At 75.8% G+C, this 57,671-nt stretch carries 47 protein-coding genes and 1 pseudogene (1 of these 48 cut by a window edge); 29 read left to right on the forward strand and 19 right to left on the reverse strand.

Annotated features, from left to right (window positions below):
- Positions 1 to 157: 157 nt before the first annotated feature.
- Complete coding sequence (locus BJP59_RS18920) at positions 158 to 760, forward strand: HdeD family acid-resistance protein (protein ID WP_194521743.1); 603 nt, start codon at positions 158 to 160, stop codon at positions 758 to 760.
- A 96-nt stretch (positions 761 to 856) separates the two neighbouring features.
- Here BJP59_RS18920 and hemL read toward each other — a convergent pair whose 3' ends face one another.
- The 6 genes and pseudogenes from hemL to hemE form a co-directional block, all read right to left on the reverse strand.
- The gene (gene hemL / locus BJP59_RS18925; RefSeq protein ID WP_083711326.1) at positions 857 to 2,272 is read right to left on the reverse strand and encodes a glutamate-1-semialdehyde 2,1-aminomutase; all 1,416 of its coding nucleotides are present in this window, start codon (positions 2,270 to 2,272) and stop codon (positions 857 to 859) included.
- Positions 2,269 to 3,303 (reverse strand): porphobilinogen synthase, encoded by a 1,035-nt coding sequence (hemB, locus tag BJP59_RS18930; RefSeq protein WP_194521744.1) that lies wholly within the window; start codon positions 3,301 to 3,303, stop codon positions 2,269 to 2,271. The genes hemL and hemB overlap by 4 nt, the downstream gene beginning before the upstream one ends.
- The gene (locus tag BJP59_RS18935; RefSeq protein WP_194521745.1) at positions 3,300 to 4,280 is read right to left on the reverse strand and encodes a uroporphyrinogen-III synthase; all 981 of its coding nucleotides are present in this window, start codon (positions 4,278 to 4,280) and stop codon (positions 3,300 to 3,302) included. The genes hemB and BJP59_RS18935 overlap by 4 nt, the downstream gene beginning before the upstream one ends.
- 134 nt (positions 4,281 to 4,414) lie before the next feature.
- Positions 4,415 to 5,541, reverse strand: a pseudogene (hemC, locus tag BJP59_RS18940) (hydroxymethylbilane synthase).
- A gap of 148 nt (positions 5,542 to 5,689) precedes the next feature.
- A complete protein-coding gene (locus BJP59_RS18945) occupies positions 5,690 to 7,162 on the reverse strand; it encodes a protoporphyrinogen/coproporphyrinogen oxidase (RefSeq protein WP_194521746.1) in 1,473 nt (490 codons plus the stop codon).
- On the reverse strand, positions 7,159 to 8,199 hold the full coding sequence (gene hemE, locus BJP59_RS18950) for a uroporphyrinogen decarboxylase (protein WP_442861555.1): 1,041 nt from the start codon (positions 8,197 to 8,199) through the stop codon (positions 7,159 to 7,161). Before hemE ends, BJP59_RS18945 begins: the two co-directional genes overlap by 4 nt.
- 176 nt (positions 8,200 to 8,375) lie before the next feature.
- Here hemE and BJP59_RS18955 point away from each other — a divergent pair, with 176 nt between their 5' ends.
- The 3 genes from BJP59_RS18955 (at position 8,376) to BJP59_RS18965 (ending at position 13,666) form a co-directional block, all read left to right on the forward strand.
- Positions 8,376 to 9,749 carry a glutamyl-tRNA reductase gene (locus BJP59_RS18955; protein ID WP_194521748.1) on the forward strand — a complete coding sequence of 458 codons (1,374 nt, stop codon included), beginning with the start codon at positions 8,376 to 8,378 and terminating at the stop codon, positions 9,747 to 9,749.
- Between the two features lie 201 nt (positions 9,750 to 9,950).
- Positions 9,951 to 12,653, forward strand: a complete 2,703-nt coding sequence (locus tag BJP59_RS18960; RefSeq protein ID WP_194521749.1) for a GH92 family glycosyl hydrolase — start codon at positions 9,951 to 9,953, stop codon at positions 12,651 to 12,653.
- Between the two features lie 77 nt (positions 12,654 to 12,730).
- Positions 12,731 to 13,666 carry a Ppx/GppA phosphatase family protein gene (locus tag BJP59_RS18965; protein ID WP_076403882.1) on the forward strand — a complete coding sequence of 312 codons (936 nt, stop codon included), beginning with the start codon at positions 12,731 to 12,733 and terminating at the stop codon, positions 13,664 to 13,666.
- Between the two features lie 15 nt (positions 13,667 to 13,681).
- Here BJP59_RS18965 and BJP59_RS18970 read toward each other — a convergent pair whose 3' ends face one another.
- A complete protein-coding gene (locus BJP59_RS18970) occupies positions 13,682 to 15,049 on the reverse strand; it encodes a CoA transferase (RefSeq protein ID WP_194521750.1) in 1,368 nt (455 codons plus the stop codon).
- A gap of 177 nt (positions 15,050 to 15,226) precedes the next feature.
- Here BJP59_RS18970 and BJP59_RS20255 point away from each other — a divergent pair, with 177 nt between their 5' ends.
- Complete coding sequence (locus BJP59_RS20255; RefSeq protein WP_194521751.1) at positions 15,227 to 16,477, forward strand: SH3 domain-containing protein; 1,251 nt, start codon at positions 15,227 to 15,229, stop codon at positions 16,475 to 16,477.
- 37 nt (positions 16,478 to 16,514) lie between these two features.
- On the opposite strand, the gene BJP59_RS18980 is transcribed toward BJP59_RS20255, so the two are convergent.
- The 3 genes from BJP59_RS18980 to BJP59_RS18990 all read right to left on the reverse strand — a co-directional run bounded on the left by BJP59_RS18980 (position 16,515) and on the right by BJP59_RS18990 (position 20,697).
- Positions 16,515 to 18,308: a hypothetical protein gene (locus tag BJP59_RS18980; RefSeq protein ID WP_194521752.1), complete on the reverse strand. Its 1,794-nt coding sequence runs from the start codon at positions 18,306 to 18,308 to the stop codon at positions 16,515 to 16,517.
- A 126-nt stretch (positions 18,309 to 18,434) separates the two neighbouring features.
- Complete coding sequence (locus tag BJP59_RS18985; protein ID WP_228485187.1) at positions 18,435 to 18,902, reverse strand: NUDIX hydrolase; 468 nt, start codon at positions 18,900 to 18,902, stop codon at positions 18,435 to 18,437.
- Between the two features lie 157 nt (positions 18,903 to 19,059).
- A complete protein-coding gene (locus BJP59_RS18990) occupies positions 19,060 to 20,697 on the reverse strand; it encodes a glycoside hydrolase family 10 protein (RefSeq protein WP_194521753.1) in 1,638 nt (545 codons plus the stop codon).
- Positions 20,698 to 20,933: 236 nt separating this feature from the next.
- Between BJP59_RS18990 and BJP59_RS18995 the strand changes: the two genes are divergently transcribed.
- From BJP59_RS18995 to BJP59_RS19005, 3 genes are read left to right on the forward strand one after another with little or no spacing between them, the layout of a single operon-like run.
- On the forward strand, positions 20,934 to 21,347 hold the full coding sequence (locus BJP59_RS18995) for a PadR family transcriptional regulator (protein ID WP_194521754.1): 414 nt from the start codon (positions 20,934 to 20,936) through the stop codon (positions 21,345 to 21,347).
- A complete protein-coding gene (locus BJP59_RS19000; RefSeq protein WP_194521755.1) occupies positions 21,344 to 22,453 on the forward strand; it encodes a hypothetical protein in 1,110 nt (369 codons plus the stop codon). The genes BJP59_RS18995 and BJP59_RS19000 overlap by 4 nt, the downstream gene beginning before the upstream one ends.
- A gap of 5 nt (positions 22,454 to 22,458) precedes the next feature.
- Positions 22,459 to 23,553, forward strand: coding sequence for a hypothetical protein (locus BJP59_RS19005; protein ID WP_194521756.1), 1,095 nt, complete (start codon positions 22,459 to 22,461; stop codon positions 23,551 to 23,553).
- 101 nt (positions 23,554 to 23,654) lie between these two features.
- On the opposite strand, the gene purB is transcribed toward BJP59_RS19005, so the two are convergent.
- Positions 23,655 to 25,142: an adenylosuccinate lyase gene (gene purB / locus BJP59_RS19010; RefSeq protein ID WP_194521757.1), complete on the reverse strand. Its 1,488-nt coding sequence runs from the start codon at positions 25,140 to 25,142 to the stop codon at positions 23,655 to 23,657.
- A 170-nt stretch (positions 25,143 to 25,312) separates the two neighbouring features.
- On the opposite strand from purB, the gene BJP59_RS19015 reads away from it, so the two are divergent.
- Positions 25,313 to 25,630, forward strand: coding sequence for a hypothetical protein (locus BJP59_RS19015; RefSeq protein WP_194521758.1), 318 nt, complete (start codon positions 25,313 to 25,315; stop codon positions 25,628 to 25,630).
- Positions 25,627 to 27,261, forward strand: coding sequence for a PGAP1-like alpha/beta domain-containing protein (locus BJP59_RS19020; protein WP_194521759.1), 1,635 nt, complete (start codon positions 25,627 to 25,629; stop codon positions 27,259 to 27,261). Before BJP59_RS19015 ends, BJP59_RS19020 begins: the two co-directional genes overlap by 4 nt.
- Before the next feature lie 70 nt (positions 27,262 to 27,331).
- Here BJP59_RS19020 and BJP59_RS19025 read toward each other — a convergent pair whose 3' ends face one another.
- Positions 27,332 to 27,721: a phage holin family protein gene (locus BJP59_RS19025; RefSeq protein WP_021483630.1), complete on the reverse strand. Its 390-nt coding sequence runs from the start codon at positions 27,719 to 27,721 to the stop codon at positions 27,332 to 27,334.
- 103 nt (positions 27,722 to 27,824) lie between these two features.
- Between BJP59_RS19025 and hisC the strand changes: the two genes are divergently transcribed.
- The 18 genes from hisC to BJP59_RS19115 all read left to right on the forward strand — a co-directional run bounded on the left by hisC (position 27,825) and on the right by BJP59_RS19115 (position 50,122).
- Positions 27,825 to 28,904 carry a histidinol-phosphate transaminase gene (gene hisC, locus BJP59_RS19030; RefSeq protein ID WP_194521760.1) on the forward strand — a complete coding sequence of 360 codons (1,080 nt, stop codon included), beginning with the start codon at positions 27,825 to 27,827 and terminating at the stop codon, positions 28,902 to 28,904.
- A gap of 120 nt (positions 28,905 to 29,024) precedes the next feature.
- A complete protein-coding gene (locus BJP59_RS19035; protein ID WP_194521761.1) occupies positions 29,025 to 29,315 on the forward strand; it encodes a lactococcin 972 family bacteriocin in 291 nt (96 codons plus the stop codon).
- A 60-nt stretch (positions 29,316 to 29,375) separates the two neighbouring features.
- Positions 29,376 to 31,421: a hypothetical protein gene (locus BJP59_RS19040; RefSeq protein WP_194521762.1), complete on the forward strand. Its 2,046-nt coding sequence runs from the start codon at positions 29,376 to 29,378 to the stop codon at positions 31,419 to 31,421.
- A 10-nt stretch (positions 31,422 to 31,431) separates the two neighbouring features.
- Positions 31,432 to 32,127 (forward strand): ABC transporter ATP-binding protein, encoded by a 696-nt coding sequence (locus BJP59_RS19045; protein ID WP_228485188.1) that lies wholly within the window; start codon positions 31,432 to 31,434, stop codon positions 32,125 to 32,127.
- A 57-nt stretch (positions 32,128 to 32,184) separates the two neighbouring features.
- The gene (locus tag BJP59_RS19050; RefSeq protein ID WP_021482356.1) at positions 32,185 to 32,451 is read left to right on the forward strand and encodes a DUF805 domain-containing protein; all 267 of its coding nucleotides are present in this window, start codon (positions 32,185 to 32,187) and stop codon (positions 32,449 to 32,451) included.
- Between the two features lie 249 nt (positions 32,452 to 32,700).
- On the forward strand, positions 32,701 to 33,879 hold the full coding sequence (gene pdhA, locus BJP59_RS19055) for a pyruvate dehydrogenase (acetyl-transferring) E1 component subunit alpha (protein WP_205688631.1): 1,179 nt from the start codon (positions 32,701 to 32,703) through the stop codon (positions 33,877 to 33,879).
- Positions 33,876 to 34,868: an alpha-ketoacid dehydrogenase subunit beta gene (locus BJP59_RS19060; protein ID WP_194521763.1), complete on the forward strand. Its 993-nt coding sequence runs from the start codon at positions 33,876 to 33,878 to the stop codon at positions 34,866 to 34,868. The genes pdhA and BJP59_RS19060 overlap by 4 nt, the downstream gene beginning before the upstream one ends.
- Before the next feature lie 56 nt (positions 34,869 to 34,924).
- Positions 34,925 to 36,469: a dihydrolipoamide acetyltransferase family protein gene (locus tag BJP59_RS19065; protein WP_194521764.1), complete on the forward strand. Its 1,545-nt coding sequence runs from the start codon at positions 34,925 to 34,927 to the stop codon at positions 36,467 to 36,469.
- 252 nt (positions 36,470 to 36,721) lie between these two features.
- A complete protein-coding gene (locus BJP59_RS19070) occupies positions 36,722 to 37,105 on the forward strand; it encodes a hypothetical protein (protein WP_194521765.1) in 384 nt (127 codons plus the stop codon).
- 85 nt (positions 37,106 to 37,190) lie between these two features.
- Complete coding sequence (locus BJP59_RS19075; RefSeq protein ID WP_076403851.1) at positions 37,191 to 37,892, forward strand: DUF6766 family protein; 702 nt, start codon at positions 37,191 to 37,193, stop codon at positions 37,890 to 37,892.
- 145 nt (positions 37,893 to 38,037) lie between these two features.
- Positions 38,038 to 39,498, forward strand: a complete 1,461-nt coding sequence (locus BJP59_RS19080) for an MFS transporter (RefSeq protein WP_194521766.1) — start codon at positions 38,038 to 38,040, stop codon at positions 39,496 to 39,498.
- A 2-nt stretch (positions 39,499 to 39,500) separates the two neighbouring features.
- Positions 39,501 to 41,681, forward strand: a complete 2,181-nt coding sequence (locus BJP59_RS19085) for a molybdopterin oxidoreductase family protein (RefSeq protein WP_228485189.1) — start codon at positions 39,501 to 39,503, stop codon at positions 41,679 to 41,681.
- A complete protein-coding gene (locus tag BJP59_RS19090; protein ID WP_194521767.1) occupies positions 41,678 to 43,414 on the forward strand; it encodes an FAD-dependent oxidoreductase in 1,737 nt (578 codons plus the stop codon). Before BJP59_RS19085 ends, BJP59_RS19090 begins: the two co-directional genes overlap by 4 nt.
- 334 nt (positions 43,415 to 43,748) lie before the next feature.
- The gene (gene nirB, locus BJP59_RS19095; RefSeq protein ID WP_194523145.1) at positions 43,749 to 46,400 is read left to right on the forward strand and encodes a nitrite reductase large subunit NirB; all 2,652 of its coding nucleotides are present in this window, start codon (positions 43,749 to 43,751) and stop codon (positions 46,398 to 46,400) included.
- On the forward strand, positions 46,397 to 46,837 hold the full coding sequence (nirD, locus tag BJP59_RS19100) for a nitrite reductase small subunit NirD (RefSeq protein ID WP_194521768.1): 441 nt from the start codon (positions 46,397 to 46,399) through the stop codon (positions 46,835 to 46,837). Before nirB ends, nirD begins: the two co-directional genes overlap by 4 nt.
- Complete coding sequence (gene cobA / locus BJP59_RS19105; RefSeq protein ID WP_194521769.1) at positions 46,834 to 48,195, forward strand: uroporphyrinogen-III C-methyltransferase; 1,362 nt, start codon at positions 46,834 to 46,836, stop codon at positions 48,193 to 48,195. Before nirD ends, cobA begins: the two co-directional genes overlap by 4 nt.
- Positions 48,196 to 48,239: 44 nt before the next feature.
- A complete protein-coding gene (locus BJP59_RS19110) occupies positions 48,240 to 49,331 on the forward strand; it encodes a uroporphyrinogen-III synthase (RefSeq protein WP_194523146.1) in 1,092 nt (363 codons plus the stop codon).
- Positions 49,328 to 50,122 (forward strand): sirohydrochlorin chelatase, encoded by a 795-nt coding sequence (locus tag BJP59_RS19115; RefSeq protein ID WP_137279875.1) that lies wholly within the window; start codon positions 49,328 to 49,330, stop codon positions 50,120 to 50,122. Before BJP59_RS19110 ends, BJP59_RS19115 begins: the two co-directional genes overlap by 4 nt.
- On the opposite strand, the gene BJP59_RS19120 is transcribed toward BJP59_RS19115, so the two are convergent.
- Both BJP59_RS19120 and BJP59_RS19125 read right to left on the reverse strand, forming a co-directional pair.
- Positions 50,112 to 51,629: an MFS transporter gene (locus BJP59_RS19120; RefSeq protein ID WP_194521770.1), complete on the reverse strand. Its 1,518-nt coding sequence runs from the start codon at positions 51,627 to 51,629 to the stop codon at positions 50,112 to 50,114. The two genes, BJP59_RS19115 and BJP59_RS19120, sit on opposite strands and share 11 nt — an antisense overlap.
- Positions 51,626 to 52,654: an alcohol dehydrogenase catalytic domain-containing protein gene (locus BJP59_RS19125; RefSeq protein WP_194521771.1), complete on the reverse strand. Its 1,029-nt coding sequence runs from the start codon at positions 52,652 to 52,654 to the stop codon at positions 51,626 to 51,628. The genes BJP59_RS19120 and BJP59_RS19125 overlap by 4 nt, the downstream gene beginning before the upstream one ends.
- A 232-nt stretch (positions 52,655 to 52,886) precedes the next feature.
- On the opposite strand from BJP59_RS19125, the gene soxR reads away from it, so the two are divergent.
- The gene (soxR, locus tag BJP59_RS19130) at positions 52,887 to 53,357 is read left to right on the forward strand and encodes a redox-sensitive transcriptional activator SoxR (RefSeq protein WP_194521772.1); all 471 of its coding nucleotides are present in this window, start codon (positions 52,887 to 52,889) and stop codon (positions 53,355 to 53,357) included.
- Positions 53,358 to 53,433: 76 nt separating this feature from the next.
- On the opposite strand, the gene BJP59_RS19135 is transcribed toward soxR, so the two are convergent.
- From BJP59_RS19135 to BJP59_RS19155, 5 genes are all read right to left on the reverse strand, one after another.
- Complete coding sequence (locus tag BJP59_RS19135; RefSeq protein ID WP_194521773.1) at positions 53,434 to 54,156, reverse strand: GNAT family N-acetyltransferase; 723 nt, start codon at positions 54,154 to 54,156, stop codon at positions 53,434 to 53,436.
- Positions 54,157 to 54,266: 110 nt separating this feature from the next.
- Positions 54,267 to 54,902: a nitroreductase family protein gene (locus BJP59_RS19140; protein WP_194521774.1), complete on the reverse strand. Its 636-nt coding sequence runs from the start codon at positions 54,900 to 54,902 to the stop codon at positions 54,267 to 54,269.
- A 168-nt stretch (positions 54,903 to 55,070) separates the two neighbouring features.
- A complete protein-coding gene (locus BJP59_RS19145) occupies positions 55,071 to 56,117 on the reverse strand; it encodes a hypothetical protein (RefSeq protein ID WP_194521775.1) in 1,047 nt (348 codons plus the stop codon).
- Positions 56,114 to 57,199 carry a vWA domain-containing protein gene (locus BJP59_RS19150; RefSeq protein WP_194521776.1) on the reverse strand — a complete coding sequence of 362 codons (1,086 nt, stop codon included), beginning with the start codon at positions 57,197 to 57,199 and terminating at the stop codon, positions 56,114 to 56,116. The genes BJP59_RS19145 and BJP59_RS19150 overlap by 4 nt, the downstream gene beginning before the upstream one ends.
- Before the next feature lie 7 nt (positions 57,200 to 57,206).
- A protein-coding gene (locus BJP59_RS19155; protein ID WP_194521777.1) for a vWA domain-containing protein crosses the window boundary here: on the reverse strand, positions 57,207 to 57,671 show its final stretch. It continues 630 nt past the right edge of the window; the window shows 465 of its 1,095 coding nt (coding positions 631-1,095); the start codon falls outside the window, past its right edge; the stop codon is at positions 57,207 to 57,209.

A 57,671-nucleotide genomic window follows, 5' to 3' on the forward strand; every position in this document is an offset into this window, starting at 1 on the left:
GACGCGACCCGGCCCGCTGCCCGGGTCACCCCGTACGGGCGAGACGCGCGGTTCGCCGCGACACGCGGCACCGCCGGGTGTTCCATGGAGGCGAAGCGGGAGGCGCCCGGGCCCAGGCCGTCGGGAGCCGGCCCGTCACCTCGGCAGGGGAGTGACCATGACGATCCAGGGCCCGATCCTCACCGCCTTCTCGCGCACCGCGAAGCAGGTCTGGTACTGGCCGGTGATCCGCGGCGTGCTCGCCATCCTCTTCGGCATCATCGCGCTCGCGTGGCCGGACAAGACGGCGGCCGTCGTCATCTGGGTGATCGGCATCTTCGCCGTCGTCGACGGCATCGTCGAGATCGTCGAGGGCGTCCGGCGCCGCGGCACGGGCAGCGGCACCGCGTTGCTCGTGACGATGGGCGTCCTGAGCCTCGCGGTCGGCGTCGTGCTGCTCGTGTGGCCGGGCAAGACCGCGATCGTGCTCACCTGGATCGTCGGGTTCTGGGCCGTGGTCTACGGCCTGTTCCAGACGGTCGCCAGCCTCGACCTGCGCAAGGTGCCCGGGAGCGGGTGGGGCTGGGGCGTCGTCGCCGGCCTGCTCGGCATCGTCTTCGGTCTGCTCGTGCTGTTCAACGTCAACGCCGGACTGGTGTCGATCGTGTGGCTGCTCGCGCTCTTCGCGATCGTCTGGGGCGTCATGCTCATCGCGTTCGGCGTCCAGATCCGCTCGCTCGGCCGACAGGCCGGACGCGCGGCAGCACCCGGCACGTACTGACCCGACCGCCCCGCCGACCACGGGGTTGCTGTCGTTCTGAGCGCCAGAACGACAGCAACCCCGTGCTCGGCGGGTGGGACGCTCCGGCCGGACGCGTCAGGCGGGGCGGGCCTCGGCGGCCGCGCGGGCGGCGGCGGGGAACGCGTCGAGGATGCGGGCGACGGCGGTGTCGTCGTGGGCGGCCGAGACGAACCACGCCTCGAACACCGACGGCGGCAGGCTGACCCCGGCGTCGAGCATCGCGTGGAAGAACGCGCGGTACCGGAACGTCTCCTGCGCCTGGGCCTGCGCGTAGTCGCGAACCCCTGCGGTCGCGGCGAGCTCGCCGAACATCACGGAGAAGAGCGAGCCTGCGCGCTGCACGCGGTGCGGCACGCCCGCAGCGTCGAGCGCGGAGCTCACCGCCGCCGACAGCACGCCCGCGACCTCGTCCACGCGCGCGTACACCGTCTCGTCGGCGAGCCGCAGCGTCGCGAGGCCCGCCGCGACCGCGACGGGGTTCCCCGAGAGCGTGCCCGCCTGGTAGACGGGGCCGAGCGGTGCGAGCTGGTCCATGACGCTCGCCGGTCCGCCGACCGCGGCGACGGGCATCCCGCCGCCCACGACCTTGCCGAAGGTGAACAGGTCGGGCGTGTAGCCGTCCGCGCCCTGGCCGCGCAGCACCGCGTTCTCGAGGCCCCACCAGCCGCTCGGCCCGACGCGGAAGCCCGTGAGCACCTCGTCGAGGATGAGCAGCGCGCCGTGCGCCGCCGTGATGCGGCGCAGGCCCTCGTTGAAGCCCTCCGCGGGCGGGACGACGCCCATGTTCGCGGGCGACGCCTCGGTGATGACGGCCGCGATCTCGGATCCGCGCTCCGCGAACGCCGCCTCGACGGCCGCGAGGTCGTTGTACGGGAGCACGAGCGTCTCGGCCGCCGTCGCCTCGGTGACCCCGGCCGAGCCGGGCAGGGCGAGCGTCGCGACGCCGGACCCCGCCTCGGCGAGCAGCGCGTCCACGTGCCCGTGGTAGCACCCGGCGAACTTCACGACGACGTCGCGCCCGGTCACGCCGCGTGCGAGGCGGATCGCGGTCATCGTGGCCTCCGTGCCCGTGGACACGAGGCGCACGCGCTCCGCGGCGGGCACCCGGCGGCGGATCTCCTCCCCGAGCTCGACCTCGCCGAGCGTCGGCGCGCCGAACGACAGCCCGCGGGCCGCCGCCTCCTGGACCGCGGCGACGACGTCGGGGTGCGCGTGCCCGAGCAGGGCCGGGCCCCACGAGCACACGAGGTCGACGTACTCGCGGCCCGCGACGTCGGTCACGTACGGGCCGCGTGCCGAGGCGAGGAACCGCGGGTCGCCGCCCACGGACCCGTAGGCGCGCACGGGCGAGCTGACGCCGCCCGGGAGCACGCCCTGCGCGCGCACGAACGCGGCGTGGTTGTCCGCCCCGCCCGCGCCCGGTGCGCCGAACAGCGCCGCGTCCTGCGCCTGCACGGCCTCCGCCGTCCCGAAACCGCCCGTGTCCGTCATGCCCGCGTCCTTCCGTCGTTCTCGTCCAGCCAGCCCGCGAGCTCCGTCGCCCAGTAGGTGAGGATCACGTCCGCGCCGGCGCGCTTGATGCCGAGCACCGACTCCGTGACGGCGGCGCGCCGGTCGATCCAGCCGTTCGCCGCGGCCGCCTCGATCATCGCGTACTCGCCCGACACCTGGTACGCCGCGACGGGCACCGCCGACATCTCCGCGACCGCCGCGAGCACGTCGAGGTACGACCCGGCGGGCTTCACCATGACCATGTCCGCGCCCTCGGCGAGGTCGAGGTCGGCCTCGCGCAGGCCCTCGCGGGCGTTGCCCGCGTCCATCTGGTAGGTGCGGCGGTCGCCCTGGAGCGCCGAGTCCACGGCCTCGCGGAACGGCCCGTAGAACGCGCTCGCGTACTTCGCGGAGTACGCGAGGATGCCGACGTCGTCGAACCCGGCGGCGTCGAGCGCCTCGCGGATCACGGCGACCTGGCCGTCCATCATGCCCGACGGCGCGACGACGTCCGCGCCCGCCCGCGCCTGCGCGACGGCCATCGAGGCGTAGCGGTCGAGCGTCGCGTCGTTGTCGACGACGACGCCCCCGTCCCGGCCCTCGGCCAGCACGCCGCAGTGCCCGTGGTCGGTGAACTCGTCGAGGCACGTGTCCGCCATGACGACGGGCCCGCCGCCCGGGTGCTCGCGCGCCGCCTCGACCGCGATCCGGATGCCGCGCTGCAGGATCCCGTCCTCGGCGTCCGCCTGCGTGCCGGTCGCGTCGCGCTCGGCCGGGATGCCGAAGAGCATGACGCCGCCGACCCCGGCGCGCGCGGCGTCGCGCACGGCGTCCGCGAGCGTCGCCTCGGTGTGCTGCACGACGCCCGGCATCGACGAGATGGGGCGCGGCGCGTCGAGGCCCTCCTTGACGAACAGGGGGAGCACGAGGTCGGACGCGTGCACGCGCGTCTCGCTGACGAGCCGCCGCACGCGCGGGCTCGTGCGCAGGCGGCGCGGCCGGTGGTGCCCGACGGGGAGCTGGTGGGTCACGAGGGGTCTCCTTCAGAGGTCGGGGCGACGCCGGTCGTGCCGGCGGCCGGGGGAGCGGCCGGGTCGTCGGGCTCGGCGGTCGTGCGGGTGGAGGGACCGGTGGTGGCGAGCGCGCCGACGAGCGCGGTGGCCAGCGCGGCGTCGGTCGGGCGCTCCGCGACGGCGTCGAGCCGCAGCCCGACGTCGCGCGCGGCCCGGGCGGTCGGGTCGCCGATCGCGACGCCCACGACGTCGTCGCACGGGCCGAGCTGCCGCGCGACCTCGCGCGCGACGCTCCCCGAGGTGAGCACGACGGCGTCCACCGCGCCCGCGCGCCACGCCGCGACGACGTCCGGCGCGAGCGCGTGCGTGACGGTGCGGTAGACGGTGACGACGTGCGGGACGTACCCGAGGTCGTGCAGGCCGTCGTGCATCGTCGGCGCGGCGAGGTCCCCCTGCGGCAGCAGGACCACACCTCTACCTCGCGAGGTAGAGCCCTGGTCTCCCGAGGTAGAGCCCTGGTTCCCCGAGGTAGAGCCGCGGTCCGCCGGGGTAGAGGCCTGGTCCGACGGGGGGAGGGCGGCGAACGCGGCGACGAGGCCGCGGGCGGAGTTCTCGTCGGGCTCGAGCTCGACGGTGACGCCGACCGCCTCCAGGGCGCGGCGCGTCGCGGGCCCGACGGCGGCCCAGCGGGCCCGGCGCCCGGCGTCGCCGAGGTCGACGCCCTGGCGGGCGGCGCTCGCGACGAGCTCGTCGATCGCGTTGACGCTCGTCACGACGACCCACGCGAAGTCGCCGTGGACCAGGCGGGCGAGGGCGCCGTCGACGGGCGCCGTGTCCTCGACGGGCGCGCGCTCGATCGCCGGGCTGACGAGGACGTGGGCGCCCGCGTCGCGGAGCGTCGCCGCGAGGCCCGCGGCGCGCTCGGGCGCGCGCGGGACCAGGACGGTCCGACCGGCGAGCGCGTCGGCCCGGCGGGCTGCGTCCAGGTCGTCCACGGGATCCCCAGCGTCCACGGGGTTCCCAGCGTCCACCGAGTCCCCAGGGTCCACCGCGTCCGCCGTGCCGCGCGCCGGGAGCGGGGGCACCACGGGCGCGGGTCCCCGCGACGGGTCGCGCAGCGGTCCGGGGCTCATTCCGCCGCGCCGCGGTAGCCGCCGTCGCGGAGCTGCTCGCGGGCAGCCTCCACGGCGCGGTCGGTCGCCGGGGCCTCCACGGCCGGGGCGTCGAGGACAGGGGTGCCCGCCCCGGTCTCGCGCAGCGGCGCGAGGCGCGCGGCGCCGTCGGCGAGGAGCGCGTCGGCGACGCGGGCGCCCAGCCCGCGCGCGACGTCGTCCCGGGCGGTCGCGGCGGCGGCGAGCGACCCGGTGCTCGGGGGGAGCGCGGCGCGCGCGGAGTGCGTGAGCTGCTCGGCGCCGTCGACCCGCGCCACGACGGCCGTCAGGGCCACGTCGCCGTCCTCCACGACGGCGTGCGCGCCGACGGGGCCGCGCACCCGGCCTCGAGCCGGCCGAGGAGCGCGCGCTCGGCGAGCACGGCGAGGCGCGTGGGCTCGTGGTCGAGGTCGTGCAGGGCGCGGGCGAGGACGGGGTCGTCGAGGGAAGACGTGCGTACCTCGACGGCGAGCGCGCCCTGCCCGGCGGCGGGCGCCATGATCGCGGTGTCGATCACCTCGGACACGGCCTCGAGCCGGCCGAGGCGGGCGAGCCCCGCGTACGCGAGCACGACGGCGTCGAGGTCCGCCTCCTCGCCGAGCGCCCGGGCGAGGCGCGTGTCGACGTTGCCGCGGATGTCGACGACGTCGAGGTCGGGGCGGACGGACCGGAGCTGCGCGGCGCGCCGCGGCGACCCGGTGCCGACGCGCGCGCCGCGCCGGAGCGTCGTGATGGTCAGGCCGCCGCGCGCGCACAGGACGTCGCGCGGGTTCTCGCGCTCGGGCGTGACGACGGTGAGCCCCGGTGCGGGCTCGGTCGGGAGGTCCTTGAGGGAGTGCACCGCGACGTCGCACCGGCCGTCGAGCAGCGCCTCGCGGAGCGCGGTCACGAAGACGCCCGTGCCGCCCATCTGGGCGAGCGAGCCGGTGAGCACGTCGCCGTCGGTGCGGATGCGCACGATCTCGACCTCGCGGCCGGTCAGCTCTTCGAGGCGGCGGGCGACGTGGCCGGTCTGGGTCGTCGCGAGGGCGCTGCCGCGCGTGCCCACGCGGAGGGGCGTCGTACCTGCAGGACTCACGGAACCAGTCTCTCCCCACTTCGGCATTCCACGAAAATGTGCACGTCACAGCGCGGGAATGATGCGGGGAGTGACGTGGTCCTGACGGCCGGTCAGGAAGTTGCGGACAATGTGTCAGGTCATTTCGCGGGGAATTCTCGGGACTATTCCGGCGCGCAATCCGGTGAGGATTCCCTCACCCCGCGGCCGCGAGGCCGCGGGCGCATTCCTGTGCGTGGCCGACGATCGACGCGAGCCCCGTCCCGGCGATCCAGCCGCCGGTCACGGCCAGCCCGGGCACGGCGTCGACGCGCGCGACGAACGCCGCGACCTCGCGCCGGAACGCGGGCGTGGGCGGGGGCAGCGCGCCGTTCCACCGCGTGACGACGTGGCCGAGGACGCGCCCGTGCAGGTCGACGCCGAAGAGTCGCGACGCGTCCACGACGACGCGGTCGAGGTCCGGCTCCGTCGTCGCGCCGATGCGCCCGTAGCTCAGGCGCACCACGTGGTGCCCCGGCCCGGCGGCGGCGCGGACGCGGTCGCGCAGCCAGGGCCACTTGGCGGTCGAGTGCGTGAGCGCCTTGGCCTCGACGTCCGACGGCGGCGCCGCGCGCCCGGCGTCGCGGTGCGGCGGGGCGACGAGCAGGCCGGTCCCGCGCGGGGCGTCGTCGAGCTCGGGCGCGCGCAGCAGGAGCGTCACGAGCCGCACGTCCGCGCCGGGCTCCGGGTCCGGCAGGAGGTCGGCCGCCGTCCCGACGAGCGGGCCGAGCGCGTCGACGAGCGCCGGGGTCGTCACGACGAGGCGCGGCGCGGCGAGGTCGACCGGACCGCTCGGGGTCTCGGCGCGCACGAGCCAGGTCCCGGGGCCGCCGTCCGGGGCCGCGGCGCGCGAGATCCCCGTGACCTCGTGGCGCAGCCGGACGTCGGTTCCCGCGACGAGCCCCTCGACGAGCCGGTGCATCCCGCCGTCGATGCCGCGCACGGCCGACCCGGCGGGGGCGAGGGCGCGCATCGACGCGACGGCGCGCGCGAGCGACCCCTCGCGCTCGAACGCCTCGCGCAGCCCGGGCGCGACCGCCGCGACGTCCAGCCGGTCGAGCGGGGCGGAGTGCACGCCGGAGGCGACCGGCGCGACGAGCCGCTCGGTCACGCGCGCCCCCATGCGGGACCGCGCGAACGTCTCGAGCGTCCGCAGGTCGGTGAACCGGCGGGGCAGCACCCGGTCGAGGCTCGCGCGCAGCGACCCGCCGAGGCCGACGGCGCGGCGCACGTCGCGCGACCACGGGTCGGCGGGGATGCCGAGGACGCCCGCGCGCGGCAGGGGGTAGGCGTGCCCGGCGGCGTAGCCCCACGCGCCCGCGCCCGACGGCTCGACGACGTCGAGCCCCAGCTCGCGCACGAGGTCGCCGACGGCGGCGCCTCGGGCCGCGAACGACTCGGCCCCGAGGTCGACGCGCACGCCGTCGAGGCCGGGCAGGTCGCCGCCGCGGACGGGCCCGCCGGGCGCCTCGGCGGCGTCCAGCACGACGACGCGCAGCCCCTGCGCGCGCAGCGTCCGCGCGGCGGTGAGCCCGGCGACGCCCGCGCCGACGACGACCGCGTCCGCGGTCTCGACCCCTTCCGGTGCGGCGGGTCCGGACGGACGGGGCGTCGTCGGCTCGGCGCTCACCGTCGGGTCGCCTCCTCGGTGGCGGTGTCGGCGGCGCTGCCGGGAGCGTCGTCCGCGAGCGCGTGGACGAGCGCGACGACGCGCGTCAGCACGTCGGGGTCGGTGTCCGGCGGGACGCCGTGGCCGAGGTTGACCACGTGCCCCGGGGCCGTGCGCCCGCGGCGCACGACGTCCCGGACGTGCGCCTCGAGCACGTCCCACGGCGCGGCGAGCAGCGCGGGGTCGATGTTGCCCTGCACGGGCACGGGGGCGTGGCCCTCGGCGAGGAGCCGGGCGGCGTCGTCGAGCGGCGTGCGGTAGTCGACGCCCACGGCGACGTCCTGCACCCCGGCCGCGGTGACGGCGTCGCGCATGGCGGGGAGCAGGTGCCCCGTGCCCGTGCCGAAGTGGACGACGGGCACGCCGAGGTCCGCGACGTGGGTGAGCGCGCGCGTGCTCGCCGGGGCGGCGCCGGCCGCGTAGTCCGCGAGCGAGAGCGAGCCGGCCCACGAGTCGAAGAGCTGCGCCGCGCTCGCGCCCGCCTCGACCTGCGTCCGCAGGAACGTGCCGGTGAGGTCGGCCGCCCAGTCGACGAGGCGCTGCCACGTCTCCGGGTCGCCGCGCAGCAGGGCGCGCGCCGCGAGGTGGTCGCGCGACGGCCGACCCTCCACGAGGTAGGCGGCGAGGGTGAACGGCGCCCCGGCGAACCCGATGAGGGGCGTCGTGCCCAGCGCGTCGACCGTCAGCGCGACGGCCTCGCGGATCGGGGCGAGCGCGTCCTCGGTGAGCTCGCTCTCCACGAGCCGGGCGACGTCGTCGGGCGTGCGGTACGCCTGGCCCATGACGGGGCCGACGCCCGGCGTGATCTCCACCTCGACGCCCGCGAGCCGCAGCGGGACCACGATGTCCGAGAAGAAGATGCCCGCGTCCACGCGGTGCCGGCGCACCGGCTGGAGCGTGATCTCGGACGCGAGGTCGGGGCGCAGGCACGAGTCGAGCATGCTCACGCCCTCGCGCGCGGCGCGGTACTCCGGCAGCGAGCGGCCGGCCTGGCGCATGAACCACACGGGTGTGATTTCCGGGCGCTTTCCGGTCGTGCCCGCGCGCAGGGCCTGCACGAGCGGGGAACGGTCCGTGCGGCCGTCGGTCAGGGGATGGCCCGGGGAAAGGGCGACAGGAATCACAGCTACCGATTCTGCCTCTCTCCCGGGGGAATGATTAAATCGGAGGCACTGTGGCTCTTCTCTCCCTCACGGCCAGCCACCACGAGCTGGACCTCGACGCCCTGGAACGACTCTCCACCGGGGCCCACTCGATCGGCGGCTCCGCGGTCGCGGCGTGCGACGTGATCACCGGTGCGGTCGTCCTCGCGACGTGCAACCGGTTCGAGCTGTACCTCGACGTGGACGCCCCCCTCGACGGCACCGGCGTGCAGCACGCGACCGAGCACGTCGCACGCATGGTCGCCGAGGCGTCGGGCGTGGAGGTGGCCGAGGCGCTCGCGTCGTTCCGCACGCGCGCCGGGACCGAGGTCGCCGAGCACCTGTTCGCCGTCGCGTCGGGCCTGGACTCGATGGTCGTGGGAGAGCGCGAGATCGCCGGCCAGGTGAAGCGGGCGCTGGAGACCGCGCACGCCGACGGCGTCACGTCCTCGACGCTCGAGCTCCTCTTCCAGACGGCGTCGCGCACCTCCAAGAAGGTCAGCACGCAGACGACGCTCGGCGGGGCCGGTCGCTCCGTCGTCGCGCTCGGGCTCGACCTCGCCGCCGCCGAGCTGCCGCCGTGGCCGCAGGTCCGCGCCGTCCTCATCGGCACCGGGTCGTACGCGGGCGCGAGCCTCGCCGCGCTGCGCGCGCTCGGGTGCGACGACGTGCGGGTCTACTCGCAGTCCGGCCGCGCCGAGGAGTTCGCCGCCGCGCGCGGCGTGGAGGCCGTGACGGACCTCGTCGTGGCGCTCGAGGACGCGGACCTCGTGGTGTCGTGCAGCGGCGCGCGCGGTCGGGCGCTCGCGGCGGACGCCGCGCGCCCGGGCGCCGAGCGGCGCGAGCAGGCGATCGAGCACGTGCTCGACGCCGCTGCGGTGGTGCGGGCGCGCGAGCGGGCCGCGGTGCGGGCGGGCGACGAGCCCGTCGCGCGCCCCACGGTCGTGCTCGACCTCGCGCTGCACCGCGACGTCGACCCGCGGGTGGCCGACGTCGAGGGCGTGCTCCTGTACGACCTCGCGACGCTCGCGGCGCACTCGCCGTCGATCGCGTCCGAGCTCGTGACGCAGGCCCGCACGATCGTCGACGAGGCGACGCGGGCGTTCGAGGAGACGCGCCTCGGGCGGGCGGCGGACACGGCGGTCGTCGCCCTGCTGGCCGACGCCGAGCGGCGCGTCGCGCTCGAGGTGGCCGACGTCGTCGCGCTGCGCGAGGCGGACGGCGACCCGGTCGAGCCGGACGAGGCCGACGAGATCGCGCGCGGCGTGCGGCGCCGCGTGCACGCCGACCTGCACCGCGCGATCGTCGCGGCCCGCGCGGAGGCGGTCGCCGCGGCGCAGGCCGAGGAGCGCGCGGTCGTCGCGGACGCCCAGGCGCTCGTCCACGAGGCCGCCGGCGCGCGCTGACCCCGGTCCGCTCGGACGGACCCGCTGCCCCGGGCATCCGATTGACAGCGCAGTCATAGCCGGGAGAGGGTGGCCGACGGACGCCCGTCGTCGACCAGGAGCACCGTCGCCCCGCCACGAGCGGCCCGGGCGGCACCTGACCGAACGGCCCCGGGGCGCCCCGGGCGACGACGCCCGGTCGCACGTCGAAGAGGACATGGCATGAGACGACCACGACTCGCCCTGCTCGCCGCGGTGCTCGCGCTCGCCGTCGCGCCGGGCACCCTGCTGCCCGCCGCCGCGGGCGCCGCCCCCGCCGACGAGGGCACCATCACCGCCGCCGCGGGCGACGACCTCACGCTCGAGGTCAACCCGTTCGTCGGCACCGAGAGCGAGGGCAACGCCTACCCCGGCGCGACCGTGCCGTTCGGCATGGTCCAGCTCAGCCCGGACAACACGAACTCCTACGCCTCGACGTCGTACAGCACGAACGCCGGGCGCGTGTGGGGCTTCAGCCACCGGCACGTGAACAGCGCGGGCTGCCCCGCGGCGGGCGAGCTGCTCGTCACGCCGGACACGAGCGCGACCCCGCGCACGGCGCGCTCCTTCATCGCCATCAAGGACCAGAAGAGCACCGAGCGCGCGTCGGCCGGGTTCTACGAGGTGACGCTCGCGAACGACGTGCACGCCGAGCTCACCGCGACCACGCGCGTCGGTGCGCACCGCTACACGTTCCCCGCCTCGACGACGTCGCACCTGTCGTTCAACGTGGGCCAGACCCTGCGCGACGCCGGCGCGAGCTCCGTGACGTGGGTCGACGACCGCACGCTCGAGGGCTGGGTCGACAACGGCGGCTTCTGCGGCGGCACGCCCGACAAGCAGCGGTACTTCTTCAGCGCGACGTTCGACCGCCCGGTCGCGTCGAGCGGCACGTGGGGCACCGACGCGCGCTACGTCGCGGGCTCCACGACGAGCGAGGTCGCGGGCGGCAACAACGGCGCCGTCGCGGTGTTCGACACCACGACCGACCGCGACGTCGAGGTGAGCGTGGGCGTGTCCTTCGTGAGCGTCGACGGCGCGCGCGCCAACCGCGAGGCCGAGGCCACCGACGAGGGCGGGCAGGTCGCGTTCGACACCGTGCGCGAGGAGGCCCGCGACGCGTGGAACGCGGAGCTGGGCCGTGCCGCGATCGACGCGTCGCCCGACCAGCGCCGGATCTTCTACACCCAGCTCTACAAGACCCTGCTGTCCCCGACGATCGGCAGCGACGTCGACGGCCGGTACCGGGGCATGGACCTCGAGGTCCACCAGGCCGACGGCTGGGACTACTACCAGAACTTCTCGCTCTGGGACACGTACCGCACGCAGGCGACGCTGCACGCGCTCCTGCTGCCCGAGCGCGCCCAGGACATCGTGCGCTCGATGTACCAGCACCGCGTCGAGGGCGGCTGGTTGCCGCGCTGGTCGCTCGGCGCGCTGGAGACCAACATCATGGCGGGCGACCCCGTCACGCCCTGGCTCGCGGAGAACTTCGCGCTCGGCACCGTCCCCGACGACATCGCGGACGAGCTGTGGGACTACCTCGTGGAGAACGCCACGACGACCCCGCCGGACGACGTCGCGTCCGTCGGGCGGCGCAGCACCGAGTTCTACGCCGAGCACGGTCACGTGCCGTTCTACCCCGAGAACGAGGGCGGCCTCGGCGGCCAGTTCGAGGAGTACCGCCACGGCGGCTCGGCGACGCTCGAGCTCGCGCTCGCCGACGCGAGCCTCGGCGCCGCAGCCGAGCGCACGGGTCGCGAGGGCGGCCAGGCGTTCCTCGACAGGGGTCGCAACTGGCGCAACCTCTGGAACCCGGACGTCCAGCTCTCGGGCGGCTTCCAGGGCATGGTCAACGCGAAGCGCCCGACGGGCGAGTTCGTCACGCTGCCCGAGCTGACGGACGTCACGCGCTCCGGCTTCCACGAGGGCGTGCCGTGGCAGTACCAGTGGATGGTGCCGCAGGACGTCGCGGGCCTCCAGGAGGTCATGGGCGGCGAGGACGGCTTCGTCGAGCGTCTCGACTACTACTTCGACCAGCCGGCGCTCGTCGCGAACCCCGGCGTCTCGCCGAGCACGTGGGCCAAGGGCGGCAGCTCGTACTACACGACCATCCGCTACAACCCGGGCAACGAGCCGACGATCATGAACGCGTGGCTCTACGGCTACGTGGGCCAGCCGTGGAAGACGAACGACGTCCTCGCCGCCAACCTCAACCGCTTCCCGGACACCCCGGGCGGCGGCGTCGGGAACGACGACCTCGGCACGCTCGCCGCCTGGTACGTCATGGCGTCGCTCGGGTTCGAGCCCGTCATGCCGGGCTCGGGGATCCTCGCGCTCAACGCGCCGAAGGTGCAGGCCGCGACGCTCACGACCGACGCCGGGGCGACGCTGCGCATCGACGCGGCGGGCGCGAACGAGAAGCTCCCGAGCTACGTCGCCGGGCTGGAGGTCGACGGCGTCACGCACACCGCCGCGTGGCTGGACGTCGCGACGCTGCAGGACGGCGGCACGCTCGACTTCGACCTGTCCGACACGAGCGCGGGCCTCACGTGGGGCACCGGCGCGGCCGACCGCATCCCGTCGGTCTCCGCCGTCGTCCCGCCCGCGCCGGTCGAGGTCGAGGCGAGCGCGCGCTGCCTCGGCGGCCGGGCGTTCGTCGCGGTCCGCGCGACCAGCACGGCCGACGCGCCGCTCGACGTGACCCTCACGACGCCGTTCGGCGATCGGACGGTCCGGGGCGTGCAGCCGGGCAAGAGCGCCTACCAGTCGTTCACGACGCGCGCGACGTCCGTCGAGGCCGGGACGGCGACCGTCACGGTCGTCGCCGCGGACGGCACGACGACGACGGTCGACGCGGCGTACGACGCGCTGGCCTGCGGCTGACCGCCGCGCACCGGACGAGGGCCGTCGTCGGGCAGCACGCCCGACGGCGGCCCTCGCCGCGCCGCTAGGCTCGCCGCGTGAGCACCACCACGCGCCTGGGCGTCCTCGACATCGGCTCGAACACCGTGCACCTCGCCGTCGTCGACGCTGCGTACGCGGCGCGTCCCGTGCAGGCCGCGGGGGCGCGCACGGTCGTGCGCATCATGCGCTACCTCCGGCCCGACGGGTCGCTGTCCCCGGAAGGGGTCGCGGCGATGCTCGCCGCCGTCGACGACGCGATGGCGCTCGCGCGCGAGTCGGCCGTCGACGAGATGCTGCCCATGGCGACGTCGGCGCTGCGGGACGCGACCAACGGGCCCGAGGTGCTCGCCGCGATCGGCGAGCGCGTCGGGCAGCCGGTCCACGTGCTCTCCGGCGAGGACGAGTCGCGCCTGACGTTCCTCGCCGCGCGCCGCTGGCACGGCTGGGCCGCGGGCCGGCTGCTCGTCCTCGACATCGGCGGCGGGTCGCTCGAGATCGCGTCGGGCGTCGACGAGGAGCCCGATCTCGCCGTGTCCCTCCCGCTCGGCGCGGGGCGCATGACCATGGCCTTCCTGCCCGACGACCCGCCCGCACCCGAGCACGTCGAGGCGCTGCGGGAGCACGTGCGCACGACGCTCGCGCCCGCCGTCGCGCGGTTCGCCCGGCTCCCGCGCCCGGACCACGTCGTCGCGACGTCCAAGACCTTTCGCTCGCTCGCGCGGCTCGCGGGCATGCAGACCGAGGCGGTCGGCCCCGACGACCGGTGGCGGATGCGCCGCGCGCAGCTCGCGGACTGGGTGCCGCGGCTCGCGCGCATCACGGCCGAGGGCCGCACCGCGCTGCCGGGCATCACGCCGGAGCGCACGTTCCAGATCGTCGCGGGCGGGGTGGTCGCGGTCGAGACGATGCGCGCGCTCGGCGTGGACGAGGTCGAGATCTGCCCGTGGGCGCTGCGCGAGGGCGCGATCCTGCGCCGCCTCGACCACGCCTGACATCCGGCGACCCGCTCAGCCGTCGGCTCCGGGCGCGTCGTGCGGGGTCGCCCACCGCGGCGCGTCCGTGCCCCACGGCCGGGCCGGCGCCGGGTAGTCGTCGACGGGCTCGCCCGCGAGGCGGTCGAGCGCGGGCCGGGTCGTCGTCGCCTCGACGTCCCGGCCGTCGAGGCGCACCCGGTGCTCGACGACGCACCGCGCCCCCGGCGTCCGCGGCGGCCCGTGCGCGGGGTCGCGCCCGGGGGCGACGAGCAGCGCGTGCGCGGTGCGGGCGAGCGCGCCGTCGACGTCGCGCCCGCGGCCGTCGGCCGCGCGGTCGACGAGGGCGTCCACGACGGCCGCGGCCAGGAGGTAGCCCGTCGCGTGGTCGAGCGCCTGGGCGGGCAGGGCGCCGGGCGCGGCGGTCGAGGCGTCGCCCACGGTCCCGTCCCGCGTGCCCTCCACGAGCGCGATCCCGCTGGCCGCCTGCACGATCGAGTCGAAGCCGCGCCGCGGGGCCCACGGGCCGTCGTCGCCCCACGCGCTGACGCGCGCGTGCACCGCGCCGCCCGGCAGGCGCAGGCCGAACGCCTCGACCGCGCCCGGGCGGTAGCCCGTCACGAGGACGTCGGCGGCGTCGAGGAGCTCCTGGGCCCGGGCCCGGCCGTCGGGGGTCGCGAGGTCGAGCAGCGCGGACCGCTTGCCCTGCCCCGTGTCGAGGTGCTGGACCTCGATCTCGGGCAGGCCCGGCGGGTCGACGCGCAGGACGTCCGCGCCGAGCAGCGCGAGCGTCCGGGTCGCGACGGGCCCGGCGATGACGCGGGTCAGGTCCAGGACCCGGAGGCCGGCGAGCGGCCGGGGGCCGGGGGCGAGCGGGCGCGGGGGAGCGGCGTCGTCGCGCACCGCGGTCCGCACGGGAGGGCCCGACGCCGCGGCCCGGCCCGGCGCGGACGCGCGCCACTCGGCCGCGGAGCGCACGCGCACGGCGACCGCGCCGACCGAGGCCGCGAGGTCCTCGACCTCCTGCGCCGACCGCGCGGCGAGCGCCGTCGCGACGTCGTCCCGGGACGGGTGGTCCGCGACCGCGGCGGGCAGGTCGAGGAGCGCGAGCAGCCGCGCGCGGTGGTGCGAGTAGTTCGCGTGCGTGCGGACCCAGCCGTCCGCCGCGCGGAAGAAGCCGGACAGCGGCGCGAACCCGTCCACCGGAGCGCCGTCGACCCGCAGCAGCCGGTCGCTCGCGAACGCCGCCGCGACGCGGTCGGGGTCCGGGCCCGGTCCGGGGTCGAACCCGCCCGCCCGCGCCGCGGCGTCGCGCACGGCCGCGACCGACGCGAGCGCGAGGCCGAGCACGGGCAGCGTCGCAGCGAGGAGGTCGTCGTCCGCGCGTCCCGTCCCGACGGTCATGGCACGACGGTACGCCCCGCCTCGTCGAGCCCGGGTCGCTGTTGGACGGTCGTCCATCTGGCGGTCCCCGCGGACTGGCCTTACCGTTCCTGAGGCGTGTCAACCCGACACGCCGGGTATGTCTGATTTCTTTTCAGGGGGCAGGGGATGGTTCGGAACGCGAGGCGCTGGTCGGGCGTGGCGAGCGTGGCGATGGCGACGGCGCTCGCCACGGGGCTCGGCGGGCTGCTCGTCGCCCCGAGCGCGAGCGCGGCGGCCGCCGTCGTGGCGCCGCTGGGGGCGCGCACCTACTCGGTCTCCTCCTACTACGGCCCGCGCTGCATGCCGGTCGCCAGCGCGTCGACCTGGCACCTCGGGCAGGACCTCGGCGCGACCTCCGGCACGCGGATCAACGCGATCGCCGACGGCACCGTCCTCCGCGCGGGCAGCGTCAGCGGGTTTGGGCAGTGGGTCGTCCTGCGGCACACCATCGGCGGGAAGACGGTCTCGAGCGTCTACGGGCACGTCATCGACGGCGACAAGTACGTCAAGGCCGGGCAGACGGTCAAGGCCGGCCAGCGCATCGCCGACGTCGGCTCCACCGGCATCTCCACCTCGCCGCACCTGCACCTGGAGGTCTGGAACGGCACCTACGGGTCGGGCGCGTCGCACACCGACCCGCTCGCCTACCTCAAGGGCAAGGGCGTCGACCTCGGGCGCGACGCGACACGCGTGGCCGCCCGGTCGACCGCGACGTCGTGCACCTACTACACGAACGCCGCCGTGGACGTGCGCGCCGGGGCGGGCACCGGCGCCGTCGTCGCCCGCGTCGCGCGCGGGGCGGCCGTCGTCGGCAAGCCCGGGGACGAGAGCGGCACGTGGCGTCGGGTCACGTCGGGGCGGACGACGGGCTGGGTCCCGGCCGCGAGCATCGGGCCGACGAAGCCCGCGCCGGTCAGCACGCCCCCGGTGACGAAGCCGCCGGCACCCCAGCCGGCGCCGAAGCCGTCGGCGCCCCAGCCGGCGACGCGGTACGTCACGGCCGCGTCGCTCAACCTGCGGGCGTCGGCGACGACGTCCTCGGCCGTGGTCGCACGCCTCCCGAAGGGCACGAAGCTCGCGGTCGCGTCGACCTCGGGCGGCTGGCTCAAGGTCACCGCGAACGGACGGACCGGCTGGGTCTCCGCCCAGTACACCTCGACGAGCGCACCGGCGGCGCCCGCGAAGCCCGCCCCGGCACCGCCCCAGGCCGCGACGTCGTACGTCACCGCGTCGAGCCTCAACCTGCGGGCGTCGGCGTCGACCTCGTCCAAGGTCGTCGCACGGCTCGCGCGCGGCTCCGCGGTGACGCACGCGGGCACCGCCTCGAAGGGGTGGCTCAAGGTGACCGCCGGAGGCCGGACGGGCTTCGTCTCGACCGCGTACCTCTCGGCGCAAAAGCCCCGCTGAGGCGACCCGGCGCCGCGCCCCTCCGGGCGGCGCGGCGTCAGCCCCCCGGCGTCACCGTTCCGGGGAACCGGGCGGCGGAGCGGTCCGTGACCGAGCCGTCGCCCGCGGCGTTGATCTCGCTGATCATCATGACGAGGTCCAGGTCGGAGTCGGCCGCTCGGGCCAGGCTCGTGGCGAGCTGGTACGGGTCCGAGAGCGGCTTCATGTCGTAGTCGGTGACGACGGCCCGCGTCTGCATGCCGAGGGCGTCGTTCTCGACGGCGGTCCGCACGCTGTCGGCGAGGCGGTTCATCTGCGACTCGGTGAGCGTCATCGTCACCTGCTGGCCGGGCGACACCTCGCCGGACGGCGAGAAGCCGGAGAAGTCGCGCGTGTTGAAGTACTGCGACGACATGTCGTCGGCCGTGACGTCGAACGAGTACGTGCGCGCCGAGAGGTCCTCCGTGCCGGAGGCGTCGAACGACTGCGACAGGCGGAAGTCGCCCCGGTCGCCGTACGTCGCGGTCATGAGCTGCTCGGTGCTGCCGTCGGGGTAGGTCGTCGCGACGAGCGACCCGGTGTTCTGGCCGATCTGCCACTCGGCCCCGCCGACGGGCGTGTCGAAGCCGACGGTCGACGTCGAGTCGTAGTTGACGCGCTCGATGGTCGTCGTGCCGGAGATCCCGGTCGACGGGTCCCCGGGGATCTCGCCGGTGACGAGGTAGGTGTCGTAGGCGGCCTGGCCCTCGGGCGTCGACAGGTCGAACTCGGCGCTGCGCAGGGACGCGCCGTCGAGCGACGTCGTGTTGCCGAGCATGACCTTGACCGCGTCGAAGTCGAGGCCGAGGCCCGCGTGGTTCGCGATCGCCTCCGTCGGGCCCGCGGTGACACGGACCGTGTCGTCGCCCGTGCGCTCGATGAGGCTGCTCACGCCCTCGGAGTCCTTGACGGACGACTCCAGCGCGATGTGCCGGAACGCGGCGTCGAGCTCGGTCTTGGAGTAGCTCCCGCCGTCCATCGTCACGGAGGATCCGACCGGCATGCTCCGCGGGTCGAACGGGTTGACGGACCCGGGGTCGACGTCGGTGCCGTCGGGCATCTTCAGGGTGTACTCGGACGTGACGCCGGTCGTGTACCCGCCGCTGACGCCCGTGCCGCCCTTCGAGACGCCGCCCTCGACGCCGATCGAGACGTCCGACTTCGACGTGTAGGTGGTGAAGCCGTCCTCCGACTTCTCCCCGACCGTGTACTCGGCGCCGCCGTTGACACCGAACGAGACCTTGGAGCCGTCGGTCGTCTTGAACCAGTCGGCGAGCGACCCGCTGCCGGAGTACGTCGTCTCGCCGCTGTCCGGGTCGTGGGAGACGCCGAAGCCGACCTTCGAGTCCGTGCCCTCCGTCGCGGGGCTCCCGAGGCCGCCGTTGTCGGAGCCGCCGCTCTGGCTGCCCTTCACCGAGACCGTCGGGCCGCCGGGGCCGTCGCCGCTCTCGCCCGGGCCGCCGTCGCCCGACCCTCCGGAGCCCGAGCCGCCGGACCCCGACCCGGACCCGCCCGACCCGCCAGCCCCGCCGGCACCCCCGCCCGTGCCGTCGGAGCTGGCGCTCTCCTGCTGGTCGGCGTTCGTGCGCACCTTGTCGGCAGCGTCGCGCAGCGTCGCCGCGGCCGCGGCGAGCGCGGGGCCGAGCTCGGAGGTCCAGCGGCCGCGCAGCTCGTCGCCGTCCGGACCGGCCCAGCGGGCTCCGCTCACCGTGGACTGGAGGCCGGCGCGCGTCGTCTCGAGCGACTCCGACGCCGTCGTCAGGCTCTGCGCGAGCCTGCGCAGCTCGCCGATGTCGGCACCGTAGAACCCCATGGTCGTCCCTCTGTCGCGGCGGATCGTGCTTCCGGAGCGTACGTGGACGGGCGCCCCCGCGTCTCGGGGTGCCCATGGGGCGAGGTCCCCATGCCGCGTCCGAGCGGCCTGCCTGGGGGCGCGCGGTCAGGCCGAGAGGACGTCCGCGAGGCGTTCGAGGACGATGCGGCCGGCGGGCGGGACGCGGTCCGCGTCGGCCGGCGTGAGCCACGCGAGCTCGGCGATCTCGGCGTTCGGCGCCGGCTCGGGAGACCCGGGCAGCGGCTCGGCGTACAGGCAGTGCATCCGCACGACGCGCCCGCCCAGCCCGTGCCCCGGGGCCTCGGCGACGAACGCGGGCCGGACCGTCCCCGGGTCCAGGCGCACGCCGAGCTCCTCGTGGATCTCGCGCACCAGCGCCTCGGTGTCCGTCTCGCCGGGCTCGACCTTGCCGCCCGGCATGAAGAAGCGGTCCTTCCCGGTCGTCCGCACCGCGAGCAGGCGTCCGTCACGGACGTTCACCCACCCGACGGTGCGCAGGGGCGGGAGGTCGGACGGCGGGGCCGACGCTCCGGCGGTCGCGGGGTCGGCGGGGCGCAGGTCGGGCGTGCTCACGCGTCCCACTGTGCCACCCGGCACCCACGGCGGGGCCGGGAAACCCCGACGGCGCGTGGCGCACCCAGCGAACCACGCGCCGTCGGGCCTGCCCCTCGCGCGGCCCCAGTTCCGGCGAAGGGCGATCGTGCCGGGCCGAGGCCCGGCACGACGATCGTCACACCGACCAGCGGACCCTGCTCGGTGCGGACTCGTTCCAGACGCGGTCGAGCGCGGTCACGGCGTACGTGTACCGGCGCCCGCGCACGGCGGTCGGGTCGAGGAAGTCCTGGACCACCCGGCCCTCGGCCCGCTGCGTCGCGACGAGGTGCGCCGGGTTCTCGGTGTCCACGTGCTGCACCCACCCGTCGGCACGGTAGATCGCGAACGACGTCGCCGCGAACCGGCGGCCGCCGGCGTCGGTCCAGTGCACGCGGACGCCGTCGTCGCGCCAGCCGGCCCACGCGAGCACGGGGGTGCGGACCTTCGTGCCCGGGAGGTGCGGCATGGCCGGGACGAGCGCCGGGTACCGGTAGTGGTCGTCGCGCACGCGCGTCATCGAGCCCTGCGGGTCGGCCGGGACGTGCTTGGCCGAGAAGTAGACGTTGCCGCGCACCGGGTGCTCCTGCTCCTGGCAGAACGTCAGGTGGTTCGACAGCTCGGCCGGGTCCGCGAAGACGCCCGACGTCACCTTGTACAGCGCCTCGCCGATGTACAGGTGCGTGCCGGACTGCGCGGCGACGTCGGCCCACCACGGGACGAGCTTCGCGTAGTCCGCGACGGCGAGCCCGAGCTGCCAGTAGATCTGCGGGTTGATGTAGTCGAGCCAGCCCTCGAGGACCCACTTGCGCGTGTCGGCGAACTGCATGTCGTACGACTGGGAGCCGCCCGTCTGCGAGCCGCGCGGGTCCGTCGAGGCGTTGCGCCAGATGCCGAACGGGCTGATGCCGAACTTGACCCACGGCTTCGCCTGCTTGATGCGCTGCGAGATGGACTGCACGAACGTGTCGACGTTGTGGCGCCGCCAGTCCTCGACCCGGTCGAAGCCGGCGCCGTGGGTCGCGAAGGTCGCGGCGTCCGGGATCGTCTCGCCCGCGACGGCGTACGGGTAGAAGTAGTCGTCGAAGTGCACGCCGTCGATGTCGTAGTTCTCGACGCTGTGCAGGATCGCGTTCTTGATGTGCTCCTGCGCCGCGGGCAGGCCCGGGTCGAAGTAGAGCTTGCCCCCGTAGGCCCACACCCACTCCGGGTGCTGCCGCGCGGGGTGCTCGGGGACGAGCCGCGCCGGGTCGGCCTGCATCGACACGCGGTACGGGTTGTACCAGGCGTGGATCTCCAGGTTGCGCCGGTGGCACTCCTCGACGACGAACGCGAGGGGGTCGTAGCCGGGGTCCTGGCCCTGCACGCCCGTGAGGTACTGCGACCACGGCTCGTAGGGGCTGGGCCAGAACGCGTCGGCCGTCGGGCGGACCTGGACGAACACGGCGTTGAGACGGAAGTCGCGCGCGACGTCGAGCCAGCCGAGGAGCTCGGCCTTCTGCTGCTCCGCCGAGAGCCCGGACGCCGACGGCCAGTCGATGTTCACGACGCTCGAGATCCACATCGCGCGCAGCTCGCGCTTGCGGGGCGCCGGGGCCGTGGTCGGTGCGGCGTGGGTCGTGCCGGGCGCGGTGAGCGCGGCGGCCGGGGTGAGCGAGCCGACCGTCACGGTGAGCGTGCTCGCCGCGACGCCCGCCGTGGCGAGGGTGAGGAACTGTCGTCGTCCGACGCCGGCCGGGGCCGAGGCGGGGGACGTGGGGGAGCCGTCGAGCGTCATTGCTGATCCTCCGGGTCGTCGAGTATGTGGCAGATAGTTTCACAGAACATCTTGTCTGTGAAGGTTTGCGCCACGCGCTCCCGGGCGGCGGCGCCGAGCGTGGGCTCGTCGACGCTCCCGCGCCCGGCGCGGTGCGGGTCGCCAGGTGGACTCTCCTGCCGGTGCCCCGCGGGCCGCGACGCGCCGTGCGGTGCGGGTCCTGCGCATACCTTCGCGGCGAGAGTATGGTCGCCGCCATGGCATCGAAACCGCTCCAGGAACCCGCGTTCCTCGTGCTGTCCGCGCTCGCCGCCGGGCCGCTGCACGGGTACGGCATCGCGCAGGACGTCGAGTCCAGCTCCGACGGGCGCGTGACCCTGCGCGCCGGCACGCTCTACGGCGCGATCGACCGGCTCGTCGCCGCCGGGCTCGTCGAGGTCGACCACGAGGAGGTCGTCGACTCGCGGCTGCGCCGGTACTACCGGCTCACCGCCGAGGGCGGCTCGCGCCTCGCCGCCGAGGCCGAGCGCGCCGAGGCGCAGGCGCGCCGCGCGCTCGAACGTCTCGGTGCCCGACGCCGCACGGCCGCCCCGGCGGGCGACCGCACCGCGGCCCGGCCCGCGCGGGGCATCGGCGGGGGAGTCGTCGACGGCGGGGCGGTGCCGGCATGAGCGGCCACGACGGCCACCACGACACGGACGCCGCCGGCTCGGTGCTCGTGGCGCCGGTCCTCGTGCGGGACTACCGGCGGCTGCTGCGTCTCTTTCCGTACACCTACCGGCGGGCGCACGAGGCCGAGATGCTCGGGCACCTGGTCGACGGCGCACGGCCCGGGCAGTCCCGGCCGACGCGGGCCGAGCGGTGGGACCTGCTGCGCGCCGCCGCGCGCGAGTGGCTGCTCGCGCCGCTGGGCCCGACGGAGCGCCAGCGCGCCTCGGCTGCGGTGGTCGTGCTGGTCGTGCTGACCGCCGTCCTCGCGGTCCCCGCGGCGTACGACCTCGTGCGCGCCGTCCACGCGGTGACCGACGACTCGGCGCGCGAGGTGCTCGGGTCGCTCTCCTCCCCGGTGCTGCTGGCGACCGTGGCGGCACTGGTCGCGGTGCCCCTCGCGCCGGCCTGGCTGGCGTGGCTCTCCGCGCTCGTCGCCGTCGCCGTGGGAGCACGGCGGACGGCGCTCGTGCTCGCCGCGCTCGCCGCGACGGCGGGAGTCGTGGCCGTCGGGGCTCTCGTCTCGGCGGAACGGGCGTTCGTCGCGTTCCAGGCGGTCGGCTGGGTCGTCGTCCTCGTGGCCTTCCTCCTGACCCTCGTCGCGCGGGCACGGCAGGAGGCGCCCGTCTTCGGCGCGCGAGCGGGAGCGGTGGCGTTCTGGATGACGGCGGCCGCACTCGCGCTCTCGGCACGGGGCGATGCGTCGGCGGTCTCGCAGGAGCACGTCTGGGTGGCGCCGAACTCCTTCTTCTCGGCCAACGCCGTCGTGGTGCTCTGGTTGAGCACCGTGGCGCTGCTCGTGCTCGTCCGCCCGGTCCGGCAGGCCGCTCCCGTCCTCGGCGGCGCGCTCCTGGCCATGACCCTGAGCCGGTCGGACGTCTTCTGGTCCGGCGCGCTCGACACGACGGCCGTGAACCTCGGCAACGTCCTGGGGGTGGTCGGGATCTCGGCGGCGCTGACCCTCGCGACCCGCTGGGTCGTCAACCGTCTCGACGAGCTCGCCGCCGCCCGCGCCGCGCACCGCGCGTTCCTGGCGGCGGCGGCCGACGGCACGGCGGCTGCCGCGTGACCGGGGTGGCGGCATCGCCCGCGGACCCGCTCCTGCCGGTGGCGCCGGTCCTCGTGCGGGACTACCGGCGGCTGCTGCGTCTCTTTCCGTACACCTACCGGCGGGCGCACGAGGCCGAGATGCTCGGGCACCTGGTCGACGGCGCGCGGCCCGGGCAGTCGCGGCCGACGCAGGCCGAGCGGTGGGACCTGCTGCGCGCCGCCGCGCGCGAGTGGCTGCTCGCGCCGCTGGGCTCGTCCCCGCGGCAGCGGCGCGCGGCGACGGGGCTCCTGCTCGTGGTCCTGCCCGCCGTGCTCGTGGTCATGGCCGCGCGCGTCCTCGCGTTCGCCGCGGCGATCGTCGGGGCCATGCTCGGTCCGAGCGGGCACGCACCGCTCCTGACGACCGTCCCGACCGCGTCGATGTGGACCCTCTGGCTCGCGGCGGTGGTCCTCACGCTCGCCGGGGCGCAGCGCGTCGGCCTCGCTGCCGCGGTGCTCGCCGCCGTCGCCGGGGTGGGTGGGCTCGCGGTCTCGCTTGGCGCGGGGAGCAGCTATGTGGCGTACCTCGACGCGCCGTGGGTCGCGGCGGTGTTCGTCTACGCGGGCGTGCTCGCCGCGCGTCGGGCATGCCGGGTCGGGCCTGAGCCGTGGACGCTCCGAGCGGCGACCCTCGGGGCGATGGCTCTGGCCCTCGGCGGGTTCGCCGCGGCGACCGCTGCCGACGCGGCGAGCTTCGGGGCGCCGTGGTGGTCGGGGGTCGCGCTGAGCCCGTGGACGCCTCCCGCGCTGGCTGCGCCGGTCGTCCTGCTCCTCGGCGTCGCGCTGCTGTGGCGCCGGACGCGGCCGGCCGTCCCGGTGCTCGGCGGTCTCGCTCTCGCAGGCGTGCTGAGCCGCTCGACCTTCTTCTGGTCGGGGACCGTGAACGTCCAGACCGCGGACCTCGGCAACGTGCTCTGGCTGCTCGCGCTCGCGGCCGCCGCGACACTCGTCCTGACCTGGGTCGTCAACCGCCTCGACGAGCTCGCCGAGGTGCGCGCGGCGCACCGCGCCCAGCTCGCCGCCGCGGGAGGGGTGCCGGGCCGGGGCGGCTCCCGCCCGGGCGAGCCGACCGCCGTCTGACCCGGGCGCCGTCGACCACGACGGTGCGTGCGGACGAGAACGGGGTCGGCGACCGAGATCCCCAGGATTCGGTCGCCGACCCCGTGCTCGGCACCGGCCGGTCAGTCCAGGTAGGTCTCGACGAGGCGGGAGGCTAGGCCCGTGTACGTCGCGGGAGTGAGGTCCGCGAGGCGCTGCGCGACGTCGTCGGGCAGGCCGAGGCCCGCGACGAACTCGCGGAGCCGCGCGGCGTCGACGCGCTGGCCGCGCGTGAGGTCCTTGAGGCGCTCGTACGGGTTCTCCATGCCGGGGACGCCCGCGACCGACGCCGCGCGCATGGCCGACTGGATGGGCTCGCCGAGCACCTCCCAGTTCTCGTCGAGGTCCGCCGCCATGAGGTCGGCGTTCGCGGCGAGGGCCTTCAGGCCGCGGCGCACGTTGTCGATCGCGAGGAGCGAGTGACCGAACGCGGGGCCGACGTTGCGCTGCGTCGTCGAGTCCGTGAGGTCGCGCTGGAGGCGCGACGTCACGAGCGTCGCGCCGAGCGTGTCGAGCAGCGCGGACGAGATCTCGAGGTTCGCCTCGGCGTTCTCGAACCGGATCGGGTTGACCTTGTGCGGCATGGTCGACGACCCGGTCGCGCCCGGCACGGGGATCTGCGTGAAGAACCCGAGCGAGATGTACGTCCACACGTCGGTCGCGAGGTTGTGGAGGATCCGGTTGAACCGCGCGACGTCCGCGTACAGCTCGGCCTGCCAGTCGTGCGACTCGATCTGCGTCGTCAGCGGGTTCCACGTGAGACCGAGGCCCTCGACGAAGTGCTTCGAGACCGACGGCCAGTCCACGCCCGGGACGGCGACGGTGTGCGCGCCGTACGTGCCCGTCGCGCCGTTGAGCTTGCCCAGGTACTCGGCCGCGCCGACGCGGCGGAGCTGGCGGCGCAGCCGGTGCGCGAGGACGGCGAGCTCCTTGCCGAGCGTCGTCGGCGTCGCGGGCTGGCCGTGCGTGCGCGAGAGCATCGGCACGTCGGCGTGCTCGCGCGCCATGTCCGCGAGCTGGTCGGCGAGCGTCGTCGCGGCGGGCAGCCACACGTGCTCGACGGCGCCGCGCACCATGAGCGCGTAGGACAGGTTGTTGACGTCCTCGCTCGTGCACGCGAAGTGCACGAGCTCCCCGACGCCCGGCAGCACCGTGTCGGGGCCCAGCGCGTCGGGAGCCGCGGCGAGGCGGCGCTTGACGAAGTACTCGACCGCCTTGACGTCGTGCACCGTCTCGCGCTCGATCGCGGCGAGCTCGGCGATCTCGTCGCCACCGAACGTCGCGGGGATGCGGCGCAGGTAGGCGACCTCGGCGTCGGAGAGCTGGGGCGCGCCGGGCACGACCGGGCGGACCGCGTTCTCGTCGACCGCCTGGACGCCGTTGCACAGCGTGATGAGCCACTCGACCTCGACGTGGATGCGCTCGCGGTTGAGCGCGGCCTCGCTGAGGTGGTCGACGAGCGGGGCGACCGCGGCGCGGTAGCGGCCGTCGAGCGGGCCGAGCGCGATCGGCGGGGTCACCTCGGCGAGGCTCACGCGGGCAGGGGCGGCTGCGGCAGGGTTCTCGGGCACGCCCCTGATTCTCCCACGCGTGCCCGACGGCGGTCGGTGCCGCCCGCAGTCCGGGCAACGGAGCCGTCGCGCGGCCCGTGGCCGTCCCCAGCGTCCGGGCGCGAGGGTTCGGTCCACAGCCTGGCGACCTGCCGCGCCGTCGGCCGACGGGGCTCCGTACGGTCGCCGCCATGCCGACCCCGCCACCACCGCCGTGCCTCGCCGCACCCTTCGGGATCACCCGTGCCCGCGACCAGGTCCGCACTGCGACCGACGACGCCGCGCGCGCCGGCGCCGCCCTGGAGACCCCCGATCTCCCGTGGGCCGGGCAGGCGCGGCACGCGTACGACGACGCGACGGCGGAGGGTCGGGCCGCCCTGCTCCGCCTCGACGAGACGCTCGGGACGTGCCTCGTGCGGCTGGACGCGCTCACCGTGCTCGCGGAGGCCGACGTCACGAGCCTGCGGGCGGGGCTCGCTACGGGACTCGCCTCGGGAGGAGGCTCGTGAGCGGGTCGCCGCCCGGCCCGTCCGTCGTGATCCGTGGCGGGACGGAGCCGACGGTCGTCGAGACGGCGGGGGTCGTCGCGCAGGCCGCGGTGCTCGCGGCCCGGGCGGACCTCCTGGCGGGAGCGGCAGGGGCGCTTCGGGACGCGCGGCACGCGGTGGAGGTCACGACCGCCACGCCGACGGCGTTCGCCGGGCGGCTCGTCCCGGCCGAGCCGCTCGGAGCGGCCGCGGGCGCGAACCTGACGACGACGCCGTTCTGGTCGGCGGAGGTCCGGGCCGCGCGCGCGGCCCTCCTCGACGACCTCGACGCGGCGGCCCTGCTCACCGGGCAGGAGGAGCTGCGGCTGCGCGGGCTCGCCGGGCGGCTGCACCAGGCGGTCCGGGTGTACGACGACGCGGAAGCCGCGGCCGCCGCCGGGTGGTCCGACACCGCGCTGGTCGTCGCGGGACGGCACTACGGGCTGGCGGGGGCGGGCGCCGCCGGGCTCGGGATGATCGTCGCGCAAGGCCTCGCCGGGCTCGCGCAGTCCCTGCTGCACGGAGGACCCGCTCTCGGTCGGCTCGTCACGACGGGCGAGGCGCTGCACCCCGCGACCGTCCGCGCGCTGGGTCGCACGATCGGCATGCTCGACCCGGACCGCCCCTGGTACGCCGTGCCGACGGTCGGGAACGCGGCGGCGGTGCTGCGGGCGTCCGTCCAGCCGCTGCGCGACCGGTTCCTGCCCGACCCGGAGGTGCGGCGGGTCGACGCGGCGCCCTACGACCTGCCGACCCCCACGGACACGCGGTCAGCCCTCGGCGCCGTGGCGGCGCTCGGGAGCACGGACTCGGTGCTGAGCGTCCAGCGCATCGTCAAGGACGGCGGGACACCCACGTGGGTCGTCGCGATCCCGGGCACCCAGCCCGGCAACCTCCGGACGGTGTGGAACATGACGTCCAACTACGACCTCATGTCCGACGACGAGTCCCAGCGCGCGCGGGCGGACAGCGTACGGGCGGTGCTCGACGCGATGGACCAGTCGGGCATCGAGCCCGAGGACGACGTCGTGCTCGTCGGGCACAGCCAGGGCGGCATGGTCGCGGCCACGATCGCGGCGGCGACGGTCGGGACCTACCAGGTGCGCCACGTCGTGACCGCCGGGTCACCGGTCGGGGGGCACGGCCTCCCGCCCGGCGTGCGCGCCACGCACCTCGAGACCAGCGGGGAGGGGGTCTCCGGCCTCGACGGGAAGCCGAACCCGGCGACGCCCGAGCGCGTGACGGTGACCGGTACCGTCTCCGCGCCCGGCGGCGGGCCGCCGCTCGACGTGCCGCACTCCGTCGGCTACCACCAGGACGTGCTCGACGCCGCGGTCGAGGTGGGCGACCGCGGCCTCGAGGAGCACCTCGCCGACGTGGAGCACTGGCTCGACGGCGAGGCGGAGGACCCGCTCGTCTACGAGGCGCGTCTCGTCCCGGACCCCGAGACGATGTTCTGCGTCGGTGAGCTCGCGGTGCCGAGGCCGCCGTGGCCCCCGTGGCCGGCTCCGGACGGCGTCGTGACGGCGCCGGGCCCGTCCCTCGGCACGCTCGGCGGCACGGGCACGCCCGGGGGCGCCGGGACGGGTGGTGGCGAGGAGGATGCGCGGTGACGGCCCGGTGCCGTCTCCCGGCGGGCCGGTCGGGAGGGCGGGCGGCGGCGCGCGCGGTGGAGCGCTCGGGTCAGCGGTCCTGGGCCTTCGGCACGACGGCCGAGACGAGGAAGTTGATCACGGCGATGATGAGGGCCGCGAGCAGCGCCCACCAGAACCCGCCGATGATGCGGATGCCCCAGTCCGTCTGCTCGGTGATCCACGCGGTGAGCATGAGCATGAGCGCGTTGACGACGAGCGAGAACAGCCCCAGCGTGAGGATGTAGAGCGGGATCGAGAGGACCTGCACGATCGGCTTGATCACCGCGTTCACGAGCGAGTAGAGCAGCGCCACGACGAGGACGATCACGACCTTGCCGCCGGCCGTGTCGGAGCCGACGATCTGGAAGTGCTCGTCCATGAACAGGCTCGTGAGCCAGATCGCGAGACCGGTGATGAGGACGCGGACGACGAAGCTCATACCCGGCATCCTGCCATCCGGGCGGTCGTGCGGCACGGGCGCCGCGCGTGGCGCGCCGTCGTCCGCCACGGACCGCGGTGCACGGGTGGCATGATCGAGGACCGTGGCCCACGAACCCCGCGTCCCGCTGCGTCCTGCCGTCGCCGCCCTGCCGGCCTACGTCCCGGGGGCGCGCGTCGCCCCGGGTGCGGCGGCGTTCAAGCTCTCCTCGAACGAGAACCCGTACCCGCCCCTGCCCTCGGTCGTGGCGGCGATCGCCGACGCCGCGGCGGACGCGAACCGCTACCCGGACATGTACGCGACCGAGCTCACCGAGGCGCTCGCGGCGGACCTCGGGGTGGGGGCCGACGAGGTCGTCGTGGGCAACGGCTCGGTCGCGGTGCTCGCGCACGTCCTCCAGGCGGTCGTCGAGCCGGGCGACGAGGTCGTCTACCCGTGGCGCTCGTTCGAGGCGTACCCCATCGCGGTCGCGGTCGCGGGCGGCACGTCGGTGCGGGTCCCGCTCCTGACGGGGGAGCACCGTGGGCGCCTCGACCTGCCCGCGATGGCTGCGGCGGTCACCGAGCGCACGCGCGTCGTCATGGTGTGCACGCCCAACAACCCGACCGGTCCGGCGGTGCACCGCGACGAGCTCGAGACGTTCCTCGCTGCGGTGCCGTCGGACGTGCTCGTGGTGCTCGACGAGGCGTACCTCGAGTTCGTGCGCGACCCGGAGGCCCCCGACGGTCTCGCGGTGTACGCGCAGCACCCGAACGTCGTGCTGCTGCGCACGTTCTCCAAGGCGTACGGGCTCGCGGGCCTGCGCGTCGGGTACGCCGTCGCGCGTCCACGCCTGGCGGCGGGCATCCGTGCCGTCTCCACGCCGTTCGGGGTCTCGCACGTGGCGCAGCGGGCCGCGATCGCGTCGCTCGGGGCGCGGGACGAGCTCCTGCAGCGGGTCGAGCACCTCGTGGCGGACCGCACCCGCCTCGTCGAGGGTCTGCGCGACCAGGGCTGGTCCCTGCCGGAGTCGCAGGCGAACTTCGTGTGGTTCGACCTGGGGGAGCGCACGGCCCAGCGCGCCGAGGAGGCGCGTGCTGCCGGCGCGATCGTGCGCCCGTTCGCGGGCGAGGGCCTGCGCGTGAGCGTGGGCGAGCCCGAGGCGACCGACCTCTTCCTGCGCGTCAGCGCGACCTGGCTGTAGCCCTACCTCGACAGCCCCTCTGCGTTCCGGCAACGGAACTTCCCCAGTTCGACCGAACCCCTGGTGCTCGCGTCTCCGGATTGCTACTTTTACGTAGCAATCACTTCCGAAGGGGGAGATATGAGGTTTGGTCGAGTACTGACGACGGCGATGGTCGCCGGGGTCCTGGCCTTCACACCGGCGGCGGCGTTCGCCGGCTCGCAGCTCGTGGGCGGCGGGATCTGGAACTACGGGACCAGTGCGGGGGCGATCTACTCGCACTACCTGCACAACACCCAGTGCCACGGCGCGTCCGTGCACAACGGGAAGCTCTACCGGGTGACCAACATCAAGCCCGGGGTCTGGGCGAAGGTGCACGCCAAGGACTGGCCCATGCGCGTGGACCACGCCTACTGGCGCACGTGCGCGTAGCACGGACGCAGGGCAGGGGCGGCGCCGTGCCGCCCCTGCCCGGTCCGGCGCGGAGCCTCCATGCCGAACAGAAGCCTCAGCCTGGCCTACGCGCTCGCGGTGGTCGTCAGTCTCTTCCTCGCCTTCTTCACGGTGCAGGCGTACAGCGAGTTCGCGGTCCGCGGGTTCGACGCCCAGCTCCGCGTCGACTCCCTCGGCACGACCGCGTCGAGCGCCGAGGCGTACGGCACGATCGCGACCTTCGCGACCTCCCGCGACTGCACCGTCGCCAAGGTGACCTTCGACCTCACCGACGTCTCGACGCGGCACCTCTCGGTCCTCGGTGACGGCTCGGCCGACCCGGGCGGGCGGTGGCTCGACCACGGCGTCGCCGACTTCAGCCGCGGCGTCACCACGCAGGTGCACCCCGGTGCCGAGCTCGGGGCCACGAGCCCGGTGGGCTCCTACGGGCTCTCGTGCGGCACGGCGGAGGCTGAGGCGCTGGCCGCCGCGCTGCGGGAGGCCGGGGTGACGACGTCGGCCGACTCCTACCCGACGATCCTCTCGTGGCACCGCTACCTCGCGGGCACGCCGATCCCGGCGGGCTACGCCATCGCGGCGGTCGCCGTCGTGCTCCTCGCGGGGTGCGGCGCCCTCCTCAACGCCCGGGCGTACGCGGTCCAGCGCCTCCAGGGCGCGCCGTTCTCCAGCATCCTGCGGCGCGACCTCGCCCCGATCGGCCGACGCCTCGCCCTCCACCTGGGTGTGGCCGCCGTCGTGTGCGCGATCGTGCTCGGCGCCTACAACGGGTTCGCGCAGGCGACGACGTTCCTCGGCCTGGCCGGCGCCGTCCTCGCCGGGCTGCTGCTCGTCACCGTGACGGCCCACGCCGTCTCGACGGCCGCCGCGCAGCGCATCCCGCTCGCGGCCGCGATCAAGGGCGAGTCCGTGGGGGCCTGGGTCGTCCCCGCCGCGTTCGGCGTGCGGTTCTGCGCTCTCGTCATCCTCGTCGCGTCGATCTTCTCCGCCGTGCACGCGGGCCAGCTCATCGCGGGCCAGCAGGCCGCCCGCTCCGCCTGGCAGAGCGCGGGCGGCGCGACCTCCGTGGGCGTGGGCGGCGACGACCAGGCCCGGGCGGGCGAGTTCGCGCAGCGCCTCGGCGAGGTCGTCGTGCGGGCCCTCGACGACCGTGAGGCGGTGCTCGCCGCGCGGCAGCCCGTCTCGGCGTTCGGCACGGTGACGGTCGCGCCCGAGGACCAGCCGGTCCTCCTCGTCAGCCCCTCGTACCTGGAGGAGCAGGACGTCCGCGACGCGGCCGGGTCGCGGCTCGCCCCGGCGCCGGGGTCGTGCCTCACGATCCACCTGCCCGCCACGCTGCGGGCGGACCAGCAGGGCGACGTCGTGGCCGCCGTCGGCTCGTGGGCGGACTACTTCGGTGCGACGTGCGCCGTCGAGCGCGGTGCGCCGCTCGCCGAGGGCAGCACGCTGTTCGACTACGGCAACGCCGCGGACCCGAGCGCGTCGCCGCTCGTGGACGAGCCGGTCGTGCTCGTCGTGGACCCGGCCTCGGAGGTCGTGAGCGCCGACGGGTACGGCGCGTACACCTCGACGGGGGACGTCGTCTTCCTCGACCCGGCGTACGTGCTGGAGGAGAGCCGCGCGGCGGGCATCCGCGACTACGTCCTCTCGGTCACGCCGATCGCCGACGCCGCGGCCGAGGAGTACCAGAAGCTCGTCCGGAGCTTCCGGCTCGGGCTCGCGAACATCGCGGCGGCGGCCGGCGTCGTGCTCCTCACCGCGGTCGTCGTGTCGAGCGCGTACACGCGGCGGTACGCGCAGAGCGTGTTCGTCCGCTACATCGCGGGGTGGTCGTTCGCCGCGCGGTACCGCGCGGCGTTCCTCGCCGAGGCCGCCTCGGCGGCGCTGCTCGTCGCGTACGTGGCGGCGAACCCGCCGCGCACGCCGCCGGCCCTCGGCGCCGTCGTCGCGGCCGCCGCGCCGCGGCTGCTCGGGGGAGCGGAGCCGCTCGTCGCGGTGGCGGTGTGCCTCGTGTCGTCCGCCCTGCTGGTGACCGCGCTCGCGGTGGCTCAGCGCAGGCTCCTGCGGACGCGATCCAGTGACAGCTGAACGAAGGGGGATGGCGATGATCGAGGTCGTGGGTGCGGCCAAGTTCTACGGGGCGCGGACGGTCTGGACGGGCCTCACGCTGAGCGTGGAGGCAGGCACGATGGCGGGCCTCGTGGGGTCGAGCGGCTCGGGGAAGACGACGCTGCTCAACTGCGTGGGCCTGCTCGACCGGCTGGACGCGGGGACGCTGTTCGTGGACGGCCGCGACGTCACCGCGCTGAGCCCGCACGGGCGACGCCTGTTCCGACGGGACGAGCTCGGGTACCTGTTCCAGAACTACGCGCTCATCGACAACGCGACGGTCGCGGCGAACCTCGACGTCGCGTTCGTGAGCCGGGGCGTCCGGCGGGCGGACCGCGCGCGCCGGCGCGAGGAGGTGCTCGAGCGCGTGGGGCTCGGCGGCTACGAGCGCGCGGCCGTCTACGAGCTGTCGGGCGGCGAGCAGCAGCGCGTCGCCGTGGCGCGGCTGCTCCTGAAGCGGCCGCGCGTCGTGCTCGCCGACGAGCCCACGGGGGCGCTCGACGAGGGGAACGCCGACGCGATCGTCGGGCTCCTGCGCGAGCTCGCGGACGAGGGGCGTGCCGTGGTCGTCGCGACGCACAACCCGCGCGTCGAGCAGGCCTGCGACACCGTCCTCGAGCTCGGCGTCTCGACCCAGCACGTGGCCCGCGCGCTCGTCGGCGCGGACGACGACGGCACGCCGTAGCGGGCGGGCGACGGCGGCGCGGTTGCCGGGTCCTGGTCACGCGAGAAGACTCGCGGCATGGACAACCAGGAGTACGACCAGTTCGTCGACGACTACGGCTGGCTCTTCGGGGGCGCGGCCCTGGTCGTCTACATCGCGGTGGCGGTGATCTTCTTCATCGCCTACGTCCGGATCATCCAGAAGGCCGGCTACTCCGGCTGGTGGGTGCTCGTGGGCCTCGTGCCGATCCTCAACGTCGTCATGTTCCTCGTGTTCGCGTTCTCGCGCTGGCCGGTCCTGCGCGAGCGCGACGCGCTGCGCTCGGGCGGCGTCTACCCGCGGTAGGGGCAGCCCTCCTGGTACCGGGGGTGCGCCGGTGGGGATTGGAGGTTCTCTACAGCCGGTCGTGACGGACGTTGGGCGACACGTCGGAGGCGCTACCTACGGGGTCGTAGCCTACGCTTGCGTAGGCTACGGAGACGTAGGTTCCGACGGCGCCCTCTATCGGGCGCCTCCTGCCCCCGAGCGGGCCGGCTGCACGGCCGGGCCGCACCGAAGGAGAGTCGCGTGACCGAGAACGACGCGAGAACCGGCGTGCGGGACGCTGCGAGCACGCACCCCGACCTCCCCGACGTCGCGGGCGGTCCCGACGACGCACCCCTGCTCCAGCTCGTGACACCTGCGGGCGCCCGCGTCACGACCCCGGAGACCGACGGCTACCGCGAGCGCGTCGCCCACCTCGACGCCGCGGCGCTGCGCGGGCTCTACCGCGACATGGTGCTCACGCGCCGTTTCGACGACGAGGCGACGTCGCTCCAGCGCCAGGGCGAGCTCGGCCTGTTCGCGCAGGCGAAGGGCCAGGAGGCCGCGCAGATCGGCTCCGGCCGCGCGCTCGCCCCCCAGGACTACGTCTTCCCGTCGTACCGCGAGCACGGCGTCTCGCACGTGCGCGGCATCGACCCGACGGCACGCCTGCGCCTCTTCCGCGGCGTGGACCACGGCGGGTGGGACCCGACGGCGCACAACGTCCACCTGTACACGCTCGTCATCGGGTCGCACGCGCTGCACGCGACGGGGTACGCCATGGGCGTCCAGCGTGACGGCCTCGTCGGGTCGGGCGACCCGGAGCGCGACGCGGCCGTCGTCACGTACTTCGGCGACGGCGCGACGTCGCAGGGCGACGTCAACGAGGCGCTCGTCTTCGCGGCCGTGAACAACGCGCCGGTCGTCTTCTTCTGCCAGAACAACCAGTGGGCGATCTCGGAGCCGACGACCCGGCAGACCCGCGTGCCGCTCTACCGCCGCGGCGGCGGGTTCGGCATCCCCAGCGTGCGGGTCGACGGCAACGACGTGCTCGCGTGCTACGCCGTGACCGCGGAGGCGCTCGAGCGCGCCCGCTCCGGCGGCGGCCCGACGTTCGTCGAGGCGTTCACCTACCGCATGGGCGCGCACACGACGTCCGACGACCCGACGAAGTACCGGTCGCGCGCCCAGGAGGACTACTGGCGCCGTCGGGACCCGATCGACCGGCTCGAGAACCTGCTCCGCGCCGAGGACGCGTGGGACGACGCGTTCGCCGCCGACCTGGCCGCCGAGGCCGACGCGCTGGGCGAGCGGCTGCGCGAGGAGGTCCGCGCGCTCGCCGCACCGGACCCGGCGAGCATGTTCGACCACGTCTACGCGACCCCGAACGCCGTGGTCGAGCGCGAGAAGGCGTGGTTCGCCGACTACCAGCAGTCCTTCGAGGAGCCGACCGCGGAGGTGGCGCGATGAGCGACAGCAAGACCCTGACCCTGGCCCGCGCGATCAACGAAGGGCTGCGCCGGTCGCTGGAGAACGACCCCAAGGTCCTGCTCATGGGTGAGGACATCGGCGCGCTCGGCGGCGTCTTCCGGGTGACGGACGGCCTGCAGAAGGACTTCGGCGAGGACCGCGTCGTCGACACGCCGCTCGCGGAGTCCGGCATCCTCGGCACCGCGATCGGTCTCGCGCTGCGCGGCTACCGGCCGGTGTGCGAGATCCAGTTCGACGGGTTCATCTTCCCCGCGTACGACCAGATCACGACGCAGCTCGCGAAGATGGGCTACCGCTCGGGCGGGAAGCTCCAGGTGCCCGTCGTGATCCGCGTGCCGTACGGCGGCGGGATCGGTGCGGTCGAGCACCACAGCGAGAGCCCCGAGGCGCTGTTCGCGCACACGGCAGGCCTGCGCGTCGTGTCGCCGTCCACGCCGCAGGACGCGTACACGATGATCCAGGAGGCCGTCGCCTCGCCGGACCCGGTGCTCTTCTTCGAGCCCAAGGGCCGCTACTGGGAGAAGGGGCCGGTCGACGTCGCGGGCCGCGGCGAGGGCGCGACCGTGCTCGACCGGGCACGCGTCGTCCGCCCCGGCGCGGACCTCACGCTCGTCGCCTACGGGCCGACCGTCGCGACCGCGCTCCGCGTCGCCGCGGCGGCCGAGCAGGAGGGCCGCAGCATCGAGGTCGTGGACCTGCGCAGCATCTCGCCGCTCGACACCGCGACCGTCGTCGAGTCCGTCCGTCGGACAGGACGCTGCGTCGTCGTGCACGAGGCCCCCACCTACCTCGGCTCGGGCGCCGAGGTCGCGGCCCGCGTGACCGAGGAGTGCTTCTACTCGCTCGAGGCGCCCGTGCTGCGCGTCGGCGGCTTCCACACGCCGTACCCCGTCGCGAAGATCGAGCACGACTACCTGCCGAGCCTCGACCGCGTGCTCGACGCCGTCGACCGCGCGTTCGCGTTCTGACGCGCGTCCGCCGCGACCTCGACAGCGCCGACCGGGACCACCAGGAGGACCACGCAGTGCCCACCTTCGAGAAGTTCAACCTCCCCGACGCGGGCGAGGGCCTCACCGAGGCCGAGATCGTGCACTGGCACGTCGCCGTCGGCGACGCCGTCACGGTCAACCAGACGATCGTCGAGATCGAGACGGCGAAGTCGCTCGTCGAGCTGCCCTCGCCGTACACGGGCGTCGTCACGGAGATCCTCACGCCCGAGGGCACGACGGTCGAGGTCGGCGTGCCGATCATCGTCGTGGACACCGACCCGGGCGGCACCGCCCCGGCGCCGACCGCACCGGCCGGCGTCGTGCCCGACGGCGCGGACGCGCCCGCAGCGGCTGCGTCGCCGCAGGCGGGCACCGGCGACGCGACCCCCGCCGCGAGCGAGGGGTCCGGCTCGGTGCTCGTCGGGTACGGCACCGTCGAGCCGGGCACGGCCCGACGTCGGCGCCGCGCGGCCGAGCCCGCCGCCGCGCCCACCGCTGCCGCGCCCGCTGAGCCCACCGGAGCCGGGGCCGCACGGCCCGGCACGACCGACCGCCCCGGCCCGGCGACCCTGGACCGGACGGCCCTGGCGGCGAGCACCGCGCCGTCGGCCCCGGCCCCGGCACCCGCCCCCGCCCCGCGGGCGAGCGCGCCGGCCGCCGTCGGGCACGCGACCCTGCCGGTGCTGGCCAAGCCGCCGGTGCGCAAGCTCGCGAAGGACCTGGGCGTCGACCTGGCGAGCGTCGCGGGCACCGGCCCGGGCGGGATCGTCACGCGCGAGGACGTGCAGGCCTACCACGAGCAGGCGAAGGCGCAGCCGCTCGCGACGTACGCCGACGACGACCAGCCGTGGCTCGCGACGGGCGCCGTCACGGCCGACGGCCGCCAGACGCGCGTGCCCGTGAAGTCGGTGCGCAAGCGCACGGCCGAGGCGATGGTCACGAGCGCGTTCACCGCTCCCCACGTCACGGTGTTCCACACGGTCGACGTCACCCGCACCATGAAGCTCGTCCGCACGCTGCGGGAGGACCGCGAGTTCGCGGACGTGCGCGTCACGCCCCTGCTCGTCACCGCCAAGGCGCTGCTCCTCGCGGTGCGCCGCCACCCGGAGATCAACGCGAGCTGGGACGACGTCGCGCAGGAGATCGTCTACAAGCACTACGTGAACCTGGGGATCGCGGCGGCGACGCCGCGCGGGCTCGTCGTGCCGAACATCAAGGACGCGCACCGTCTCGACCTGCACGGCCTCGCCGGCGGGATCGCGGACCTCACCGCGACCGCGCGGGCCGGGCGCACGTCGCCCACCGACATGTCCGACGGCACGATCACGATCACCAACGTCGGGGTGTTCGGCATCGACACGGGCACGCCCATCCTCAACCCCGGCGAGGCCGCGATCCTCGCGTTCGGCGCGATCCGCGAGCAGCCCTGGGTCCACAAGGGGAAGATCCGCAAGCGCTGGGTCACGCAGCTCGCGCTGAGCTTCGACCACCGCCTCGTCGACGGCGAGCTCGGCGCGCGCGTGCTGGCCGACGTCGCGCGGATCCTCGAGGACCCGGCGCGCGGTCTCGTCTGGGGCTGAGCCCACCCGTCGGCACGCGGGACGCGCGTCGGCACTCGTTGCGCCGCTCGGCACCTCGAGGTGCCGGGCGGGCGCGCTCCGTGCCGAACCGTGCCCGGGCCACTGCTTGCGAGCGCACCCAGAACCGCGAGCATGAGGCTCAGCGCCGGCGACACGGCCGGCGCGGCGTCGCCACGGGAGGGTCGTGTGCTCGGGAGTGCTGGTCGGCGGTCACGGACGGGTCCGGGCGTCGGGCTCGCGGCCCTCGCGCTCGTGACCGCCACGCTCGCAGGGTGCGCGGGACCCGGCGCGGCGGAGGCGCAGGACGTCGTCGAGGACCTCGCGGGCGCGCTCGCCACGGGGGACGGTGACGCGGCGTGCGCCCTGATCCTGCCCGACGCCGCCGACGCGCTCGCCGCCGACGAGGGCGAGCCGTGCGCGGACGTCGTCACCGCGCCGGACGGCCCGCTCGCCGGGCTGGCCGCGGCCGGACCCGCCGTCGTCGTCGAGGACGTCCACGTCGCGGGACGTCAGGCGCAGGTCGTGACGGCGACCGACACCGTCTTCCTCGCGCTCTCCGGTGACGCGTGGGTGGTCACCGCGGCGGGCTGCACGCCCCGCGACGACCGCCCCTACGACTGCGAGGTGGAGGCATGAGGGTCCCACGGCTGATGTTCTGGGCCACGCTCGTGCTCGTCGTCGCGGGCCTCGCGGTCACGGTCGTGCTGGCGGCGGTGCACCGATGAGCGCCGGCAGCGGGAAGGGCGGCGTCCTCGGTGGCCTGCGCGCGAGCTCGCTGAGCCTCTTCTTCGCGCTCGCGTTCCTCGCGTCGCTCGTCGCGCAGGCCGTGAGCGGCGTCGCCGTCTTCAACACCGACCAGCGGGCGGCGGGCCTCGACCCGGTGACGTTCGGCCAGTACGTGCTGTCGTCGGCGTTCTGGGTCGACGTCACGGAGAACTGGCAGTCCGAGTACCTGCAGTTCCTCCTCTTCATCACCGCGACGGTGTGGTTCGTGCAGCGGGGCTCGCCCGAGTCGAAGAAGCTCGACCAGGCGGGCCGCGAGTCCGACGAGGACCAGAAGGTCGGCGAGCACGCGACCGCCGACTCCCCGGCGTGGGCCCGCGCCCGGGGCTGGCGGCTCGCCGTCTACTCGCGCTCCCTGTCGCTCGTCATGGGCGCGATCTTCCTCGGGTCGTGGGCCGCGCAGTCGGCGGCGGGTGCGGTCGCGTTCAGCGAGGAGCAGCTGCGCGACCTCCAGGACCCCGTGCCGTGGACGGAGTACCTGTCCATGCCGGACTTCTGGAGCCGCACGTTCCAGAACTGGCAGTCCGAGATGCTGGCCGTCCTCAGCATGGTCGTGCTCGCGATCTACCTGCGCGAGCGCGGGTCGCCCGAGTCCAAGCCGGTGGGCTCGTCCCACGAGGCGACCGGCGTCGAGGGCTGACGGCGACCGCACGGACGGCCGCTCACAGCGGCCGCCGAGCGGGTGTGCGGAAGACCTCACACGGGCTTAACGGGGGTCGCGCGCGGGGGAAACACGGCGTTCCTAGCGTCCTGGTCACTGACCGGGACCTGCTGAAGGAGCCGCCATGTCCGCGCCCACGAGCCCCACCACCCACGAGGGTGAGCAGTCCGCAGCCCGCCCGTCCGGCGTCGCGCCCGCGACGCCGCCCGCCCCGGGACTCGCCCCGGCACCACCGAGGACGCCGCACCGCCGCTCCGGGCGGTGGATCGACCGCTGGGACCCGGAGGACCCCACGTTCTGGCGCGACGGCGGCCGCCGGGTCGCGACCCGCAACCTGGGGATCTCGGTGTTCGCGGAGTTCCTCGGCTTCGCGGTCTGGGCGCTGTGGTCGATCGTCGTGCCGCAACTCCCCGCCGCCGGGTTCACCTTCACCGTGGACCAGCAGTTCTGGCTCATCGCCGTCCCGAGCCTCGTCGGCGCGACGCTGCGCATCCCGTACACGTTCGCCGTGCCCCTCTTCGGCGGGCGCAACTGGACGGTCGTGTCCGCCCTCCTCCTGCTGCTCCCGACGGCGGCGCTCGCGGTCGTCGTGCAGGACCCCGGCACGTCGTTCGGCGTGATGCTGGCCGTCGCGGCGCTCGCCGGCTTCGGCGGCGGCAACTTCGCGTCCTCGATGGCGAACATCTCGTTCTTCTACCCGGAGCGGGAGAAGGGCAAGGCGCTGGGCCTCAACGCCGCGGGCGGCAACCTGGGGACGGCGGTCGTGCAGCTCGCGGTGCCGCTCGTCATCGTCGCCGGGGCGGGTGTCGCGCTCGAGCGCGCGGGCCTCATGATGATCCCGTTCATCCTGCTCGCGGCGTTCCTCGCGTGGCGGTTCATGGACAACCTCGCCACGGCGAAGGCGGACCCGCGGTCGTTCGCCGTCGCGACGCGGAACCGGCACACGTGGATCATCTCGTTCCTCTACATCGGGACGTTCGGGTCGTTCATCGGCTACGCCGGTGCGTTCCCGACGCTCCTCGCGGGCCAGTTCCCGGAGGTCACGCTCTCGATCGCGTTCCTCGGCGCGCTGGTCGGCTCGGTGTCCCGGCCGCTGGGCGGCATCGTCGCGGACCGCCTGGGCGGCACGCGCGTGACGATCGCGTCGTACGGGGTCATGGCGCTCGGCGCGGTCGGCGCGATCCGGGCGCTGGAGACGCACAGCTTCGGCCTCTTCTTCGCGTCGTTCCTCGTCCTGTTCGTGGCGACGGGCGTCGGCAACGGCTCGACCTACCGGATGATCCCGGCCGTCTTCCAGGCGAGCGCGGCGCAGGCCCTCGACGGCCCGACGGCGAGCGACCCCGCAGCCCTCGCCGCGGCCCGGGTCCGCGCCCGCCAGGCCGCGGCCGGGTGCATCGGGATCGCGGGCGCCGTCGGCGCGTTCGGCGGGTTCCTCATCCCGCGCGGGTTCGCCGCGTCGACGAGCCTCTCGGGCTCGCTCGTCCCCGCCCTGTGGACGTTCGTGGGGATGTACGCGGTGATGGCGGTCGTCGCGTGGGCGGTCTACCTGCGCAAGGGCTCGGCCCTCGCGGCGGCCGGGATCTGAGCGTGGACACGCACTGCCCCTACTGCGCGCTCCAGTGCGGCATGACGCTCACCCCCGCGCGCGGCCCGCTGCCGGTCGCGGTCGCCCCGCGCGACTTCCCGACCAACCGGGGTGGGCTGTGCCAGAAGGGCTGGACGAGCGCCACGGTCCTGCGCGCACCCGACCGGTTGACGAGCCCGCTCCTGCGCGGGCCCGACGGCGAGCTCCGCCCCGCCCCGTGGGACGAGGCCCTCGACGTGGTCGCAGCCGGGATCGAGCGGGTCCAGGCCGCGCACGGCCGCGACGCCGTCGCGGTGTTCGGGGGCGGCGGCCTGACGAACGAGAAGGCGTACGCGCTCGGGAAGTTCGCGCGCACGGTGCTGCGGACCGCGAACATCGACTACAACGGGCGGTTCTGCATGGCGTCCGCCGCGGCGGGGGCGAACCGCGCGTTCGGCGCCGACCGCGGGCTCCCGTTCCCGCTCGCCGACCTCGGCGGCGCGGACGCCGTGCTGCTGCTCGGGTCGAACGTCGCCGAGACGATGCCGCCGTCCGTCCAGCACCTCGCCGGCGTGCGCGCACGGGGCGGGCTCGTCGTCGTGGACCCGCGCCGCAGCGCGACGGCGGCGCTCACGGGGGAGGCGGGGGACGCCGTCGGGCAGGGGGTGCACCTGCAGCCGGTCCCGGGCACCGACCTCGTGGTGCTGCTCGCGCTGCTGCACGTCGTGGTCGCGGAGGGGCTCGCGGACACGGCCTACCTCGACGCGCGCACGACCGGGTTCGACGACGTCCGCCGGTCCGTCGCCGGGTGGTGGCCCGAGCGCGCGGAGACGGTGTGCGGGGTGCCGGCGGGACGGCTGCGGCACGTCGCCCGGCTGCTCGCGGCGGCGTCGCCCGTCCACGGGGGCGCGGGCGCGTACGTGCTCACGGGCCGCGGCGTCGAGCAGTCCGCGCAGGGTACGGCGACCGTGACCGCGGCGATCGACCTCGCGCTCGCCCTCGGCCTGCCCGGCCGTGTGGGGTCCGGGTACGGCGCGATCACCGGCCAGGGCAACGGGCAGGGCGGACGCGAGCACGGGCAGAAGGCGGACCAGCTCCCCGGGTACCGCAGGATCGACGACCCGGCGGCCCGCACGCACGTCGCCGCGGTGTGGGGCGTCGACCCGGAGTCGCTCCCCGGTCCTGGGATGCCCGCCGTCGAGCTCCTGCGGTCGCTCGGCGCGCGGCCCGGACCGGGCGGTGCGACCACGACCTACGCCGAGGACGGGCGCCCGCGCGCCTTGCTCGTGCACGGGTCGAACGTCGTGGTCAGCGCCCCGGACGCGGACCGGGTCGCGGCGAACCTGCGCGCGCTCGACCTGCTCGTCGTGTGCGACCTCGTGCCGTCGGAGACGGCGCTGCTCGCGGACGTCGTGCTGCCCGTGACGCAGTGGGCCGAGGAGGAGGGCACCATGACGTCGCTCGAGGGACGCGTGATCCGACGGCGCCGCGCGGTCGACGCGCCGGGCGAGGCACGGTCGGAGCTGTGGATCCTGGCGGAGCTCGCGCGTCGGCTGGGATCGCCGGTCTCCTTCCCGACCGACCCGGCCGTCGTCTTCGACGAGCTCGCGCGCGCGTCCGCGGGCGGCGTCGCGGACTACGCCGGGCTCAGCCACGCGCGCCTCGACGCGGACGAGGCGGACGGCGGCCCGGGCCTGCACTGGCCGGTGCCGTCCCCCGACCACCCGGGCACCCCGCGGATGTTCCTCGACCGGTTCCCGACGCCGGACGGACGTGCCCGCCTGGTCGCGGTCGACCACACGGGCCCGAGCGACGACGTGCGGCCCGACGCGCCGCTCTACCTCGTCACGGGCCGCGTGCTCCAGCACTACCAGTCGGGCGCGCAGACCCGGCGCGTGCCGGAGCTCGACCGCCTCGTCCCGGAGCCGTTCGTCGAGGTCCACCCGGTTCTGGGCACGCGCCTCGGCATCGACGACGGAGACCGGGCGCGCCTCACGACCGCGCGCGGCGCGATCGAGGCGGTCGTGCGGTGGACGGACCGCGTCCGGCCGGACACGGTCTTCATGCCCTTCCACTGGGGCGGCGTGGGCAGCGTCAACCGCGTGACGACCGACGCGACCGACCCCGTCTCCGGGATGCCGGAGTTCAAGGTCTGCGCCGTGGACGTGCGACGCGCCCCCGCGCTCCAGGAGGTCGTGGGATGACGCGCGTCGTCGTGGTCGGTCACGGCATGGTCGGGTCGCGGTTCGCGGGCGACCTCGCGGCGCGGTGCGGCGCCTCCGGGGGTTCGGCGGGCGTCGAGGTCACCGTGCTCGGCGCGGAGGAGCACGAGCCGTACAACCGCGTGCTGCTCAGCGAGGTCGTCGCGGGCCGGGCCGACGTCGCGACGATCGCCCTGCCTGTCGCGGACGACGCGCGCGTCACGGTCCGGCGGGGCACCGAGGCCCTCGCGGTCGACCGGGCGTCGCGCCGCGTCCTCACGGGCGAGGGTGCCTACCCGTACGACGTCGTCGTGCTCGCGACGGGCGCCGCGGCGCGCGTCCCCGAGGTGCCCGGCCTCACCGGCCTGCCCGGCGGCCTGCCGCGTGGCGCGCACGTCCTGCGGACGCTCGACGACGCACGCGCGATCGTCGCGAGGTCGCTCGACGCGCGGCACGCCGTCGTCGTGGGAGCGGGCGTCCTCGGCCTCGAGGTCGCGTGCGGGCTCGCGCGTCGCGGCGTCGCCGTGAGCCTCGTGCACGGCGGCGCGAGCGTGATGGACCGCCAGCTCGACCGTGCGGCGGGCGGCGTCGTCGCGCGCGGTCTCGCCGGCCTCGGGGTGCGCGCCTGGACCTCAGCCCGGACCGAGCGCGTGGTCGTGGCCGGCGGCAGCGTGCGGGGCGTGACGCTCCGCGTGCCCGACGGCGGCCCGCACGACCCCGCGGCGGATCGGCCGGGCGCGGCCGGGGGAGTGCCGGACGGCATGCGTCGCGTCGACCTCGACGCCGACCTCGTCGTGCTCGCGTGCGGCACCGTGCCCGAGGCCGGGCTCGCACGGGCGGCGGGGCTCACGGTCGACCGTGGGGTCGTCGTCGGGCCCGACCTCGCCAGCCCGGACGACCCGCGCGTGTTCGCGATCGGCGACTGCGCCCAGCCGCCCGAGGGCGGCACCGGGCTGATCGCCCAGGGGTGGGACCAGGCGCGCCGGCTCGCGCAGCACCTCGCGGAGCGGCTCGCCGCCGGGGCCGACGGCGCGGGGAGGCCGGGCGCCGCGCAGGGGGCCGCGCCCGACCGGCGGCGTGCGCGCCGAGGACCGGCCGCCGACCGGCCGAGCGTGGCGCTGCGGCTCGCCACGGACGTCGTCGCGCGCCCGCTCGCGCCGACGTCCGACCCCCGGGTCGGCACGCGCGCGACCGCCGGGACCGACGTCGTGCGGGTCAAGGCGGCGGGGCTCGAGATCGTGACGATGGGAGTGTGCGGCGAGCGTCGCGCGCCCGACGCGGCGCACCGGTCCGTGACGCTGAGCGACCCGGCGGCGGGGCGGCACGTCGAGGTCGTCGTCGCGGACGGGCTGCTCGTCGGCGCGACGTGCGTCGGCGCGCCCGAGGTGGGCGCCGACCTCACCGCCGCGTACACGCGCCGCGTCCCCGTGCCCGCCGACCCGGCCCACGTGCTGCTGCGCCCGGTCGCGCAGGCGCCCGCGCCGGCGTCGTCCCCGACGCTCATGCCCGACCGCACGACCGTGTGCACGTGCAACGGCGTGACCAAGGGCGACGTCGTGGGCTGCTGGCACGACGGCGCCCGGAGCGTCGACGACGTCGCACGGGCGACGCGCGCGACGACGGGCTGCGGCGGGTGCAAGGACGTCGTGTGCGGCCTGGTCGACTGGCTCGCGCAGACCGACCCGGAGCAGCCGCAGGCCGACGGCGCACGGGCGAGCGTCGGCCTCCGCGCGTGAGGTCGGCAAGCCCTGCCGAGATCGGCAGTCACGATCGCCGATCTCGACACGACCTGCCGGTCTCGCACCGCTCCGCCGACCTCACACGGCGACGTCCGGCCGGGTGAGAACACCGTTACGGACGGGCAACGGGCGGGGCACGGTCGCGAAACCGCCCGTCCGTAGCGTCGTCAGCACCATCCCCGGGGGCCTCTCCTCGCTCTCGTCGGACCCCGCGGACGGTGACCGATCCGCCCCGACGCCCCAGGAGCCTGCCGTGACCGGACCGCAGACCGATCCCGCCCCCGTCCCGGCCCCCGGTGCGCCTCGGCACCTCGTCGTCGTCGGCGGCGGCATGGTGGCGCAGCGGCTCGTCGAGGCGTTGCGCGCGCGCGACGCCGAAGGGACGTGGCGCGTCTCGCTCTTCGCCGAGGAGCCGCGCAAGCCGTACGACCGCGTCGCCCTGACGAGCTACTTCTCGGCGCGCGACGCCGAGGAGCTCACGCTCGGCGACCCTGCCCTGTGGGACGACCCGCTGGTCACGCTGCACCGCGACTGCGCGGTGACGTCGATCGACCGCGAGGCGCAGACCGTCACCGACCGGCTCGGGCGCGTGCACGCCTACGACGAGCTCGTCCTCGCGACCGGTTCGAACGCCGCGCGCCCCCCGATCCCCGGCAACGAGCTGCCCGGCGTGTTCGTCTACCGCACGATCGACGACGTCGCGGCCCTGCGCGGCTGGGTCGAGGAGAAGCGGCGCAACGCCACGACCGAGGGTGGCTGGGAGCGCCCGGTGCGCGGCGCCGTCATCGGCGGCGGACTCCTGGGCCTCGAGGCCGCGGGCGCGCTCAAGGCCCTCGGCGCGCAGGCCACGGTCGTCCAGTTCGGCACGCACCTGATGGACGCGCAGATCGACCTGGGCGGCGGCGAGGCTCTCAAGCGCCTCATCAACGGCATGGGCATCGCGGTCCGGTGCGACACCGGGACCAAGGAGCTGAGGGTCTCCCGCAAGACCGGGCACGTGGGCCGGCTCGACTTCGCCGACGGCGGCCGGCTCGACGTCGACGTCGTGGTCCTCGCGACGGGCGTGCGGCCGCGCGACGAGCTCGCGCGCGCGGCGGGGCTCGCGGTCGGGGAGCGCGGTGGCGCCGTCGTGGACCTCGCGTGCCGCACCGAGGACGAGCACGTGTGGGCGGTCGGCGAGGTCGCGTGCCTCGAGGGCCGGTGCCTCGGCCTGGTCGCGCCGGGCTACGCCATGGCGGAGGTCGTCGTGGACCGCCTGCTCGGCGGCGAGGCGACGTTCCCCGGTGCGGACACGGCGACCAAGCTCAAGCTCCAGGGGGTCGACGTCGCGAGCTTCGGCGACGCGCACGGCCGCACCGAGGGCGCGATGGAGCTCGTCTGGGCCGACCCGGTCGCGGGCGTCTACAAGAAGCTCGTCCTGTCCGACGACGCGCGCACCCTCCTGGGCGGCGTGTTCGTGGGCGACGCCGCGCCGTACGCGTCGCTGCGGCCGATGCTGGGCACGGAGCTCCCCGGCGACCCGGGGCTGTTCCTGCTCCCCGAGGGGTCCGGCGGCGGGGCGCCGGACCTCGAGCTCCCCGACGACGCCACGGTCTGCTCGTGCAACAACGTCGGCGCGGGCACGATCCGGGGTGCGGTCACGGAGCACGGGTGCACCGACCTCGCGGGCGTCAAGGCGTGCACGCGCGCGGGGACGAGCTGCGGGTCGTGCCTGCCGCTCGTCAAGAAGATCACGACGACCGAGCTCGCCCGGGCCGGCGTCGAGGTCTCGAACGCGCTGTGCGAGCACTTCGACCTCTCGCGCGCGCAGCTCTTCGACGCGGTGCGCGTCGCGGACCTGCACACGTTCAGCGAGATCGTCGCGCGGTTCGGCCGGGTGCCCGAGCCGGTCACCGACACGCAGGGTGCCGTGCTGGTGCGCGACGCCGGGCGCGGTTGCGACATCTGCAAGCCCACGATCGCGTCGATCCTCGCGTCGCTCGGCAACGGTCACGTCCTCGACGGCGAGCAGGCGACGCTGCAGGACACGAACGACCACGTCCTGGCGAACATGCAGAAGGACGGCACGTACTCCGTGGTCCCGCGCATCCCGGGGGGAGAGATCACGCCGGACGGGCTGCTCGTCATCGGGCAGGTCGCCAAGGACTTCGGGCTCTACACGAAGATCACGGGCGGCCAGCGCATCGACATGTTCGGGGCGCGCATCGAGCAGCTCCCGCACATCTGGCGCCGGCTCGTGGAGCACGGGTTCGAGTCCGGCCACGCGTACGGCAAGTCGCTGCGCACGGTGAAGTCGTGCGTCGGGTCCACGTGGTGCCGGTTCGGCGTGCAGGACTCGGTGGGCATGGCCGTCGAGCTCGAGCTCCGGTACCGCGGCCTGCGCTCGCCGCACAAGATCAAGCTCGGCGTCTCGGGGTGCGCGCGCGAGTGCGCCGAGGCGCGCGGCAAGGACGTCGGCGTCATCGCGACGGACAAGGGCTGGAACGTGTACGTCGGCGGCAACGGCGGGTTCACGCCCCGGCACGCGCAGCTCCTCGCCGAGGACCTGGACGACGAGGCGCTCGTGCGCACCATCGACCGCTTCCTCATGTACTACGTCCGGACGGCCGACCGCCTGCAGCGCACGGCCGCGTGGGTCGAGGACCACGAAGGCGGTCTCGACGCGATCCGCGAGGTGGTCGTCGAGGACTCGCTCGGCATCGGTGCCGACCTCGACGCCGCGATGGCCCGCCACGTCGGCGACTACGAGGACGAGTGGCGCGCCGTCCTCGAGGACCCGGAGAAGCTGCGCCGCTTCGGCTCGTTCGTCAACGCGCCCGCCGAGCCCGACCCCGACCTCGCGTACGTCACCGAGCGCGGCCAGATCCGGCCCGCCAGGGCGGACGAGCGGGCCGCCCTCAAGGAGGCCCGCGCCTCGGGTCTCGCCACCGTTCCCGCCGGCCCCGTGGTGATCGCCGGCACGACCCTGGAGGTCCGTCGATGAGCGTCGTGCCAGCAGAGCAGGCCGCGTACCCCGTAGAGACGCCGACGTCGGACGCGGCGGGGTGGGAGCGCGTGTGCCTCCTGCGCGACCTCTTGGTCGAACGCGGCGCCGCCGCCCTCGTCGGCGAGGTGCAGGTCGCGCTGTTCCGCCTCCCCGACGACACGGTCCGCGTCGTGCAGCAGCGCGACCCGTTCTCCGGTGCGAACGTCCTGTCGCGCGGCATCGTCGGCACGCGCGGGGGCGTGCCGACGGTCGCCGGCCCCATGTACAAGCAGGTCTTCGACCTCACGACCGGTCGCTGCCTCGAGACCGCCGGGTACGCGCCCGTCGAGGGCCTCGCGCCGGACCTGGCAACGTGGCCCGCCGAGGTGCGCGACGGCGTCGTGCACGTGGGCCTGCGCCCCCACGCCGCCGGGCCCGCGGACGGTGCGTCGTGACGACGCTCCTCGGGATCGACCTCGCCGGGCGCACGGTGCTCGTCGCGGGCGGCGGCCCCGTCGCGGCCCGTCGCGCGCGGGCGATGGCCGACGACGGCGCGCACGTCCGCGTCGTCGCGCCCCACGTCTGCGAGGACCTGCGCGATCTCGTCACCGCCTCGCTGCGCGCCCCGATCCTGGCACCGTCACCCGCCGGGCTGCGGGCCGACGGCGAGGTCGCGCCGGGTGGTCGCGTCACCTGGGCGCCGCGCGACGTCCGCGAGTCCGACCTCGAGGACGCGTGGCTCGTGCTCGCGGCGACTGACGACTCGGGGACCAACCGCGACGTCGCCGCGTGGGCCGCCGCGCGCCGCACGTGGTGCGTCCACGCCGGGGCCGCGCACGAGGGCACCGCGCGCACGCCCGCGACGACCCGCAGCGGCGACGTCCTCGTCGGGGTCGTCACGGACGCCCCCGTGGCCGGCGTGCCGGCGGACGTGCGGGAACGACGAGCGGCTGACGCCGCGGCCGAGCGGCGCGGTCCGGACCCGCGGCGGGTGCGCGCGGTACGCGACGCGATCGCCGACCACCTGCGCTCCGGCGGCGCCGACCAGCGCCACCACCGCCCTGCGCCGGGCGGCCTGGGGCGTGTGACGCTCGTCGGCGGAGGGCCCGGCGCGGTCGACCTGCTCACGGTCCGGGGCCGCCGGGCGCTCGCGGAGGCGGACGTCGTCGTCGCGGACCGGCTCGGGCCGGTCGACGTGCTCGACGAGCTCGCCCCCGGCGTCGAGGTGATCGACGTCGGCAAGACGCCCGGCCACCACCCCGTGCCGCAGCACGAGATCAACGCCCTCCTCGTGGAGCACGCGCAGCGCGGGCGGCACGTCGTGCGGCTCAAGGGCGGCGACCCGTTCGTCTACGGGCGCGGCGGCGAGGAGGTGCTCGCGTGCCGCGCGGCGGGCGTGCCGGTCGACGTCGTGCCGGGCGTGTCGAGCGCGCTGAGCGTCCCGGCGCTCGCGGGCATCCCGCTCACCCACCGGGGCACGGTCGCCGCGTTCCACGTGGTGAGCGGCCACGACGGGCTCGACGCCGCCGCGCTCGCCGGGGTGCGCGACCGCACGGCTACGCTGGTGGTCCTCATGGGTGTCTCGCAGCTCGCACGCATCACGGCCCAGGCCCTCGACGCCGGGGCCGACCCTGCGCTGCCCGTCGCGATCGTGGAGAACGGGTCGACGCCCCGCCAGCGCGTGACGCGCGCCTCGCTGGGCGAGGTCGTGGAGCGTGCGGCTCGCGTCGGGGTCCGGGCCCCCGCGGTCATGGTGGTGGGGGACGTCGCCGCCGCGGGACGGCTCGACCCGGACCCGGCGACGGTCGCGTGAGCGAGTCCGGCCCCGACGGGGAGCGCCCCGCCCTCGGCCAGGTCATGGCGGGCTGCACCGTGCTCGTCACGGCCGACCGCCGCAAGAGCGAGCTCGCCGCCGCCCTCCAGCGCCGGGGCGCCGAGGTCCGCCACGCGCCCGCGCTGAGCATGATCCCGCACGCCGACGACGAGCAGCTCCTCGCGGGGACGCGTGACCTCGTCGAGCGACCGCCGGACGTCGTCGTCGTGACGACCGGCATCGGCTTCCGGTCCTGGGTCGAGGCTGCGGACGCGCACGGCCTCGCCGACCGCCTGCTCGAGGTGCTCGCCGACGCGCGGATCGTCGCGCGCGGACCCAAGGCGCGCGGCGCGATCCAGGCCGCCGGGCTCACGGCCGACTGGGTCGCCGAGTCGGAGACGTCGGCCGAGATCGCCGACGTGCTGCTCGGCGAGGGCGTCGCCGGGCTGCGGATCGCCGTCCAGCACCACGGTGCGGGGGCCGACGGCCTCGACGTCGTGTTCGCCGAGGCGGGCGCCGAGGTCGCGAGCCTCGTCGTCTACCGCTGGGGGCCGCCGCCCGACCCCGAGGCGCTGCGCGCGTCGGTCGAGGCCGCGGCCGTCGGGGAGATCGACGCCGTCGTGTTCACCTCCGCCCCCGGCGCCGAGGCGTGGCTGAGCGCCGCCGAGGAGCACGGCGTGGGGCGGCTCGTCGTGTCCCGGTTCCAGGACGGGTCGATGGTCGCGGCCGCCGTCGGTCCCGTCACCGCGCGGCCGCTCGAGCACCGCGGCGTCACGCCGCTGCAGCCCGAGCGCGGACGCCTCGGCGCGCTCGTGCGGACGCTCGTCGCGCACTACGAGCAGGCCGAGACGGTGGCCCTCGCGACCGTCGCCGGGACGCTCCAGATCCGCTCGCGCGTCGCCGTGCTCGACGGCGAGGTGCTGCCCCTCTCGCCCAGCAGCCTCGAGGTGCTGCGCCTCCTCGCCGCGCGCCGCGGCGAGGTCGTCACGCGCGACGACGTGCTCGACGTCCTGCCCGGCGACTCGCGCGACCCGCACGCGGCCGAGGTCGCGGTCGCGCGCCTGCGCGAGGCCACCGGCCGCCGGGACCTCGTCAAGACCGTCGTCAAGCGCGGATACCGATTGGAGCTCGCATGAGCCCGGACAGTCCCACCTCCCTCGACGCCGTCGCCGATGCTCCGGCCGGCCCGCGCGCCGCGGCGCCGGCGCTCGTCGGCTGCTCCCACGGCACGGACGACCTCGCGGGGCGCGCGGTGGTCCGCGCGCTCCTGGACGACGTGCGCGCGGCCCGCCCCGACCTCGACGTGCGCGAGGCGTTCGTGGACGTCCAGCAGCCCGAGGTGGCGGACGTCGTGACCGCCGTCGTCGCGCCGTCCGACGGCGGGGCGCCCGGCGACGCCGTGGTGGTGCCCCTCTTGCTCTCCGCCGGGTTCCACGTGAGCGTGGACGTCGCCGCGGCCGTCGAGGACCGCGGCCCCGGCACCGGGGCCGCTGCCGCGTCGGGGCCGCTCGGCCCCGACCCGCGCCTCGTGGACCTGCTCGCCGAGCGGCTCGCGGAGGCGGGCCTGCGCGACGGCGACGCCGTCGTGATCGCCGCCGCGGGGTCGAGCCGCCCGGGCGCCGCGCGCGACGTCGAGACGCTCGCCGCCGGGCTCCGCGAGCGCGTCCCCGGCCCGGTCTCCGTCGGCTACGGCGCCATGGCGACGCCCACGGTGCCCGACGCCGTCGCCGCCGCCCGCGCGGGCCTCGCCCCGGGCGGGCGGGTCGTCGTCGCGGCCTACCTCCTGGCGCCCGGCTTCTTCTACGACCGGGTGCTGGAGGCGGGCGCCGACGTCGTGACCGGCCCGCTCGCGCCCGACCCGCGGCTCACCGCGATCGTGCTCGACCGGTACGCCGACGCCGCCGCCGGGCTGCGCGCTACGCCCTGAGGACCGGGCGCGTGCGCGGTGCGAGGAGGGCGACGCCCGCCGCGAGCAGCACCGTGACCCCGAAGCACACGACGTACGACGCCAGGCCGAGCGTGGGGTGCAGGGCCCACAGGAGCGACCCGGTGACGGCGAGCGCGGTCGCGGCGGCGACGGCGTCGGACACCTGGAGCGCGGACGAGTTCGCGCCCTGCTCGGCGACGGGCGAGAGCTCGAGCGTGAGCACGGACAGCGTCGGGTGCGTCATGCCCATGCCGAGCCCGGCAAGGGTCCACGCGACCATCCCGACCACGGGCGGCACGGCCGTCCAGGCGAGCAGCGCGGCGCCGCCGATCCCGAGCGCGACGAGCGTCCCGCCGAGGCGCACGTAGCCCGCGTGCTGGAGCCCCCAGGTCGCCCGGCCGCGGAGCCACGACCCCGTCGACCAGCCGACGGCGCCGAACGTGAGCACGGCGCCCGCGAGCGACGGCGAGAGGCCGCGCTCGTGCGACAGCAGGAGCGGGAGCAGCACCTCGGCGCCGGTGAACGCGGCCGCGACGAGGCCGCGGATCGCGATGACGCTCGGCAGGCCGCGGGCCGCGCGGGTCGTGCCGCGGGGGAGCAGTCGGGGGACGGCGAGCGCGACGGCGGCGAGCGACGCGACGAGCAGGGCCGCGAGCCCGACCCCGCGCAGCTGGCCCGCGTAGTTGAGCGCCCCGATGCCGACGGCGGCGACGACGGCCCAGGTGAGCGACGCCTGGCGCGCGGTCCGGTCGAGCGGCGGCTCGGCGTCGTCGGGCCGGTCTCCGGACAGCGGGGTGGACGCCGGGGCGGGCTCGGGGGCCGAGCCGCGGGCGGCGCGCATCCCCGGGCGCATGAGGAACAGCGCGGGCACCGCGAGGACCGGGACGGCGAGGAACACCCAGCGCCACCCGACGTGCTCGACCACGAGCCCCGCGATGGCGGGCCCGACGATCGACGGGATCACCCAGGCCGCCGCGAACGCCGCGAAGACCTTCGGGCGCCGGTCGGTGGGGAAGACGCGCGCGACGAGCACGTACAGCGCGACGATGTACAGCCCCGTCCCGACGCCCTGGAGCACGCGGCCCGCGACGAGCACGAGCATGTCCTGCGCGAGCCCGGCGACGAGCAGCCCGGCGAGGAAGAGCCCGATGCCGGTCCACAGCGGGGTGGTCGGGCCGGCGCGGTCGCTCCAGCGGCCGGACGCCACCATGCCGACGACGCTCGACGCGAGCGACGCGGCGAACGCGAGCGTGTACAGCGTGAGCCCGTCGAGCTCGACGGCGACCGTCGGCATGGCGGTCGCGACGGCGAGCGCCTCGAACGCGCCGAGGAACACGAACGCGACCATGCCGAACAGCACCGTGCGCTGCGTCCCGGGCGAGAGCGTGCCCGTCTCGGCGGGGCCGGTCTCGGGCACGCCGACGTCTCCCGTGCCGGCCTCGCCCGCGCCGGGCGCGGGGGAGCCGTACGCCGGTGCGTCGGCGTCGGTGCGGGGGTCCGCCGTCATACGAGAACGACCTTTCCGGTGGTGGCGCGCGCTTCGAGCTCGCGGTGGGCGCGCGCGGCCTCCGCGAGGGGGATCTGGTGCGTGACGACCCGCCACGTCCCGTCCGCCGCAAGCGCGAGCGCGCGCTCCTGCAGCGCGGACAGGTCTCCCCAGGGTCGGGCCTGGGGTCCCACCGCCCACCGTACGTCCGCCGTGCCGCCGTCCGCCCCCGTTTTCCCGCCCGGGTGGTCGACGTCACCGGCCCGGTTCGGCGCCCCCGACGCCCAGCCGTAGAGCACGAGGCGGCCGGTCGGCGCGACGAGGCTCGCGGCGTCGGTGCCCGCGTCGCCGCCGACGCCGTCGAGGAGCACGGTCGCGCCCTCCGGGGCGTGCTGCCCGACGGCGGTCCGCGCCTCGTCGAGCCAGCCGTCGGCCCGGTAGTCGACGGCGGCGAGGCGGTCCTCCTGCGCCTGCCCGGCGAGCGACCGCACGAGGGCGACCTTCTCCGGGCCGCCGGCGAGCGCGACGACGCGCGCCCCTGCCGCGAGCGCGCTCTGGACCAGCAACGTGCCGAGCCCGCCGGCCGCGGCCGTGACGACGACGGTGTCCGTCGCGGCGAGCCCCGCCAGGTCGAGGATGCCGAGTGCGGTCCGCCCGGTGCCGATCATGGCCAGCGCGTCGGGCGCGGTGACGTGGTCGGGGATGCGGTGCAGCGCCTCGACGGGCACGACCGCCAGTCGCGCGTACCCGCCGCCGTCGGGCGTGGCGCCGAGGTGGGCCGCGACCCGTCGCCCGCGCCATGCGGCGTCCACGCCCGGTCCGACGACGTCCACCACCCCGGCGACCTCGCGCCCGGGGATCGTGGGCAGGGCGGGCAGTGGGAGCGGTCCCGTGGCCTCGCCCCGGCGCAGCGTCGTGTCGAGCAGGTGGACGCCGTGCGCGCGCACGGCGACGCGCACCTGGCCGGGGCCGGGGACCGGGTCGGGGACCTGGTCCAGCACGAGGTTCTCGGGTGGTCCGAACGCGTGCAGGCGGATGGCGTCCACGGGTGCTCCTTCGGGATCGGGTCGTGCAGGGCGGTCGTGCGCGGTGCTGTGGGCGGGCCGCGTGGTGCACGGCCTCTCTGGGCCGTCGCACGGTCCGGGCCGCGCTGCCTGACGGGCGCGCCCTGCTAGTCTCGAACCTCAACAATTGTTCAGGTCAAGTGCCCCGGGCCGAGGGGTGACCGGTCGTGTCCGCCGCGTCGGCCGTCAGGCCCGTCTGCGTGGAGGTACCGCCGTGCCCGACACCGCCCCGTCCCCGAGCGACGAGCTCACCGTCGGCCAGCTCGCGGCGCGCAGCGGCGTCGCCGTGTCCGCGCTGCACTTCTACGAGCGCGAGGGGCTCATCACGAGCCGTCGGACGCCCGGCAACCAGCGGCGCTTCACGCGCGAGACGCTGCGCCGCGTCGCGTTCGTGCGCGCGTCGCAGCGCGTGGGCATCCCGCTCGCGCGCATCCGCGCCGCGCTCGCGACGCTCCCCGGCGACCGCACGCCGACGGCGAAGGACTGGCACCGGCTCTCGGCCGGGTGGCACGCCGACCTCGACGCGCGCATCGAACAGCTCACGCGCCTGCGCGACCACCTCACGGACTGCATCGGCTGCGGGTGCCTCTCGCTGCGCCGGTGCGTCCTCGTCAACCCCCACGACGCGCTCGCCGACGAGGGCCCCGGGCCCCGCACGCTGCTCGTCGAGGGGATCGAGGACTGAGCCGCACGGCGCCGAGCGTCCGATCGGCCGCGTGGCCGCGTGGCCGGAGCGTGGGGCGGGCCCGGCGACGAGGCCGTCAGCCCGGCGCGCGCAGCGACCCGAACGTCGGGCGGTGGCGCAGCGCGAACCCGAGCCGCTCGTAGACGCCGATCGCGCCGACGTTCTGCGCCGCGGCGTGCAGGAACGCGCGGTCGCCCCGCTCCTGCACGTGGAACGCGACGTCGCGCACGAGGCGTGAGGCGAGGCCGCGCCCGCGGTGGTCGGGGTCGGTCGTCACGGCGCTGATCTCGGTCCACCCTGCGGGCCGCAGGCGCTCGCCCGCCATGGCGACGAGACGGCCGTCGCCGTCGCGGAACCCGACGTACCGGCCGAGGAGGTGGGTCCGCGCCTCGAACGGACCCGGTCGGCTGCGCTCGACGAGCGCGAGCATCTCCGGGACGGCGTCCGCGCCGAGCACGACCGCCTCCGGGTCGGGCCGGGTGACGAGGCGCTCGGTCTCGACGAGCTGGACCCCCTCGACGCGGGCCTCGACCGTCCAGCCGCGCGGCGGCTCGACCCCGGCCGGCGGCGCCGAGAAGTGCCCGCCCGGGCCGACGAGCGCGGCGATCGCGTCCCACACGCCCGGGTCGGTCCACGAGCGCACGCCCGTGATCGGGGAGACGTCGGCCGGGTAGCGGCGCGCCAGGTCGTCGCCCTCGGCGAGGTGCGCGTGCGCGCCGGTGAGCGCGCTCCACGACGGGTTGTCCAGGACCGGGTGGTCGACGCCGGTGGCGCCGGGCCCCGTGCTCGTCGCGGTCATGCTGCTCCTCCTCGCCCGGTCGCCCGGGTGCCGTGCCGTCGTCGCGGCCGTCCGGCCGTGCGTGTCCTCCCGGGCGAACGCGTCCGGGCGGTCGCCTCTTCCCGGCGCGCTCAGCCGTGCCACCGGTCCCGGTGCACGACCTCCGCGAGCGGGCGCCGCCGCGGCTCCGACCAGCGGCCTCGGGTCGGGTACCCGAGGGGGAGCAGGCCCATCGTCAGCGCGTCGTCGGGCAGGCCGAGCAGCGCGGCGACGTCGGCCTCCCGGACGGTGTGGAAGGTCGTGAGCGTCGTCCCGATCCCGTAGGCCCGGGCTGCGAGGACGAGGTTCTGCACCGCACCGTAGATCGAGGCCCCGAGCCGGGGGTCGGCCGAGCGCGCCGCGTCCCGCAGCACCGGCACGACCCACACCGGAGCCTCCTCCAGGTGCAGCGCCAGGTGCTCGACGGCGCGGAAGCCCGCCTCGCTCACGCCGGCGTCGTCGGTCGCGGCACCGAGGACGGCGTCGCGGCGGTCCCCGTACGCCGCGCGCCACCCCTCGCGGTACCAGGCGGCGATCTGCGCCTTCGTCGCGGGGTCCCGCACGACGACCCACCCCCACCGCTGACGGTTGCCCCCGCTGGGCCCGCGGACCGCGGCGTCGAGGATCGCGTCGAGCACGTCGTCGGGCACCGGGTCGGGCGAGAGGTAGCGGCGCGACGGCGTCGAGTGGAGCGCGCGCAGGACGGGCAGGTCCTCGGGTGTGGTCACGGTCGCCGAGGGTACGTGCGAGCCGCCGGCGCGTCCTCGGGTCGTGCCCGTCGTCTCGCAGGCTGGGCACCCCTGCGACGCGTCCCGCTCCACCGGCCGACGAGGTGAGCAGGCGGACGTCGGAGCGGCCGGCGGACGACGGCGGATCGGCCGCGGCGCAGCCGGGGCTCACCAGTTCTTGGTGCCGCCCCCGCTGCTGTCGCCCGGGTCGCTGCCGGTGCCCGGCTGGTCCCCGTAGAGGTCGCGGTACTCCTGCTCGAGGCGCTCCTGCTCGTCGCGCGCCTCGGAGCCCTGCTGCTCGAGCTGCTCCTGGCGCTGCTGCTCCTCGCGCTCGGCCTGGCTCTGCTGGTCCTCGCCCTGCGCGCCGTCGCCGCCCGAGGCGTCCGACTGCTCGTCGCCCTCGGAGCCGTCGCCCTCGCCCTCCGAGGTGTCGCCACCGTCCTGGTTCTCGGGCTGCGAGTCCTGCGCCTCCTGCTGCTTGTCCTGGAGACGCTGCTGCGCGGCCGCGTCCTGCTCCTGCTGCTCGGGGGTCTGCTCGGACTCCCCGCAGTCGGGCCAGCCGCGGATCTGCTCGGCCGTCGCGTACTCCTGCTCGGCGTACTCGTACCAGTCCTGGACGTCCTGGCGCAGCTCCGCCGGGTCGGGCTCGGTACCGTCGCCGTACGGGTCGAGGACCCCCTCGTCGTACGGCAGTCCCGCGTCGCGGGCGGCGATCGCCTCCTCGACGAGGGCGAGCTCCGCCGCCTTGCGGTCGGCGTAGGCCATGTCGCCGTCGCCCTGGATCTCGTACGTCAGCGACAGGTTGGTCTGGATCATGCACCGTTCCTCGGGAGACGAATTCTCCGCGAGGTCGTAGGCACGGTCGAGGGATCGGATCGCGTCATACAGCGACCACGAGTCCTCGGTCCGCGCGAGCGCCGTCCCGTGGTTGTAGTGCGCCTTCCACGGCTCGACGAGGTTGAGCGTCCGCTGGAGGCCGTACGTGCTCGCCGCGCCCTCGGTGTCGCCGGCGTCGTAGCGGTCCTTCGCGAGCGAGGCGACCGGGGCGCGCAGCGCCAGCGTGAACCCCAGCACGAGGAGCACGAGCACGACGGGCAGGGTCCCGAGGAGCCACCACCGGCGCCGCCGCAGCCGCGCCGCGCGCAGGGCGGCCGCCCCCGTGGGCCGGGGCGCGCGGGCGCCGGGCGGGGGTGCCGGGGGAGGGGTCCAGGTCATCGGCGCACCTCCGCCCGGTCGGGCGCCGTCGGGCGCACGAGCGAGCGGCTCGCCGAGCGCGCCCAGAACCATGCCTCGACCCCGAGCAGCGTCACGAGCGCGAGGGCGAACGGCCACACGACCGGCCGGTACGCCGTGACGTCGCGGCGTCCGTCCGCTGCGACCTGCTGCGGGTCGACGCCCGCGACGAGCGACGCCGTCTCCGACGGCTCCTGCCGGTGCACGTACGGCACGCCGAGCTGGTCGGCGAGCGCGGTGAGCGTCGCCTCGTCCAGCACGGACAGCGCCTCGACGGGCTCGCCGCCGTCGCTCGGCTTCGACCAGTCGACGAGGTACTCCGCGTCCTCGGGGTCCACGTCCGGGTCGTACTCCTTCATGCGGCCTCCCTCGGCGGTCCCGTAGCCCAGCACCGCTCCGCCGTCGACGAGCGGTGCGAGGTCGGCGAACGACCGCGGCTCGCCCTCCGCCGTCTGCTCGCCGTCGGTGAGGAAGAAGACGAGCCGCACGTTGGCCGGGTGCTGCTCCGCCGAGCCCTCGAGCGCCGACCGCAGCTCGTCGAGCGGCCGGTCCGTGAGGGACCCCTGCGAGTACCGCGTGATCTCGCGGTGGAACGTGTCGGCCCAGGACGTGATCGCGCGCGCGTCCGTCGTCAGGGGGAGCTGGCGCGACGCCTGCGAGTCGAACGAGATGATCGAGTACCGCGCCCCGGGGATCGCCTCGGTGAGGCTCGTGATGTCGTGCCGCACGCCGTCGAGGCGCTCCTGGCCGCCCTCGGGCCCGTAGTCCTCGGCCGCCATCGACCCCGTGCGGTCGACGACGAAGAACATGTCGACGTTCGCGACCGACGTGTCGCGGTCCGTCGATGCGACCGACGGCGCGATCCCGATGATCCCGAGCAGCACGACCACCCCGGCGCGTCGCACCCAGGCCGCGCGCGGGGCGCCGGGGCGGGGGACGCCGTCGGGCCCCGGGCGCCCGGCGACGACCGCCTGCCACCCGGCGAGGCCGAGCAGCGGCAGCACGAGCAGCGCCAGCGCCCACAGGGGCACGAGCGGCTGGAACGTGAGTCCGGCGAGGTTCATCGGCGCGTCACTCCTTCACCCGCCACGCGACCACGAGCAGCAGCGCGACGCCGAGGACCGCGACGAGGAACCAGCCCGCGGGCCGGTCGGTGACGACCACCTCGGGGGACGCGTCGAGCTCGACGGCCTGCTGCGCGACGACGTCGTCGACCATGCCCTGGACCGCGGCCGGGTCGTCCGCGAGGAAGTACAGGCCGCCGCCCGACTCGACGGTCTCGCGGTACTCGGTCTCCTCGGGCGTGCCCTCGTAGCGCTGGGACCCGCCGAAGATGCCGTGCAGCGTGATGTCGCGCGACGCGACGAGGTCCGCCGCCTGCGGGAGCGTGTAGATCGGTTCGCCGGAGACGTAGTTGTCCGTCGCCAGGATGATCGAGCGCGAGCGCTCGGTGTCCTCCGCGTCGAACTGGAGCGCGCAGCTCGCGAGCCCGTCGCCGATGAGGCTCGCGCCCGAGAGGTTCGCCGTCGTGCCCGC

Source organism: Cellulosimicrobium sp. JZ28 (genome assembly GCF_015327065.1).
GTDB lineage: Bacteria > Actinomycetota > Actinomycetes > Actinomycetales > Cellulomonadaceae > Cellulosimicrobium > Cellulosimicrobium funkei.

Coding starts and splice junctions, on each gene's coding strand:
- BJP59_RS18920 (WP_194521743.1), top strand. CDS start 158: ATGACGATCCAGGGCCCGATCCTCACCGCCTTCTCGCGCACCGCGAAG.
- hemL (WP_083711326.1), bottom strand. CDS start 2,272: ATGACGGACACGGGCGGTTTCGGGACGGCGGAGGCCGTGCAGGCGCAG.
- hemE (WP_442861555.1), bottom strand. CDS start 8,199: ATGCGCCAGGCCGGCCGCTCGCTGCCGGAGTACCGCGCCGCGCGCGAG.
- BJP59_RS18960 (WP_194521749.1), top strand. CDS start 9,951: ATGAGACGACCACGACTCGCCCTGCTCGCCGCGGTGCTCGCGCTCGCC.
- BJP59_RS18970 (WP_194521750.1), bottom strand. CDS start 15,049: ATGACCGTCGGGACGGGACGCGCGGACGACGACCTCCTCGCTGCGACG.
- BJP59_RS18980 (WP_194521752.1), bottom strand. CDS start 18,308: ATGGGGTTCTACGGTGCCGACATCGGCGAGCTGCGCAGGCTCGCGCAG.
- BJP59_RS18990 (WP_194521753.1), bottom strand. CDS start 20,697: ATGACGCTCGACGGCTCCCCCACGTCCCCCGCCTCGGCCCCGGCCGGC.
- BJP59_RS18995 (WP_194521754.1), top strand. CDS start 20,934: ATGGCATCGAAACCGCTCCAGGAACCCGCGTTCCTCGTGCTGTCCGCG.
- BJP59_RS19000 (WP_194521755.1), top strand. CDS start 21,344: ATGAGCGGCCACGACGGCCACCACGACACGGACGCCGCCGGCTCGGTG.
- BJP59_RS19015 (WP_194521758.1), top strand. CDS start 25,313: ATGCCGACCCCGCCACCACCGCCGTGCCTCGCCGCACCCTTCGGGATC.
- BJP59_RS19025 (WP_021483630.1), bottom strand. CDS start 27,721: ATGAGCTTCGTCGTCCGCGTCCTCATCACCGGTCTCGCGATCTGGCTC.
- BJP59_RS19035 (WP_194521761.1), top strand. CDS start 29,025: ATGAGGTTTGGTCGAGTACTGACGACGGCGATGGTCGCCGGGGTCCTG.
- BJP59_RS19040 (WP_194521762.1), top strand. CDS start 29,376: ATGCCGAACAGAAGCCTCAGCCTGGCCTACGCGCTCGCGGTGGTCGTC.
- BJP59_RS19045 (WP_228485188.1), top strand. CDS start 31,432: ATGGCGATGATCGAGGTCGTGGGTGCGGCCAAGTTCTACGGGGCGCGG.
- BJP59_RS19050 (WP_021482356.1), top strand. CDS start 32,185: ATGGACAACCAGGAGTACGACCAGTTCGTCGACGACTACGGCTGGCTC.
- BJP59_RS19060 (WP_194521763.1), top strand. CDS start 33,876: ATGAGCGACAGCAAGACCCTGACCCTGGCCCGCGCGATCAACGAAGGG.
- BJP59_RS19075 (WP_076403851.1), top strand. CDS start 37,191: ATGAGCGCCGGCAGCGGGAAGGGCGGCGTCCTCGGTGGCCTGCGCGCG.
- BJP59_RS19080 (WP_194521766.1), top strand. CDS start 38,038: ATGTCCGCGCCCACGAGCCCCACCACCCACGAGGGTGAGCAGTCCGCA.
- BJP59_RS19090 (WP_194521767.1), top strand. CDS start 41,678: ATGACGCGCGTCGTCGTGGTCGGTCACGGCATGGTCGGGTCGCGGTTC.
- nirB (WP_194523145.1), top strand. CDS start 43,749: ATGGTGGCGCAGCGGCTCGTCGAGGCGTTGCGCGCGCGCGACGCCGAA.
- nirD (WP_194521768.1), top strand. CDS start 46,397: ATGAGCGTCGTGCCAGCAGAGCAGGCCGCGTACCCCGTAGAGACGCCG.
- BJP59_RS19110 (WP_194523146.1), top strand. CDS start 48,240: ATGGCGGGCTGCACCGTGCTCGTCACGGCCGACCGCCGCAAGAGCGAG.
- BJP59_RS19115 (WP_137279875.1), top strand. CDS start 49,328: ATGAGCCCGGACAGTCCCACCTCCCTCGACGCCGTCGCCGATGCTCCG.
- BJP59_RS19120 (WP_194521770.1), bottom strand. CDS start 51,629: ATGACGGCGGACCCCCGCACCGACGCCGACGCACCGGCGTACGGCTCC.
- BJP59_RS19135 (WP_194521773.1), bottom strand. CDS start 54,156: ATGACCGCGACGAGCACGGGGCCCGGCGCCACCGGCGTCGACCACCCG.
- BJP59_RS19145 (WP_194521775.1), bottom strand. CDS start 56,117: ATGACCTGGACCCCTCCCCCGGCACCCCCGCCCGGCGCCCGCGCGCCC.
- BJP59_RS19150 (WP_194521776.1), bottom strand. CDS start 57,199: ATGAACCTCGCCGGACTCACGTTCCAGCCGCTCGTGCCCCTGTGGGCG.